Source organism: Amycolatopsis sp. NPDC051102 (assembly GCF_040682815.1).
GTDB lineage: Bacteria > Actinomycetota > Actinomycetes > Mycobacteriales > Pseudonocardiaceae > Amycolatopsis.
In genome coordinates, this window is record NZ_JBFBBT010000002.1 from 1 (window position 1) to 43,731 (window position 43,731).

Here is a 43,731-nt window from a genome sequence, read left to right on the forward strand (position 1 = left end):
GCCACCACGCGAAGTACTCGACGAATGGTTCACCCAACACCAAGCAGTGTGATACGGTCCACTTGAGCGACGTCCGAAATCTTCGGAGCACTTCACTTTCCCGCCTTGACAACATGCCGCCGGCCGTAGTCACAATCAGGCTTCGGGGTTGCAAAAAGCAGAAACGCCCCTCACTCAGGAGGCTCCTCAACCCCATCCCGCTCAGCCCACTCCAACAACGGCTCAAGCGAAAACACAGCATCGTCAATCCCGGCATGGAGATCACCCACCTCGGCAAACCGAGCCGGCACAGTGGCAATGGTGAAATCCCCCGGCTCGGCATCATCGATCTCCCCCCACCGGATCGGCGTGGACACCGTCCCCTCAGGATTCCCCCGAACCGAGTAAGCACTGGCAATGGTGTGATCACGAGCATTCTGGTTGTAATCGACGAAGAGCAACCGCGGATCCCGATCCTTCCGCCACCAGGTAGTCGTGACGTCATCCGGAGCACGCCGTTCGACCTCCCGGGCAAAGGCCAGCGCAGCCCGCCGGACATCAGCGAACCCCCACCGCGGTTCGATCCGGACGTAAATATGCAACCCCCGCCCCCCGGAAGTCTTCGGCCACCCGACCGCACCAAGCTCGTCGAGGATCTCGTGCGCAACATGCGCAACCCGCCGAACCCGGTCATAGCCGCAATCGGGCATCGGATCCAGGTCGATCCGCCACTCGTCCGGCTTCTCGGTGTCGGCACGGCGCGAGTTCCACGGGTGGAACTCCACAGTGGACATCTGCACGGCCCAGGCGACGTGCGCGAGCTCGGTGACGCACAGCTCGTCGGCGTGCCGGTTGTACCGCGGGAAGGTCACCCGGACGGTCTCCAGCCACGGCGGCGCCCCGTTCGGGACCCGCTTCTGGTGCACCTTCTCCCCCGCCACGCCGGACGGGAAGCGGTGCAGCATGCAGGGGCGTTCGCGCAGGGCGTTGACGATGCCGTCGCCCACCGAGAGGTAGTAGTTGACCAGGTCGAGCTTCGTCTCGCCGCGGGCCGGGAAGTAGACCCGGTCCGGGTTGGAGATCCGCACGGTGTGCGGGCCGACCTCGAGCTCCACAGCCTTGACCGCCATGGCAGAGACGGTACAGCGGCGCGCAGCGCGGAGTAGCCGAAGACTCCCGCTACGGTGGGTTGGTGAGCCTGCCGACGGACGGTCACGTCCACACGGAATGGTCCTGGGACACCGTCACCGGGTCGATGGCCGGTTCGTGCGAGCGGGCGATCGAGCTGGGCCTGCCGTCGGTGGCCTTCACCGAGCACGCGGACTTGACGCCGTGGCTGATGCCGGAACCGGTCCGGCCGCTGCTGCCGGACCACTTCCGGGTGCGGCTGCGCCCGGACGGCGTCCTCGAGCCACCCGACCTCGACGTCGCGGGGTATCTGGCGTGCGTCGAGGAGTGCCGCGCGCGGTTTCCCGGGCTGCGGATCCTGTCCGGAGTGGAGCTCAGCGAACCGCACTGGCACCGTCCGCGCACCGACGCGCTGCTGGCGGCCCACGACTTCGACCGGGTGCTCGGGTCGGTGCACTCCCTGCCGGGCGGCGGGCACCACCACGAGGTGTCGGTGGTGTCGGACCGGACACCGGGCGAGCTCCTGCGGGCCTACCTCGGGGAGGTGCTGGGCCTGGTGGAGTCGACGGTCGACTTCGCGGTCTTGGCTCACATCGACTACGCGCTGCGCTCGTGGCCGGCCGAGGGTCCGCCGTTCGTGGCGGCCGAGTTCGAGGAGGAGTTCCGGACGGTGCTGCGGGCTCTGAAGGCGAGCGGCCGGGCGCTGGAGGTGAACACGAAGGTGCCGCTGCCGGGCGAGGTGGTGCGGTGGTGGTTCCAGGTGGGCGGCGAGGCGGTGGCGTTCGGCAGCGACGCCCACGAGCCGGCCTTGGTCGGCCACGGCTTCCGGGAGGCGATGGCCCTGGTGGAGGCGTGCGGCTTCCGGCGCGGCCGGACTCCGCACGACTTCTGGCGCCGCTGACGGCTCACACCAGGGCGTGGCGCCCGTAGGACCGCGCCTCCGCGCTCTGGTCCATCAGCCGGGCCGCGACTCGCCCGATGGCCGCGTCCAGCTCCGCGCGGTTGCCCGGGCCCCAGTCGCCCAGGCGCTCGGCGAGCCAGTCGTGCCAGGAGCGGACCACTTTGCCGAACTCCTCGCGGCCCGCGTCCGTCAGCTCCCAGCCGTCCCGCGTGTACCTCAGGTGGCCCGTCAGCTCCAGGCGGTTGAACGCCGGCTCCAGGACCTGCGCCGGCACGCCGAAGTACTCGCCGATCGCCCGCAGCGTCGCCGGTGAACCGCGGCGTTGCCGCAGGTGGACCTGCAGCAGGCACCAGATGCCGCCCTCGTCGAGGTCGCCACCGGCCCGCTCGACGATGGCGGGCGCCACCTTGCGGCGCTCGCGGAAGAACAGCGTCGCGACCGCGCGCTCGAGCTCGCGGTCGTCGGTGCGGGCCTCCGGCATCGCGAAGCCGTCGCCGAGGTCCGGGGCCGCCGCGCGGGCCGTGTCGCGCAGCGGGACCTCCTTCAGGAAGAACGCCAGGACCAGCGCCACCAGGCCGACCGGGGCCGCGGCGAGGAACACCACGTGCAGCGAGTCGCTGTACGCCTTGATCACCGGGGCCGACACCGCCTCCGGCAGGGCGTGCAGCGCCGTGGGCACCTGCAGCGCCCGCGGGTCGACTCCTGGCGGCACCGGGAGCGCGGCCAGCTTGGGGGTCAGCTGGTTCGCGTACACCGTGCCGAAGATCGCCGCGCCGAACGAGCTGCCGATCGACCGCAGGAACGTCACGCCCGAGGTGGCGACGCCCAGGTCGGCGTAGTCGACGGTGTTCTGCACGGCGATGGTCAGCACCTGCATGCCGAGCCCGATGCCCAGGCCCAGCACCGCCATGTACGCCGACGCCTCCCAGAAGCCGGTGCCGGTGCCGAGCCGGGACAGCAGGTACAGGCCGATCGTCATGCCCGCCGCCCCGAGCAGCGGGAAGATCTTGTAGCGGCCGGTGCGGCTCACCGCGTTGCCCGCGGCGATCGACGCGACCAGCAGCGCCAGCACCATCGGCAGCAGCCGCACGCCGGACGTCGTCGCCGACGTGCCCTGGACGTACTGCATGTACGTCGGCAGGTACGACAACGCGCCGAGCATCGCGAAGCCGACGACGAAGCTCATGATCCCGCCGACCGTGAACACCGGGTTGCGGAACAGCCGCATCGGCAGCATCGGCTCCGGCGCCCGCAGCTCGACGAGGACGAACGCGGCGAGCAGCACCACCGAGCCGGCCGCCATCCCGATGATCACCGGCGAGTCCCACGCGTACTGCGTGCCGCCCCAGCTCGTGACCAGCGTCAGGCCGGTCGCGGCGAGCCCGATGAGCAGGATGCCGAGGTAGTCGATGACCGGCCTGACCGCCGCACGGGCGTTCGGCATCGCCGAGGACGCCACCACCAGCACCACGACGACCAGCGGGATGTTGACGTAGAAAGCCCAGCGCCACGACAGGTGGTCGACGAAGAAGCCGCCGAGCATCGGGCCGGCCACGGTCACCACGCCGAACACCGAGCCGAGGACGCCCTGGTACTTGCCGCGTTCGCGCAGCGGGACGACGTCGGCGATCAGCGCGGTCGAGGTGACCATCAGCCCGCCGCCGCCGAGGCCCTGCACCGCGCGCCAGACGATCAGCCAGATCATGCTGCCGGCGAACCCGGCGCAGAACGAGCCGATGCCGAACACGACCACCGACAGCTGGAACATCAGCTTGCGGCCGAACAGGTCGCCGAGCTTGCCGACGACCACGGTCATGATCGTCTCGGCGAGCAGGTAGGACGTGACGACCCAGGACAGGTGCCCGGCGCCGCCGAGGTCACCGACGATGGTGGGCAGCGCGGTGCCGACGATGGTCTGGTCCAGCGCGGCCAGCAGCATGCCGAGCAGCACGGCGCCGAACACGGCGTTGACCCGCCCGCGGCTCAGGGCGGGCGGCGCCGCCGCACCCGGGGTGGCCTCCGCGGTGGCCGTCATCCGCACCTCCTGGCTCGGCCTCCCAAGCTAGTGCGCGGAGTCCACTGTGGATAGCCACCCGTTCCGGTGACGCAGGGTCAGCTCGAACGGCTCGAAGCCCTGCGCGCGGTAGAAAGCGAGCGCCGGTTCGTTGGCGGCGTAGGCCTTGACGGTGACCTCGTTCGCGCCCTTTTCCCTCGCCCATCCCAGAAACGCGGTGACCAGCTCGCTGCCGAACCCCGACCGGCGGTGCGCCGGGTCCGCGCGCATGCTCTCCAGCACCGCGGTCACCGTGCCGGGCCGCAGCGGGTCCGGGGGCCGGAGCCGCCCCACGAGGTGGCCGCCGCCGGCCAGCAGGCACAGGCAGTCCGGATCGTCGACGAGCTTGCCGTAATAGGCCGTGCCTTCACGCGCCGGCCAGCCGAGGTCCATCCGGGGGTCGTGGCGCCCGGCGTCTTCGGCGAACAGCCCGGCCGCGGACCGCACGAGTTCGGGGACGTCTTCGGGAACACAGCGGGAAACAGTCATTCCCCCGACGGTAACCGCGTCATTTTTCGGAGTAAATCACGGCTTTCCGGGGCCGAGGTGGGCCAGGCTTTCCAGGGCGATCTGCTCCAGGTGCCCCGCGGCCGCCGCGCTGCCGCCCGCCGCGCGGAACGACGTGGCGATCGTCTCGGCCGCCCGCCGGTACGCCGGTTCCGTCAGCACCTCCTCGACCGCCGCCGCGATGCGCGGGGCGTCCGCGCGGCCGAACCGCAGCCGGACGCCGGCGCCCGCCGCCACCACCTGGGCCGCCACGATCGGCTGGTCGTCGCGGATCGGGGCGACCACCAGCGGGAGGCCGTGCCACAGCGTTTCGCAGACCGTGTTGTGGCCGGCGTGGCACAGCACCGCGTCGACCCGGGCCAGCAGCGGGAGCTGCGGCACCTGCCGCCGCACCAGCACGTTCGGCGGGACGTCGGCCAGCACGCCGCCCGGGTCGGCGATCACCGCCCGGACCGGCAGCCCGGCGAACGCCGCCGCCGTCGCCGCCAGGAACCCCGCCCCCGCGGCCGTGTTGGCCGTGCCGAGGGAAATCAGCACGGCCGGCCGCGGCGGGTCGAGCCACTCCCACGGGAAGTCCGTTGTGGACGGACGCGCGCCGAGCGCCGGCCCGACCAGCCGGACCCGCGGCGGCAGGGTGGCCGGGCCGAGCAGCTCGCGGGTGGTGAACGCGAGGACGCCGTGCGGGGAGAACCGGGGGTCGGCGCCGCCCCGGCCGCCGGCGATCCGCGCGCGCAGCCCATCCAGCAGCGAATCGACCCACTCCGCGACCTTCGGCATCCCGGCGAGCGGGTCGACCAGCTCGGCCGACGTCGTCGCCGACGTGACCCACGGCAGGCCGTGCGCCTCGGCGAGCAGCCCGCCGGCCAGCGCCTGCTGGTCGGCGACGACGACGTGCGGCTGGAACGCGTCGAGCGCCGCGGCCACGCCGGGTGCCATCGCATCGGCGAGCGGGACCAGGAAGTCCTGCCAGAGGAATCGCAGCGCCGCCGGGCCCTTGAGCCCGGCCGGCCGCTCCGGCAGGCCCGCCGGCAGGGCGCACGAGAACACGAGCGCCTCCGGGCCGGCCAGCTGCCACAGCAGCTCGTCGTGCCCGGCCCAGGCGACTTCGTGGCCGCGCGCGGCGAGCTCGGCCGCCACGCCGACGGCCGGGTTGACGTGCCCGGTCAGGGGCGGGACGACGAAGAGGAACCGGGCCACTACCGCACCCGCGCCTGCGTGCGCGCGGTGTCGCGGACCCACCCGAAGATCAGCTCGGTGACCTCGGCGGTCCGCTCGACCAGCACCGAGTGCCCCTGGCCGGGCAGCACGACGGTGCGGCACGGCGCCAGGTGCGTCTCGAAGTGCGGCACCTGGGCGGCGAGTCCCGAGTCGCCGCCGAAGATCGCGAACACCGGGCAGCGCACGGCCGAGAGGTCCGCGGCAATGGTCGCGCTGCGCGGGATGTCCTCGGCGATCGTGGTGGTCTGCAGGATCCGGTTCGCGGCCTTGGACAGCCGCGCGGTGTGCGCGCCGTGGTTGTCCGCGATCCAGCCGATGACCTCGTCGAGCGCCAGCCGGGCCTTGGCGTCGGCCAGGCCGTCGGCCATGTGCCCGGTCCACTCCTCGGTGGGCGGTTCGCCCTCGATCACGACGACGCTCGCCACCCGGTCGGGCCGGGCCGCGGCCAGTCCGAAGGCCACCGAGGCCCCGAACGAGTTGCCGACGACGTGCACCGGCCGGGTGACGCCGCACGCGTCGAGGACCGCGACGAGGTCGTCGACGAACCGCTCCAGGTGGTAGCCGGACGGCGGGCGGGTCGTGCGGCCGTGCCCGCGCAGGTCGTACATGAGCACGTCGAGCCCGCGCGCGGCGAAGTCCGGGCCGAGGGTGAAGTAGTAGCTGGCGAGGCTGTCGGTGAGCAGGCCGTGGACGCACACCACGATCGGCGCGTCGCCGTCGAGGGGCGCGTCCGGGGTGAGCCGCTGGACGTGCACGTCCAGCTCGCCCGCGCGGATCCGGCTCACGCGGTCGCCCGCAGCGAGGCGACGGTGTACCGGACGAGCTCGCCGACGGTCAGCGCGATGATCTCGTCCAGGTCGCGCTCGGCGATGAAGGTGGCGAAGTTGACGCGGTCGCCGTAGTGCTCGCGCAGCTGCCCGGACAGCGCCACCAGGTCGACGCTCTCCAGTTCGAGGTCGTCGTGGAACGTCGTGTCCATGGTGATCTCGACGGTGTCTTCGCCGTCGAGGCCGTACTCCTCGAGCAGCTCCCGCAGCATCCCGGCCAGCGCCGCGAGGACGGTCGCCTCGTCGGTGGCCGTGGTCTCGATGCTCATCCGGCGGTCTCCTTCGTCTCTTCGGTCCAGGCGACGACGTAGCGGCGCGGTGGCGCGCCGGGCGGGTTCTCGGCGTCGGCGCAGTGCACGCGGTGGTCGTGGCCGGCGACGCGGACGGTGAGAGTGTCCGGGGTGGCCGCGACGACCGCGAAGTCCCGCGGCTCGCCGCGCAGGCCGGTGCCGCGCAGCTTGGCGACGGCTTCCTTGGCCGTCCAGAACCGGGCGAACCAGCGTTCCGGATCACCGGGCAGGCTCGCGAACAGCGCCAGCTCACCCGGCCCCAGCGCGGCTTCCACCGTGGACTGCGAGCGCGGCGCGACCTCCTCGACGTCGATGCCGCACGGCCCGTGCCGGGCGATCGCCACCCCGGCTTCGGCCCGGTGGGCCACCGAGATCGTCAGGTCCGGCAGGTCCCGGCCGTAGGCGCCGGTCACGACCGGACGGCCGGCGGGGTCGTTGCCGATGCGCAGCTCGGCGGGGAACATCTCGCTTTCGCCGCGGGCCCAGAGGAACTGGCGGACGGCGTCCTTCGCCGCGATCCGGCCGAGCAGCCACTGGCGCCGCCCGCGCGGCGGACGGCGGTCGTAGGCGTCGCGCTCGGGACCGGCGAGGTAGTTGCGCATGATCAGCTCGCGCGTGGCCAGGTCCGGCCACTGCTCGTGCACCAGCGCCCAGCCGCCCGGCTGTTCGTGCGACAGCGTCGAACGCTCGGGGGTCCGGTCGGCCTGGCGGATGTGCGCGGTGCTGTCGAACCGGCGGTCGCGCCAGCCGGTGAACTCGGCCCAGACCCGGCCGTCGCGGACGAGCTGCATGTCGGCCTCGAGGAACTCGTCCGTCAGCCCGGTGATCCGGACCAGGCACTCCAGGCGCTCCCCCGGCGCCGGGTGCGGGCCGTGGAACCGGATTTCGCCCATCGCGACCGGGAAGACGGTGGTCCGCTCGGGCAGCCGGGACATGATCCAGTAGCCGAGCACCTGGCCGACGTTGTCGAGCAGCGCGCCGGGCGCGGCCGGCGTGGTCAGCACGGCCCGCACGTGCCGTTCGCCGACCGCGGTCAGCTCGGTGACGCCCTGGAAGCCCGGTCCGTGGAACATCCAGCGCTCGGCATAGAGCTGCGCCGCCGTGGTCTCGGGCACCTGCTCGGCCGACGCCGGGAACCGCCACGGCGCGGGCGCGGCCGCCGGGTACGCCGGGGCCAGTTCGACCACGGCCTGGGAGTACCCGGCCAGGGTCGCGAGCACCCGGTCCGGGCCCTGCGGGCGGACGCGCACCGGCACCGTGACCGGCGGAACCGCGGTGATCCACTGGGTGAGCCGGACGTCGTGCACCGCGACCGCGTGCCGGCCGGGCGCGGCCTGTTCGGCGAACCGCATCAGGTGGTCGATCACCGTCGTGGCCGGGACGACCGGCCAGCGGTCCCCCGGGTCGGCCTGCGGTGGCTGCTTGAAGAAGCAGTGGTCGAGCAGGTAGGGCATCGCCTCGACGGACACGCTGAGGGTGGTGTCCAACTCGCCCGGTGGGGGCACTTTCACGTGAAAGTGCCCGCCCGAGGGGTCATTTTCACGTGAAAGTGCCCCATCCGGGCGGCCGGCGAGGACGGTGGACGCCAGCTCGGCGGTGTCGGTCAGCAGGGCGGCGAACTCCGCGGCCAAGGGGCCCTTCGCGGCCAGGTCGTCCACAGTGGACTTCCGGGCGGCCGGGAGCGCGATTCGGGCGCGGACCTGGTCGTCGAGGGAGATCAGCCGGCCGCCGAGGTCGAGCTTGACCGCCTTGGGCGCGGCCGGGCGCTCCCCGGGCAGGCGGGAGAAGCCGACGTCGAGCCCGTCGGCCCACAGCGCGGTCGCGACCCGGCGCAGCTGCGCCAGCCCGGGCCGGTGCGCCGAGTGCGCCGCCACGACGAGGTGTTCCTCGCCGTGGAGGGTGTCGCCGACCAGTGAGCCCAGCTGCCCCGCCCCGACCTGGACGAACGCGCGGAACCCGGCCGCGTGCAGCGCGCGCACCAACGGACGGAACCGGACCGGTTCCAGCAGGTGCCGCACGAACAACTCGCGGACCTCGGCTTCGCCCGCGGGGTACTCCGACACCGTGGTCGCCGACCAGAGCGGCAGCCGCGGGGGGTGCAGGGTGAAGCGGCCGGCCGCTTCGCGGATCGGGTCCAGGTACGGCGCCAGCATCGGGGTGTGGAAGCCGGACCGGAACGGCAGCACCTGCGCCACGATCCCGGCGTCCCGGAACCGCTGCACGAGCGCACCGACCGCGGCTTCCGGACCGCAGATCATGGCCTGGTTCGGGGAGTTGTCGTGGGAGAGGACGACGTCTTCGCGCCCGGCCAGCTCCTCGAGGACCCGGGGCGCGGGCGCGCCGACGGCGGCGAACGCGAGGCCGGGGACGACGAGCGCGTCCGGGTCGAAACCGTCGAGGAAGGCGTCGATCTCGGCCTCGGCGTGCACCCCGGCCACGGCCATCGCCGTCCATTCGCCCAGGCTGTGCCCGGCGACCGCGTCCGGCGTGACGCCGATCCGCCCGAGGGCGGCGTGCAGCAGCCTGCCCAGCTCGAACACCGCGGCACCCTGCCGCCCGACGTCGCCGACTTCGACGTCCGCGTGCTTCCAGGGCAGCCCGAAGTGGCGGGCGAGGTCCCCGCAGTTCAGCGCGAGTTCCGACTCCAGGCCGGGGAAGACGAACGCGACCTCGCCCCCGCCCGGCCCGAGGAGCGGGCGGTCGGCGAACCACACGTCGTTGCGGCCGCGCCAGGCCCGGCCGCGCGCCAGCACCTTCCGGGCCAGGGCCAGCCGCTTCTCCGTCGGGTCGACGACGCCGAGCCGGACCGGGCCGTCCCCGGTTTCCCGGGCCCCGGGCCGGTCGAACTGCTCGCGCAGCGCCTCGACGGTCGGCGCGGCGAGCCGCAGCACGCGTTCGGGCTCGCGCACCACGACCGGCTTCGCGCGGCCCGGCGCCTGTTCGAGGACGACGTGGGCGTTGATCCCGCCGAACCCGAACGCGTTGACGCCGGCCCGGCGCACCGGCGCGTCCCAGGGCCTGGCACTGTCCAAAGTGGAGAAGCGGGTCCGCGCGAGCGCCGGGTGCGGGTCGTCGCAGTGCAGCGTCGGCAGCAGGACGCCGTGGTGCACGGCCAAGGCCGCCTTGACGAGCCCGGCAATGCCCGCCGCCGGCATCGTGTGCCCGATCATCGACTTGACTGAGCCCAGCACGGCGGAGCCCGCGCTGCCGAACACCGCCGCGAGGGTGGCCAGCTCCGCCGCGTCGCCGGCCGGGGTGGCGGTGCCGTGCGCCTCCAGCAGGCCGATGGAGTCCGGCTCGGCCGGGTCCAGGGCCGCCGCGGCCCACGCCTGGCGGACCGCCCGGACCTGGCCGCCGGAGTCGGGGCTGGCCAGGCTGGCCGTCCGGCCGTCGGAGGCGACGCCGGTGCCGGTGATCACGGCGTAGACGCGGTCGCCGTCGCGCTGGGCGTCGGCGAGGCGTTTGAGGACGACGACGCCGGTGCCTTCGCCGATCAGCACGCCGTCGGCGTCGCGGTGGAACGGCCGGATCCGCTCGGACGGCGACAGCGCGCCGAGCTGGGTGAACACGCTCCAGAAGGTGATGTCGTGGCAGTGGTGCACGCCGCCCGCGAGGACGACGTCGCAGCGGCCGGTGGCCAGTTCGCGCACGGCGTGGTCGACCGCGATCAGCGAGGACGCGCACGCGGCGTCCACGGTGTAGGCCGGGCCGCGCAGGTCGAGGCGGTTGGCCAGCCGCGAGGCGGCCAGGTTGGGCACCAGCCCGATCGCGGACTCGGGTGCCTCCGGGCCGAGCTGGTCGGTGAACGCCTGGCGGACGGCGTCGAGCCGGTCCGCGTCGAGGTCCGGCAGCAGTTCGCCGAGGGTGCGGACGAGCTGGCTCGCCGTCCGGACGCGCTGGTCGAGGCGGACCAGCCCCGGCGTCAGGTAGCCGCCGCGGCCGAGCACGACGCCGACCTTCGCGCGGTCGGCGGGCAGGCGGTCCGGGCCGCCGGCATCGGCGACGGCCTGCGCCGCCACCCGCAGCGCGATCAGCTGGTCGGGCTCGGTGGCGGGCACCGAGCTCGGCATGATCCCGAAGCCGGTGACGTCCACTTCGGCCAGTTCGTCGACGAACCCGCCGCGCCGGCAGTAGACCCGGTCGGCCCGGCGCTGTTCGCCGGGCGCGTAGTGGGTGCCGTCCCACTTCTCCGGTGGCACCTCGGTGATCGCGTCGACGCCGCCGGCCAGGTTGCGCCAGTACGCCGCCAGGTCCGGCGCGCCGGGCAGCAGCACCGACATCCCGACGATCGCCACGGGCTCCGGCATCCGCGTCACCAGCCGGACGCGGTGTGGACGACGGCGGCGGTGTCCGGACGGCCCCACGCCAGCTCGCGCAGCAGGCCGAGGGTGCCCTCCTCGGGGTCGATGAGCGCGATGCCGCGGCGGGCGTAGTCGCGCATCAGCTCGGGCGTCACCATGCCGTCGTGGTCGCCGGTCGGCGCCCACGGTCCCCAGTGGACGGTCACCGAGCGCCCGGCAGGCCACCGGCCGCCCAGTGCTTCGAGGGCGTCGTTCGCGGCGGCGTAGTCGGACTGGCCGCGGTTGCCGAGCGCGGCGACGATGCTGCCGAAGAGGACCACGAACTTCGGCTCGTCGGGCAGGTCGGCGGTCGCCTCGAGGAGGGTGCGGGCGCCGTCGACCTTGGTGCCGTAGACGCGCTCGAACGACTCCGGCGGCTTTTCGGCGACGAGCTTGTCCTCGATCACGCCGGCCGCGTAGACGATGCCGTCGAGGCGGCCGTGCTCGGCGTGGATCTCCTTCACCGCGCGGTGCACGGCTTCGGCGTCGAGCATGTCGACCGACTGGTAGCGGGCCGGACTGCCGAGCTCTCCGAGCTGCCGCAGGGTCTGGCGGACTTCGCGTTCGCCCTGGATCCGGCGGACCGTCCGTTCGATCTCGGCCGGGCTCTTGAGCCCGGACTCGATGAGCGCGGCACGGAGGTCCCGGGCGGTCTTGGCGTGCGGGTGTTCGTCGTCGGTGGCCGGCACCGGCGTCCGGCCGAGCAGTTCGATGCGGCAGCGGGCGGCGCCGGCGAGGGTGGCGGCGAACCGGGCGGTGATGCCCTTGGCGCCGCCGACGAGCAGGACGACCGAGTCGCGGTCCAGGCCGATCGCGGCCGCTTCGGCGGCGCCGTCGCCCGCGGGGCCCGCGCCGCCGGCGGCGAGCGGGCCGAGGTCGCGTTCGGTCAGCCGGAAGCCGAGCCGCCGGCCCTGCGCCCACCGGACCACCGGCTCTCTGTCCACGGTGGACAGTTCGGCGACGAACGCAGCCGCCTGGGCGTCGAGGCTGTCGTCCGGGGACAGCTCGACCACACGGGCGAGCGTCTCGGGGTACTCGCGGGCGACGCTGCGGTGGAAGCCGCGCAGGCCCTCGCCGGGGCCGGCGGTCAGCAGCCAGGTGGGCGCCGTGGCGAGGGCGGCCTGGTAGCGGGGGAAGGCGGCGGGCAGGACCGGCCCGGCGTCCGGGAAGTACAGGATCCCGTCGAACCCGGGACGGACGTCGTCGGCGAGCTCGGCGCTCGCGCCACAGGTCGTGAGGCGGCCTTGGACGGCTTCGGCGAGGGGGCCGCGGCCGAGGAGGAGGAACTTCCGGCCGCTGACGTCCGGGGTTTCCGCGGGAGCCAGCTCGTGTTCGGCCATGACCAGGCGTTTCGGCGCGACGATGACCGGTGCGGGCTCCGAGCGCTGCGACGGGACGTCGGGTGCTTCGGACGCCGCCTCGGGACGCTCGACCAGCTCGGCAATTGCCGCCGCGGTCCGGGCCTTGGCCAGCTCTTCGACGTCGGCGGTACCGAGGTCCAGCCGGGCCGCCAGTTCGCCGGCGATCTCGGCCCGCTTGATCGAGTCGATGCTCAGGTCGGCTTCCAGGTCGAGGTCGGGCTCGATCATCTCCGCCGGATAACCCGTCCGCTCCCCGATGACCTCCACCACGGTGTCCAGCACCGACACGGCAGGCGCCACGGCAGCCGGCCGGTCGTCCCCGATCAGCGCGACGATCGCCGCGGCCGTCCGGGCCTTCGCGAACTCCTCGACGTCGCCGCCGGCGAGCCCCAGCCGGGCCGCCAGCTCTCCCGCGATCTCGGCCCGCTTGATGGAATCCACGCTCAGGTCGGCTTCCAGATCGAGGTCCGGCTCGATCATCTCCACCGGATACCCGGTCCGCTCCCCGATCACCTCGACCACGGTCTCCAGCACCGAACGCTCCACCGTCGCCGTCGCCGTCGCCGTCGCCGTCGCCGTCGCCGTCGCCGTCGCCGTCGCCGTCGCCGTCGCCGGAACCACGACCGGCTCCAGCACCGGAGCCGGGATCGGCGCCCGCACCTGCGGCGGGGCGTCCGCGCCGAAGAAGCCGAGGAGCACGTCACGCTGGGCCGCGATCATCTCGCGGCTCGTGCGCAGGAAGTCCGCGACCATCGCCTCCGACGACACCGGCTCCGGTCCCGGCCCCGCCGCGACGGCGAGCGTGATCCGCTCGGCCGGGCGGAGGGCGCCGGCCGGGATCGTGCCGTCCGCGGCGCGCAGCAGGTGTCCGTCGACCGTCCACCCGGGACGCTTCGGCCGCTGCGCCGTCGACGCGTCGACCGCGTCCCGGCCGCGGAACAGCCAGCCGGTCCCGACGTCCACTCCGGACACCGCCAGCTGCGCCAGCGCGCCGAGGAAACCCGGCAGGCCGCGGCGGCCCGGCTGTTCGAAGCCGACCGTCCGGTGGGGACGGTCGCCGAGGATCGCGGCGACCTGCCTGGCCAGGACCGCGCCCGGCCCTGCCTCGACGAACACCCGTGCCCCGGCCGCGTACATCGCTTCGACCTGTTCGACGAACCGGACCGGCGAACCCAGCTGGGCAGCCAGCTCGCCGCGGATCGCGTCCGGGTCGGGCGGGTAGGGGGCGGCCGTCCGGTTGGCGTACACCGGGACGGCGGGGCGCACGACGCCGATCGCGTCGAGGGCGCGGCCGAACGCTTCTCCCGCCGGCGCCACCAGCGAGCTGTGGAACGCGCACGCGACCTGAAGGCGTTTCGCGCCGAGCCCGGCGGCACGCAGGTGCCCGACGGCGGTCTCGACGTCGGCGGTGGGCCCGGAAACGACCGTCTGCCGGGGTGAGTTGTGGTTGGCCAGGACGACGGTGGCGAGCCCGGCGTCGGCGAGCACCTTCCCGGTCTCGGCCGCCCCCGCCGAGACCGCCGCCATCGCGCCCGGGTCGTCGGACGGTACGGCGTCGGCCATCGCGCCGGCCCGGGCGTGGCTGGCGTGCAGCAGCGCTTCCGGTGTGAGGGCGCCCGCGGCGGCCAGCGCCGTCAGTTCGCCGTAGCTGTGGCCGCCGACCATCGCGGGCCGGACGCCGGCGCGGGTCAGCAGCCGGAACGCCGCCAGTCCGGTGAGGCCGAGCGCGGGCTGGGCGACGCGGGTGTCGGTGACGCGCCCGGCCTGCGCCTGCCGCGCCGGTTCCCCGAACACCGCCGGCCCGAACACGACCTCCGCTGTCGCCGGGTCCAGGCGCAGGTACCGCTGCAGCTCGGGGAAGGTGACGAACAGCTCGGCGAACATGCCCGGCCGCTGGCTGCCCTGGCCCGGGAACAGCACCGCGACCGTGCCCGGCTCCTCCGGCCCGGCCCGGTACACGCCCGGTGCGTCTTCCCCGGCCAGCGCCTTGCGCAGCAACTTCGTCAGTTCGTCCACAGTGGACGCCACGACGGCGAGCCGGATCCGGCCGCCTGCCGCTTCGGCCCGCCGCGACGCGCCGAGGGCGAGGTCCCGCAGCCGCCACGGCGCCCGGCCCGCCGGGACGTCGGTGGCCAGTTCCAGCAGGGACCGCGCCGCGGCTTCCGTGGTGAAGGTGAACAGCTCCGCGGGCCACTCGTCGGCCGCCTGCGCCGGCGGCACGCCGGGGTGCGCGCCGAGCACCACGTGGAAGTTCGTGCCGCCGAAGCCGAACGCGCTGACCCCGGCGAGCCGCTCGGCCGGCGGCGCGGCCCACGGCTGCGCGGCCGACTGGAACACGAACGGGCTGGTGTCGGGATCCCAGGCCGGGTTCGGCGACGCGAGGTGCAGCGTCGGCGGTTTGACGCCGGTGTGCAGCGCCAGCGCGGCCTTGATCAGCCCGGCCAGGCCCGCGGCGCACTTGGTGTGCCCGATCTGGGACTTCACCGAGCCGACCGTGCACCCGCCCGGTGCGGCCCCGGCCTCGGTGAACACCTTCGTCAGCGTCCCCAGTTCGGTCCGGTCGCCGACGACCGTGCCGGTGCCGTGCGCCTCGACGAGCCCGACGCGGGCGGGCGAGACACCGGCGTTGCGGTAGGCGCGGGTCAACGCGGTGTGCTGGCCTTCGGGCCGGGGTGCGGTGAGCCCGAGCGCGCGGCCGTCCGAAGCCGCGCCGACGCCCTTGATCACGGCGTAGACGCGGTCGCCGTCGCGTTCGGCGTCCGCGAGACGCTTCAGCGCGATGCACGCGACGCCTTCGCCGAGAGCGATGCCGTCGGCCGCGCTGTCGAACGTCGCCGAGCGCCCGGTCGGCGAGAGCGCGTGCGCCGAGGCGAAGAGGAGGTAGTCGTTGATGCCGTTGTGCAGGTCCGCACCGCCGCAGAGGACGAGGTCGCTGGTGCCGGCGGTCAGTTCCTTGCAGGCGACGTCGACCGCGGTCAGCGACGAGGCGCACGCGGCGTCGACGGTGTAGTTGGCGCCGCCCAGGTCGAGCCGGTTGGCGATCCGCCCGGCGATGACGTTGGCGAGCACACCGGGGAAGGAGTCCTCGGTGATCTTCGGCAGCCGTTCGTCCAGTTCGGACGGAAGTTCGCCCACATAGGACGGCAGGACGCTGCGCAGGGTCATCGCGTTCGACAGGTCGCTGCCCGCCTCGGCGCCGAACACCACCGACGTCCGGGCGCGGTCGAACGGGCGGGTGGCGTACCCGGCGTCGGCCAGCGCGCGGTGCGCGGCCTCCAGGGCCAGCAGCTGCACCGGCTCGATGCTGGCCAGCGACGACGGCGGGATGCCGTACTTCAGCGGGTCGAAGCCGATCTCCGGCAGGAAGCCGCCCCAGCGCGACGGCGTCCGCTCCCCCTGCCCGTCCGGGGCGTAGTACAGGGAGGTGTCCCAGCGCTGCGGCGGCACTTCGGTGACCGCGTCGGCGCCGGCCAGGACGTTCGCCCAGAACGCGGCCAGGTCCGGGGCCTGCGGGAACATGCAGGCCATGCCGACGATCGCGATGTCCAATGGCACAGGGGCGGGCGGTTCCGCCTCGGCGACGCCGAACGCGGCGGCCCGCGCGCGCAGGAACGCGTTCGCGCCCTCCCCGACCGCGTGGTGCAGCGCGGCGATCGTGGTGACGGCCGAGCGCAGCACGGCGACCTCGCCGGCCATGAACATGCCTTCGGCCAGCTGCCGGTCTTCGCCGACGTCCCGCAGCTCGGCGCCGACGCGCTCGATGCCCTTGCTCGCCAGGCGCAGCCGCCCGACGTTGAGCGTTTCCAGCTGCTCCCACGCGTCCCGGCTCGGCACGCCGCGGCCGGCGAGGTCCGCTTTGATCGCCGCGTACTCCTCGGTGAACGGGCTGCGGACGCAGCGGGTGGCGTGGCCCGGCGCGGTTTCCAGGAGGTCGGTGTGCTCGGCCGCCAGGAGCCGGCGCTGGAACAGCGGCAGCACGGCGTCGGCGTCGACGGCTTCGCGGGTGAAGAGGTAGGCGGTGCCCATCAGCACGCCGATCGCGGCGCCGCGCGCGGCCACCGGCGCGGCGAGGGCGGCCACCATCGCGGCCGAACGTTCGTCGTGGACACCGCCGGCGAACAGCAGCTGCAGGTCCGCGGCCGCGTCCGGGGTGGCCGCGAGGAAGTCGCCGAGCACGCCGAGCTGCGCCTCCCACAACGGGAAGCTGGTGCGCGGGCCGACGTGCCCGCCGCATTCCGAGCCTTCGAAGACGAACTTGCGCGCGCCCGCCTCGAGGAACTGCTTCAGCAGGCCCGGTGACGGCACGTGGAGGAAGGTCGCGATGCCCGCGTCCTCCAGCGCCGCGGCCTGGGCCGGGCGGCCGCCGGCGATGATCGCGTGGGTCGGCCGCAGCTCGCGGATCACCGCCAGCTGCGCGGCTTTGACGTCGTCGGCGGCGAACCCGAGGACACCGACGCCCCATGGCGCGTCGCCGACGGCTTCGCGGGTCCGTTCCAGCACGTCGCGGGTCTGCTCCGGGCCGGACAGCGCCAGCGCGATGAACGGCAGCGCCCCGCCCGCGGCGACCTCGGCGGCGAACCGGGGCTGGTCGCTGACCCGGGTCATCGGTCCCTGCGCGACCGGCAGCGCGGTGCCGAGCGCGCGGCTGCCCGCGCTGCCCGGGCCGAGGACCACGTCCGGGACGCGCAGTGCTTCGCCGACGGCGTCGGCCAGGCCGCGCACCGCTGCGGTCACCGTGCCCCAGCGGTCGCGGAACCGGGTGGCGAGGAAGACGTCCTGACCCGCTTCGACCGGCTCGGTGCCGCGGCGCGCCAGCACGCGGACGCCGTCGACGACGGTCGTTTCCGAACCGTCGAGGCCGGTGAGGGCGGCGGTGAGCGCCGACGGCAGTTCGGCTTCCGGCAGCAGGGCGAGCTGCGTGTCGACGACGACGCCGGCCGCGCCGCCCGCGACGGCGGCCGCGGCGGTGTGCGGCCCGATGCCGCCGGCCGCCCACACCGGGACGCCGAGGGTGTCGTCGGCGAGCAGGGCCTGCAGCAGCACGAAGGTGCTCAGTTCGCCGACGCGGCCGCCGCATTCGTACCCGCGGGCGATCAGCCCGTGCGCGCCGTCGCCGGCCGCGCGGGCGGCCGCCGCGCGGGAGCCGACCTCGGCCAGCACCCGCCGGCCCGGGAAGTCCCGCGCCGAGCAGGAGGCGTCCTCGGTCAGCAGCACGGTGGTCACGGCTTCGGGCAGGTCCGCCGGGTGCGCGAGCCGCACCCCGAACGCCGGGACGTCCCATTCCCCCAGGAGCGCGAGCTCTTCCGCGGCGGCGTCGCCGGTCAGGTCGAGCACGCCGAGCCCGCCCCCGCGCGCCGCGGCCGCGACCCCGCGCGCCGACGGCCACCGCAGCGGCGACACGGCGACGACCAGCTCGGTCGGCACGGAGTCGTCTTTCGAGAGACGCATGGGAACTCCCGCTACGCACGAAAGGGTGAAGGGTAACGGGGAGTACTTAAGCGGGTTCCTTCCGCGCCGTCAACAACCCACCTCGAATTCATCGCCGCGGTTCAGAAAATTCGGGATGGACCAGGCCGGCGGCGCAAGAATTTAACGTCGCCGTCACGTCCCGGCGGCCGGCGGATGGGACGCGATTGCCCGGACCGGCCGCCCGGACCGGTTCCGTGCCGTGGTCCACCCGGCTCACACCGCCGGACGGCGCAAGCCATCCCTGCCGGTGGCCGCAGCGGCGCTGCCCGGTCCGGACCACATCGACCGGCGGGTGCCGCGTTTCCGGAGAGCCACCGCGGTGTATCCGGACGGTAAACCCGCACTCCGGAACGGCCTTCTTCGCCACCCCCTTCACTGGTTATCGGCGGTGATTCGGCCACGCTTTTCCGGACGGCCGGAAGAATCGCCCGAAGAATACGCTGCCGGGTGCCGCATTCGCCCGGCAGTCCACAGTGGATTGGGCACACAGCGGGGTTGTCCGTGCTCACGGACCACGAACGAGCTCGCCGGCCGGGGCACCGGGGACGACCACCGGTATTCAGGCGACCACCTTGGGTGCGCCACCCCGGCGGCAGTGATCGAAATTTTCCGCCTCCGCGTTACAAGCTTTTCCTGAGAAGAAGCTGAAGACATTTCGCGTACCAGCGAGTAGTACTAGACAGTAGGTCTAGACTTGGACTGTTCGTCCAGACCCGGAGGTGGCGGTGGAGTACTGGTACACCGATGAGCGTTCGGGGACGCGGTACCCCGGTGATCCGCTGCGCTGGCGCGGCGACGACGGCGCCCCGCTGACCGTCACGCCGCTGCAGGGTCTGCGCCCGGACGACGTCGACACCGGGGTGCGCTCGCTGTGGCGGTACCGGGCCGCGCTGCCGGGCGATCTGCGTCCGGTGTCGCTCGGCGAAGGCTGCACCCCGCTGCTGCCGCGGGCCTGGGGCGAAGCCGACGTCCGGTTCAAGCTCGAATGGTTCGGCCCGACCGGCAGCTTCAAGGACCGTGGCTCCAGCGTGATGATCTCCGCGCTGGCCGGCGCCGGGGTGCGCGAACTGCTGGAGGACAGCTCGGGCAACGGCGGCTCCTCGGTGGCGGCCTACAGCGCCGCGGCCGGGATCGCGGCGACCGTCCTGGCGCCCGAAGGGACGTCACCGGCGAAGGTCCTGCAGGCCCGCGCGTACGGCGCGGCCGTCGAACTGGTGCCGGGCACCCGCGACGACACCGCCGCCGAAGCCGTCCGCCGCTCGGCCCGCACGACCTACGCCAGCCACAACTGGCACCCGTTCTTCCTGCAGGGCACCAAGACGCTGGCCTACGAGCTGTGGGAGGACCTCGGGTTCCGCGCGCCGGACGCCGTCGTCACCGTCGCCGGCGCGGGCAGCATCGTGCTGGGGTGCGACCTCGGGTTCGGGGAGCTGCTGGCCGCCGGGTCGATCACGCGGCGCCCGCGGCTGCTCGTCGCCCAGCCGCGCAACTGCTCCCCGATCGACGCGGCCTTCCACGACCGGCAGCCACCGCCGTTCGCCCCGACCGTCGCCGAGGGAACGGCGATCCGCCGTCCCGTCCGGCTGCCGGAGGTGCTGGCGGCGATCCGGCGCTCGGGCGGCGGCACCGCGGCGATCGAGGAGGACGCCATCGCCGCGGCCGCCCGCCGGCTGGCGTCCCTCGGCCTCTACGCGGAGCCGACCAGCGCGACGGCCGCCGCGGCCGTCGACGTGTTCCGCGCGCGGGGCGCGATCCGCCCGGGCGAGACCACGGTCGTCGTCCTCACCGGCTCGGGCCTGAAGGCGGCGGACCGGCTGCGGGAGCTGATCGGATGACCGAGGACGAGCTGTTGCTGCGCGAAGCCGAGAAGATCGCCCACGCGGTCGGCCGGATGTTCCCCGGCCTGTGCGAGGTGGTGCTGCACGACCTGCGCGACCCGGCCCACGCGGTCCGCGCGATCGAAGGCGGCCTGTCCGGCCGCGCGGTCGGCGACCCGGCCACCGAGCTGGGCCTGGCCCGCATCGCCGACCCGGACTTCCCGGACGTCCTGCAGAACTATCCGAACCGCTTCCCGGACGGCCGCCCGGCGAAGAGCACCTCGATCGGGATCCGCAATTCGGACGGCGAGTACGTCGCGGCGCTGTGCCTCAACCTCGACGTCTCCCTGCTGGGCCCGGCCGCCCGGGCCCTGACCCGCCTGGCCCGGACGGACGCCCCGGCGCCGCTGGCCGAATCCCTGCGCGCCCGCACGGCCGACGAGCTGCGCGCCCTGGTGGAGGACTACGCCACCGAGCGCGGCCACACCCCGCGCAGCCTGCCACCGTCGGGCAAGAAGGACCTCGTGCGGTCGTTGAAGGCGCGGGGGTTCCTCGAGCTGAAGAACGCGGTGCCCGCGCTGACCGACCTGCTGGGCATCTCCCGGGCGAGCGTCTACAACTACCTGCGCTGACCGCATCGCCCGGCAGAGGCCACCCAGTTGGTGACCCGCTGTGACGGCCGTGGCGTACAGTGACTCCCGCCACAGACGTGAGGGGGAGCTCATGCGGGGGAACGAGCGTGCGCGCACGGTCGGGTTCTGGCGGGCCGTGGAAATGCTCAGCCCCTCGACCGTGCCCAAGGTCGACCGCGGCGGCCCCGACGCGGACCGGCTGGTGTTCGACCTCCGTCCGGACGAGCTCGCCCCGTGGGAAGCCGGCCATCCGCTGACCGCGAAGCCGCTACCGCCGTCCCTTGCCTGGCAGTTCACCGTCTACGGCGGGCTGTACGAGCTCTCGTCGATCCGGACGGCCTTGGTGCGGGCGTTCGGGGACGACGGCAAACCTCCCGAGGCCCGCAAGGGCGGCCTGGCGGCCGTGTTCGCCTTGACCGTCGATGCCGACGGCTTCGTCGTCGAAAACTCCGGGACGCTGTCGGCCTGTGCCTGGGCGCTCGGCCGCCTCGGTGACGCCGGTCCCGATTCGGCCGGCTGGCTCGACGGCTTCGAAGACGAGGCGGCGGCCTTCGCCGCCGGCCTCGACCAGCTGGCCCCTCCGCAGCCCGAACACGACCGTCCGACGGCATTTCGCAAGGCGGCGAAGGCCGCCGGCGAGCAGGCGAAGGCGGCGGCGATCGACGCGGCCGGCGCCGGGGCCAAGGCGACCGGAGCCGCGGTCACGACCGCCGCGGCGACCGCCATCGGCTCGCTCGCGGGTCCGGTCGCGGGCGGCATCGCCGGTGCCGTCGCCGGCACCTTCGCCGAAAAGCTGCTGACGCCGCGCCCGAAAGGGGCCACGGCGTCCCCCGGCAAGGGCGGCGGGCCGCGAGCTCCCCGGTTCCTCATCACGGCCGAGGCACTCCACGAGTTCACCGCCGAACTGGCCACGGCGCTGGGTGCCGCGGACGTGCTGGAGCCGCGCGGGATCCGGATCCAGTGCACGAAGGTCCGGGTCAAGAACGCGGCCGACGAGCCCGAACAAACCTTCCTGAACAGCTTCATCGCCGACGACCTCGCCAAGATCGAACGCGCCGTCCGGCGCGGCGACATCGGTACCGGCCTCGGGCGCTACCTCGACAGCGCCCCGGCCGACCGGATCGACGTGCGCGACCACCCGCAAACCCTGGTCGACGGCGTCGATCCCGCCGCGCAGCCGCGGGGGCGCTGGCCGGGTGCGGTCACCAAGCCGCTCGTGCTCAGCCAGCAGTTCGCGGTCGACCGGATCATGGCCGACCTCGGCGCGGACGGCGGCGTGTTCGCTGTCAACGGACCCCCCGGAACCGGCAAGACGACCCTGCTCCGGGACGTCGTCGCCGCCATCCTGGTGCACCGCGCCCGGGCCTTGGCCGGCCTGGCCACGCCCGCCGACGCGTTCACCGGTCCCCTCGCGAGGGTGAAGATCACGGAGACGTATTCGGTCTCCGTGCGCGGTCTCGACCCGGCGGTGACAGGCTCGGAAATCCTCGTCGCCACCTCCGGGAACACCGCGGCCGCCAACGTCACCGCCGAGATCCCCGGCCTCGGTGCGGTGGCCGGCGTGGAGGCCGAAGCGGCCGCAGCCGACTACTTCACCGAGCTGGCCTCCCATGTGCTCGGCGGTCCGGCGTGGGGGCTGCTGGCCGCCACATTGGGCAACCGGAACAACTGCGGGGTCTTCGCCAAGCGGTTCTGGTGGGGTGACGAAACCGGCCGGCCGCGGACGAAGGTCGACGACGACTCCCCCGCACCCGCCGTTTCCGGCATGCAGCAGCTCCTGCGCCAGGCCCACAAAGAACCGGACACGGCCGGGAGCTGGCCGGAGGCGGTGAAGCGATTCCACGACGCGGAGGCGCTCGTCGCCCGGCTGGCGGCCGAACGCGGGCAAGTGGCGCAAGCTTTCCGGGATCGTCCCGCGCTCGAAACGAGGCTTCGAGCGGCGGACGAGTCACTCGCCCAGCTCGGCGCCCGGGAATCCCGGCTCCAGCACCGGCTCGCGGAGACCCGGCGCGGCCGGGCCGCCGCCTCGGCTGCCCTCGACCACGCCGCGGCGGCGCACCGCGACCACCGCGGCGACAAGCCCGGCTTCTGGGTTTCCCTGTCGACGTGGTTCCGCGCCGGCCGGGAATGGGAGGCGGAGCACCGCCGGCTCAAGGCGAATCGCGACCAGGCCGAGGACGTCCTCCGACAGCGGGAAGCGGCGCTCGCCCACCTCAGCGAAGAAAGCTCGGCCTTGACTCAGCAGCTGCAGCAACGGACCGCCGAGCGCGCCCGGACCGCCGCGGCTCTCGAAGCCGCCGTGGCGACCGTCGACGCCGCCCGGAACCGGTGGCCGGGGTGCCTGCCCGAACCCCCGGGACCCGGCGGGGACCAGGACGTCTTCCAGCTGTGCACGCCTTGGGCCGACCACGAGTTCACGGCCGCCCGGAACCAGCTCACCCTGGAAGCACTCCGGCTGCACAAGGCATTCGTGCTCGGGGCCGGCCCGCCCGTCCGGGACAATCTGACCGTCGCGGCCACCCTGCTCGGCGCGAGCCCCGCCATCCCCGATGACGCGCTGCCGGCCGTTTGGCAGACCCTTTTCCTCGTCGTACCGGTGATCTCCACGACCTTCGCGTCCCTGCCGAGGCTCTTCGGGCGGCTGGGCCGCGAAGCACTGGGCTGGCTGTTCGTCGACGAGGCCGGTCAGGCCACCCCGCAGCAGGCGGCCGGAGGCATCTGGCGGGCCCGGCGGGCGGTGCTCGTGGGCGATCCGCAGCAGCTGGAACCGATCGTCACCCTGCCCACGACAGCGCAGCACGCCTTGCTGAAGCGGTACCGGGTCGCCGAACACTGGCTCCCCGACGTCACGTCGGCCCAGCGCGCCGCCGACCGGCTCAACCGATACGGGACGTCCCTGGCCGACGCGGTCGGAGACGGCTCCACCTGGGTCGGGGCCCCGCTCCGCGTCCACCGCCGCTGCGACCGCCCGATGTTCGAGATCTCGAACCGGATCGCCTACGGTGGCACGCTGATGGTCTACGGCACCGGGTCGCGGGCGCCGTACCCAGGCCGCAACCGGTGGATCGACATCCCTTCGGGTCAGTCGAGCAACAACTGGATCCCGGCCGAAGGCGAGGCGCTGGCCCGGTTGCTCACGGAGCTCCTCGCCGACGAAGTCGCCCCTCGCGATGTCCGGATCATCAGCCCGTTCCGCGACGTCGTCACCGGCGCGAAGCGGATCGCCGGCGAAACGTTCGGCTTCGGCTTCGCCGCGGCCAACGTGGGAACCGTGCACACGGTCCAGGGCCAGGAGTCGGACGTCGTGGTGCTGGTGCTCGGCAGCGCTGCCCGCAACGACCGGGCCCGCGGCTGGGCCGCGGCCACGCCCAACCTGCTCAACGTGGCGGTCTCGCGGGCGAAACGCCGCCTGTACGTCATCGGCGACCGGGAGCGGTGGCGGAATCAGCGTTATTTCGACGTCCTCGCCGCGGCTCTGCCCGCCGATCCGGGTTCGACGCGCTGAGGTCAGAAGATCGACCAGCCGGTCAGCGTCGTGAACCGGTCCAGCGCGGCCACCCCGGCCACGGAATTGCCGCGCGCATCCAGGCCCGGGCTCCACACGCACACCGCGCACCGGCCCGGGACGATCGCCAGGATGCCGCCGCCCACGCCGCTCTTGCCCGGTAATCCCACGCGGTAGGCGAACTCGCCCGCCGCGTCGTAGGTTCCGCAGGTCAGCATCACCGCGTTGATGCGCTTCGCCGCGCTCAGGTCGAGCAGGCGGGAACCGTCGTTGCGGATGCCGTGGCGGGCCAGGAACACCGCCGACCGGGCCACGTCGGCGCAGCTCATCGCGATCGAACACTGGCGGACGTACTGGTCCAGCACCGACGGCACCGGGTGGCGCATGTTGCCGTAGGAGGCCATGAAGTACGCCAGGGCGCGGTTGCGGTCCGCGTGCGCCGCCTCGGACGCCGCCACCTCCGGGTCCACCGCGATCTCCGGACGGCCGCTCTCCTGGCGGACGAACGCCAGCAGCGCCTCGGCCGCGTCGCCGCCGCGGGCCAGTTCGTCGGTCACCACCAGTGCGCCCGCGTTGATGAACGGGTTGCGCGGAATGCCGTCCTCGTGTTCCAGCTGCACCAGCGAATTGAACGGGTCGCCCGACGGTTCGCGGCCGACTCGCGCCCACACGCCGTCGCCCCGCGAGAGGGTCAGCGCCAGCGTGAACACTTTGGACATGCTCTGCACCGAGAACGGCCGCTGCCAGTCGCCGACGCCGTGGACCGCACCGTCCACTTCGGCCACCGCCATGCCGAAGCGGCCCGGTTCCACCCGGGCCAGGGCGGGAATGTAGTCCGCGACGGCGCCGCGGCCGATCTCCGGCGCGACGTCGTCGGCTATCCGGTCCAGCAGCGCCGCGAGATCCACGGCCGTAGCGTAGAAGGCGGGCCGAGCCGGACGACGCGCACCCCCGGGTGATCTTCCGCCGTGACGTCCGGCACACCTTAAGTCTTCCTTAGCCCGCTTGGTGACTTGCCGCACATCGCTCTAGCGTCTGGCAACCATGGATTCCTCGCTGCTCACCGAAAAAGGTGAAAGCTATTCGAAAGCACTGGGCAACCGCCAGGTGCAGATGATCGCCATCGGCGGCGCGATCGGTGTCGGGCTGTTCCTCGGCGCCGGCGGCAAGCTCCACCAGGTCGGCCCGTCGCTGATCTTCTCCTACGCGATCTGCGGAATCGCCGCCTACTTCGTGATGCGCGCGCTCGGCGAGCTCGTCCTGCACGAGCCCAGCTCCGGCAGCTTCGTCACCTACGCGCGGAAGTTCATCGGCCCGTGGGCCGGGTTCGCCTCCGGCTGGATGTACTGGGTGAACTGGGCGATGACCGGGATCGCGGAGATCACCGCGGTCGCCATCTACGTCCACAAGTGGCTGCCGGACGTGCCGCAGTGGATCACCGCGCTGATCGCCCTCGGGGTCCTGCTGATGGTGAACCTGCTGTCGGTCAAGGTGTTCGGCGAGCTGGAGTTCTGGTTCTCGGTGGTCAAGGTGCTGGCCATCCTCGTCTTCCTGGTCACCGGCGCCGGCCTGGTGCTGACGAGCGCGGACATCGGCGGCACGCCCGCCGGCGCGCACAACCTGACCGGACACAGTGGACTGTTCCCGGCGGGCATCGGCGTCGCGCTGATGACGCTGCAGGCGGTCATCTTCGCCTACTCGGCCATCGAGGTCGTCGGCATCGCGGCCGGCGAAACGAAGAACCCGCGCCAGGTGCTGCCGAAGGCGATCAACGGCGTGGTCTGGCGGATCGGCGTGTTCTACGTCGGCTCGGTGCTGTTGCTGGCGATGCTGCTGCCGTGGCCGTTCTACAGCGGCGACGAAAGCCCGTTCGTCACCGTGTTCAGCCGGCTCGGCATCCCGGGCATCGGCGACGTGATGAACGCGGTGGTCCTGACCGCGGCGCTGTCCAGCGTCAACTCCGGCCTCTACTCGACCGGCCGGATCCTGCGCTCGCTGGCCGAAAAGGGCGAGGCGCCGTCGTTCGTCAGCCGGATGAGCCGCCGGCAGGTGCCCTACGGCGGCATCCTGTTCACGTCGGTGGCCTACGTCCTGGGCGTGGTGCTGAACTACCTGGTGCCGAAGGAGGCGTTCGACATCGCCATCGCGATCGCCTCGCTCGGCGTGATCAGCACGTGGGCGACGCTGATCTTCTGCCAGCTGCGGCTGCGCCAGGCTGCGTTGCGCGGCGAGCTCGAGCGCCCGTCGTACCGGATGCCGTGGGCGCCCTACAGCGGGTGGGCCACGCTCGGTTTCCTGGCACTGGTGGTGGTGCTGATGGGCTTTTCCGACGGCGCGGAGAAGGTCGCGTTCTCCTCGATCCCAGTGCTTGCGGTGGTCCTGGCCGTGGGCTGGCGGTTCGTGCTGAAGCGCCGCGAACGCGCCCCGCTCGGGTAGCGCCCGGGTCCGCCCCGGGTAGCGGACCGGGGCGGGCCGGGCATACTCGACGCGTGTCTTCGAGCAGCACCGAACCCCGGCGGGTGACGATCCACGACGTCGCCCGCTCGGCCGGGGTTTCCCGGCAGACGGTGTCGCGGGCGCTGAACGACAAGGGCGAGATCGACGGCTCGACCAAGCAGCGCGTCCTCGACGCCGCCCGCGAGCTCGGGTACCGCCCGAGCCGCTTCGCCCGCGGCCTGGTCCGGCCGGACACCACCACGATCGGGCTCGTCGTGCCCGACCTGCTCAACCCGTTCTTCACCGAAGTCGCCTCCGGGGCCCTCGCGGCGGCCCGGAGCCGCGGCTGGCACGTCGTCGTCTACGACACCACCGACGACCCCGAGCAGGAGCTGGCCACGCTGCGGGTGATCGGTGCCCAGGTCGACGCGGTCGCCGGGTACTTCGGCCGGTCCGAAGCGGACCTCGACCGGCTCACCGCCGGCATCCCGGTCGTCCTGATCGGCCGGGAGCCGCGCACCCCGCGGTTCAGCGGCATCGGGATCGACGGCGAGGACGGCGTCCGCGAGGCCGTCGCCCACCTGGTCTCGCGCGGGCACCGGCGGATCGGCATGCTCGACGGGCGGCCTGCCCCGAGCGTCCGACGGCAGTGGTTCCTGCGGGCCGCCGCCGAGTGCGGGGTCTCCGTGCACCCCGGCTGGATCGCCGGCGGCGCCCAGAGCGTCGACGGCGGCGGCGCGGCGCTGGCTGCCCTGCTCACCGCGCACCCGGACGTCACCGCCCTGTTCGCGTTCAACGACGTGATGGCGATCGGCGCCCTGCGCGAGGCTCGCCGGTTCGGCCTGCGGGTGCCCGCCGACCTCGCCGTGATCGGGTTCGACGGGCTGGCGCTCGGCACCCTGGTCGAGCCGGAGCTCTCGAGCGTCGCGGTCGACACCCGCGCGGTCGGCGCGCTGGCCGTCGAGCAGGCGGCCCGGCTCGTGACCGGTGCCGAGCCGCTCGAACCCGGTGAGCTGATCGTCCGCGCCCGCCTCCACCTGCGCGAATCCGCCTGATCCCTTGACACCCCGTCCCAGCGCGAAGCACACTGCGGAGCGCTCCGTGAACGTTCACGGGAACGTTCACGGACACCGGCCGAGCGCGGAAAGGACCCCATGTCGTACCTCGAAGACCCCGGCCCGGGCCGGGGCTCGCTTCCGCCGCGCGCGGCTTTCACGTCCGACGCGCCGTCGCTGTCGTTGAACGGCTCCTGGCGGTTCCGGCTGTCGTCGAGCCTCGCGGCCGCGCCGGCGGGGATCGAAGCCGAGGGGTTCGACGATTCGGCGTGGGACGAGCTGCCGGTGCCGTCGCTGTGGCAACTGCACGGCCACGGCCGGCCGGCCTACACGAACGTGCGCTATCCGTTCCCGGTCGACCCGCCGCACGTGCCGTCGGACAACCCGACCGGCGACCACCGGCTGCGGTTCGACCTGCCCGGGGACTGGCCCGCCGGCTCCGCGGTGCTGCGCTTCGACGGGATCGACTCCTGCGGCCGGATCTGGCTCAACGGCACCGAGCTCGGCGTGACGCAGGGCAGCAGGCTGCCGTCGGAGTTCGAAGTCGGGCCGCTGCTGCGGCCGGCGGGGAACGTCCTCGTGGTGCGCGTGCACCAGTGGTCGGCCGCCAGCTACCTCGAGGACCAGGACATGTGGTGGCTGTCCGGGATCTTCCGCGCGGTCACCCTGCTCGCCCGCCCGGACGGCGGCATCGGCGACTACTGGGTCCGCGCCGATTACGACCACACGACCGGCCTGGGCACCGTCCGCGTCGAGACCGGCCCGGACGTCGTGCTGGACCTCCCCGAGCTCGGCGTCGCCGGGCACCCGGCGGGGGAACCGCTGGAGCTGCCGGTCGAACCGTGGAGCGCCGAAACGCCCCGGCTCTACGACGGGATACTGTCGACCGTCGCCGAGCGAGTGCCCGTGCGGATCGGGTTCCGGACGGTGTCCATCGAGGACGGGCAGCTCAAGGTCAACGGCCGCCGGCTGCTCCTGCGCGGGGTGAACCGCCACGAGCACGACCCGCGCACCGGGCGCGCGGTGTCGCCGGAGACCGCGCTGGCCGACGTGCTGCTGATGAAACGCCACCACGTCAACGCCGTCCGGACCAGCCACTACCCGCCGGATCCGGCGTTCCTCGAGCTGTGCGACACCCACGGCCTGTGGGTGATCGACGAGTGCGATCTGGAAACGCATGGCTTCGAGCCGCTGGGCTGGGCCGGCAATCCCAGCGGCGAGCCGGTCTGGGCCGAGGCGTACCTCGACCGGATCCGGCGCACGGTGGAGCGGGAGAAGAACCGGCCCAGCGTCATCCTCTGGTCCCTGGGCAACGAAAGCCACACCGGCGAGAACCTGGCGCGGATGGCGGAGTGGGTGCACCACCGCGACCCGACGCGGCCGGTCCACTACGAAGGCGACCACGAATGCGCCTATGTGGACGTCCACAGCCGGATGTACGCCACGCACGAGGAGGTCGAGCGGATCGGCCGGCGCGAGGACACCAACCTGCGCCGCCGGGACCTGCCGTTCGTGCTGTGCGAGTACGGGCATGCGATGGGCAACGGCCCGGGCGGCCTGCTGGAGTACCGCGCGCTGTTCGAGCGGTACCCGAACTGCCAGGGCGGGTTCATCTGGGAGTGGATCGACCACGGCCTCGCCGCCGACGGGCACTTCGCCTACGGCGGGGACTTCGGCGAGCCGCTCCACGACGGCAACTTCGTCATCGACGGCCTGCTCTTCCCCGACCGGACGCCGTCGCCGGCGCTGACCGAGTTCGCGAAGATCATCGAGCCGGTCCGGATCGAGCCGGACACGGCCGGGATCCGGGTGAGCAACCACTACGACTTCGTGGACACCGGGCACCTGTCGTTCTCCTGGACGCTGGAGGACGAAGGAATCACTGTCGCGCAAGGCGTGCTCGACGTTCCGTCCGTCCACTCCGGACAGAGCGTTTCGGTGCCGCTACCCGAACTGCCCGCGACCAGCGGCGAATCGTGGTTGACGGTGTCCGCGGTGCTGGCTTCGGCGACCGCGTGGGCGCCGGCCGGCCACGTCGTCGGCTGGGGGCAGCTGGCGGTGTCGGCGGCCCCCGCCCCGGCGCCGCTGCCGCCGCGCGGTCCGGTGTTCCGCACCGGCGGGCGGCTGGTGCTGGGTGCCGGCGAGTTCGACGCCGCGACGGGCATCCTGTCGGCCCTCGGCGGGCACGTCGTGCACGGGCCACGGCTCGACGTCTGGCGTGCGACGACCGACAACGACCGCGGCACGTTCGCCGGCCCTCCCGACGCCGGCCAGTGGCGTGAGGCGGGGCTGCACCGGATGCAGCACCGGGTGATCGCGGTCGACGCCGACGGCGAAGAGCTGGTGGTACGAACCAGGGTCGCGCCGCCGGCGCAGCCGTTCGGGCTGTTCGCCGACTACACCTGGACGGCGTTCGGCGACCGCCTGCGGCTGCGGGTCGGGGTGACCCCGGACGGCGAGTTCCCCGGCACGCTCCCCCGGCTCGGGCTGACGATGGCGGTCCCGGGGGCGTTCGGCTCGGCCGAGTGGTTCGGCGGCGGCCCGGGCGAGGCGTACCCGGACAGCCGCCAGGCGGCGCGGATCGGCCGGTTTTCCCGCAGCATCGACGGGCTGCAGACGCCGTACGTGTTCCCGCAGGAGAACGGCAACCGCACAGCGGTCCGCTGGGCGCGGCTGACGACCCCGGACGGCGAAGGCGTCCAGGTGGACGGCGACCCGGTCTTCGACTTCACGGCCCGCCGCTGGACGGCGGCGGACCTGGAGGCGGCGCGGCACACCGACGACCTGGCGCCGGGCGAGCTGGTGCACCTGACGCTGGACGTCGCACAGCACGGGCTCGGGTCGGCGTCGTGCGGGCCCGGCGTGCTGCCGCGGTACCGGCTGGTGCCGCAGAAGACGGAGTTCACGTTGTGGTTCCGGGCGGTGCCGTCCCGGTGAGGCGGCGGCCGGGCCGAGCGCGGCAGGCCGGGCGCGGTGGGCCGGGCAAGGCGCGCTCGTGAGGGGTAAGGCGTGTTCTAACCCGCCTTACCCCTCACGACACCCGGCTCAGCCGCGCAGCATCGGCGGGTACAGCAGTTCGGCCCGGCCCCGCCGGTAGAGCCGGGCCGGGCGGCCGCCGTCGCGGGTGGTGGTGCGGCCGGTCGGTTCGAGGAGCCCGTCCGCTCCCGTCACCTTGCGGTGGAAGTTGCGCGGGTCCAGCCGCGTGTCCCAGACCAGTTCGTACACCCGGCGCAGCTCCGCGACGGTGAACTCCGGCGGGCAGAACGCCGTCGCCAGCGGGGAGTACTCCAGTTTGGCGCGGGCGCGCTCGAGGCCGTCGGCGAGGATGCGGTCGTGGTCGAACGCCAGCCGCTCGGCCGACAGCGCCCGCACCGGCGCCCAGCGGGCCTCCGCCGCGTCCGTGCCCGCGCGCGGGACCGGGAGGTCCGGGGCCAGCGCCAGGTACGCCACCGTCACCACCCGCATGCGCGGGTCGCGGTCCGGAGCGCCGTAGCCGGCGAGCTGTTCGATGTGGACGGATCCCGGGGCCAGCCCGGTCTCCTCGGCCAGTTCCCGGCGCGCCGCGTCCGCCAAGTCCTCGTCCGGCCGGACGAACCCGCCGGGCAGCGCCCACTCCCCCAGGTACGGCTCGACGCCGCGGCGCACCACCAGTGCGCACAGCTCGTCCCCGGTCAGGGTGAGCACGACGAGGTCGACGGTGACGGCGAACGGCGGGTGACCCATGCCACCACCCTAATCGTCAGCTTGACGATTAGCCACTCCGCCCATATCGTCACCACGACGATAAGAGGAGGACTCCATGGCTGACATCGACCGCCGGTTCGGGTTCCGGCACCTGCGCGGCGCCCCGACCGTGCACATCCGCCACTACCGCCGCGGCAAGCTCGCGCACGACGGCGTCGGACTGTCCTTCTGGTACCGGCCGCTGACGGCGGTCGTGTCGGAGGTGCCGGTGGACGACCGCGAGCTGCCGCTGCTGTTCCACGCCCGCACGGCCGACTTCCAGGACGTGACCGTCCAGCTCGCACTGACGTTCCGGATCGAGGACCCGGCGCTGGCCGCGCAGCGCATCGACTTCTCCATCGACCCGGACACCGGACGCTGGAGAAGCGACCCGCTGGCGCAGATCAGCGGGCTGCTGACGGAAAACGCCCAGCAGTACGCGGTCGAGGTGCTGACCCGCACGCCGCTGGCGACCGCGCTCGTCGACGGCGTCCGCGCGGTCCGCGACCGGATCCGCGCGGGACTGGCCGAAGAGGACACCCGGCTCGCGCAGACCGGCTCGACGGTGATCGACGTCCGCGTGGTCGCGATCCGGGCCGAGCCGGAGGTCGAGAAGGCGCTGCAGACGACGGCGCGGGAGAAGGTGCAGCAGGAAGCCGACCGAGCGACCTTCGAGCGGCGCGCGCTCGCCGTCGAACGCGAACGCGCGATCGGCGAAAACGAGCTGCAGAACCAGATCGAGCTGGCCCGCCGCGAGGAGCAGCTGCTCGCCCAGCGCGGCGCGAACGCCCGCCGCCAGGCCGAAGAAGCGGCCGCGGCGAACCGGATCGAGACGGAGGCGCAGGCGCTGCGGAAGGAGCGGCTGACCCAGGTGGAGGCGGACGGCAAGCGAGCACTCGGCGAGGCGGAGGCAGCGGGCGAGGCCGCCCGGCTGGCGGCGTATCGCGACTTGCCGGAGGGCGTGCTGACGGGGCTGGCGTTGAAGGAACTGGCGGGAAATCTGCCGCAGATCGACAACCTGGTGCTGACCCCGGACCTGCTCACGCCGCTGCTGACCCGGCTGGGGGTGGGATCGTGAGCGCCGTCGCGGGGTGGCGGCCAGCTGCCGCGGCGAGGGGGAAGCTCCTCGCCGTCCGCCACCCGGGTGGCCGGTCGTGAGCCTCGCCCCGCGGGTCGTCCTCGTGCACCGCCGTACCGAGCTCGACGAGCTCGTCGCCCGCCACGGCACCCGCGGGCAGGCCGAGTTCTTCCTCCGCACCCGCGGCCGTGACCTCGCCGAGGTGACCGCCGCCGACACCGCCCTGCGCGCCGCGCTCGCCGCCGCCAGTGCCGCTATTCCGCTCGACTGGCGCCGGGGCGAGGTCGAACGGGCCGACCTCGACCGGTTCCTCTTCACGCCGGAGGACGTCGTCGTGGTGGTCGGGCAGGACGGGCTCGTCGCCAACGTCGCCAAGTACCTCGACGGCCAGCCCGTCATCGGGGTCGCGCCCGGTGCGCCCGGCGTGCTCGTCCGGCACCCGGCGCACGCCGTCGCCGATCTCGTGCGGTCCACCGGCACCGTCGAGCACCGGACCATGGCCGAGCTCACCGCCGACGACGGCCAGCGGCTGCTCGCCCTCAACGAGATCTACCTCGGGCACGCCGGGCACCAGACCGCCCGCTACCGGCTGGGCGCCGGCGGCGGGACCGCCGAACGCCAGGCGTCTTCGGGCATCCTCGTCGGCACCGGCACCGGGGCCACCGGCTGGTGCGGCTCGGTCTGGCGGGAACGCCGCAGCGAGCTGCGCCTGCCCGCGCCCGGCGAGGCCCGGCTGGTCTGGTTCGTCCGGGAGGCGTGGCCGTCGCCGGCCACCGGGACCACCTGCACCGAAGGAGAACTGACGCGGGCGCCGCTGACCGTCGAAGTCGAATCCGACCGCCTGGTGGCGTTCGGCGACGGCCTCGAGTCCGACAGCGTCGCCCTCACCCGCGGCCAGACGGCGGTCTTCGCCCCGGCGGCGAAGACCGTCCGCCTGGTCCGGTGAATCAGGTGCCGTACCGCGCCTGGACGATCGACGGCGTGTCGAGGTTGTGGCCCGCGTCCACGCTCTGCGCCAGCCGCAGGTACTGGCCCTCGGCCCACATCAGCGGGCCCGCGCTGCCGGTCGGCCGGCCCAGCCCGAAGCAACCGACGTCGGCGCGGTCCCAGACCTGCTCGGGCACGAAGTACCCGTCGTTGACCGAGTCCGCCATGGACTTGAGGTACACCGCCGCCGAGCGGCCGTTGGCCAGCTCGTACTCGCCGCGCTCCCCCGACAGCACCGGCCACAGCCGCCCGAACCGCTGCGCGCCACCGGCGGGCCAGCCGCTGCAGCTCGCCGTGCTCTCGCCGTAGTTGTCGTGCGGGTAGCGGTGGAAGTAGACGTCGCCGTTCGGCAGCGTCACCTGCACCGCCGAGTTGCCGTCCGACGCGGCGGCCGTCGGCGCCACCGAGTTCGCGATCGTCGCGTCGCCGGCCGGGCGGATGCCGAGCCGCACCAGGTCGAGGAAGCCGAAGTCGGTGACGTCGTGTTCGTAGAAGCAGCCTTCGTCGAAGCAGATCGTCGCGCCGTCGTTCGGGTTGCCGGCGCGGTCGAGGCGTTCGTAGTAGGTGTGTCCGCCCCAGTAGCCGGACGTCGTGACGGTCCAGCCGGCCAGGGAGTTGCGCCAGGAGTCCGCTGTGGACTCCCACCCCGACGCGCTGGACGTGTCGCCGTTCGCCCGCGCGATGGCGCCCGCGGCGACGAGCCCGGCGATCTCGGCGGCCACCGACGACGGCGACTTGCCGTACTGCTCCTCCCACCGCTCGGTGGTGTCCGGGCCGGTCGAGACGATGTGGTTCGCGGTCGTCTTGACCTTGGCGTACGTCGAGGCGTCGGTGAGGCCGGTCAGCCAGGCCAGCAGGATCGCGTCGGCGTCCTGGTCGAGCTGTTCGCAGCAGCCGAGCTGCTGGGCGCTGGCGCCGGCCACGCCGGAAACCGGGCTGTAGCGCGGGAACGAGCCCGCCGGGTAGGTCGTGCCGTCGCCGGCCGTGGGGCTGCCGATCCACTGTGCGTTCCACAGGAACTGGGCCATCCGCTTGGCCTGCGCGCTGTCGCCGTCGGCCAGGAGACCGGTCGCCTGCTGGTAGAGGTCACGGCCCCAGACGCGGTGGTAGCCGTCGTTGAGGTGGTCGCCGTTGGTGAAGTCACCCCACGGCGTCGCCAGGCCGGCCACGCTCGCGCCGGGGTGCTGCTTGTCTTCGGCGGTCTTCAGGGCCATGGCCGCGACGTAGTAGGCGCGACGTCGTTGCGTGTCCCCGGAGACGCTCGCCGGGGCGGGCTTCAGACCGGTCACGTACGAGTTCCAGCCGCTGCGGTAGGACGCCGCGACGGCCGAGAACCCGCTGGTCAGCGACGCGCTCGCGGCCGAGGAAGCGGCGGTCGCGGTGCCGCCGTAGCCGAGCGCGACGGTGAACGTCGTGTCGCCGCCGACCGGAATCTGTCCACATTGGACGACATTGCCGGTACCGGAGACGTTGTCGAACTGGTTGTTCAGGGCCTTGTCGGCGCGCAGGTCGACCAGGCAGTCGCTGGCCGCACCGGTGTAGCCGTTGTCGTGCGCGGCGAAGCCGGTCGACACGCGCAGCGCGGAGACGACGGTGGTGGCCGTGCCGCCGAACAACGTCTCGGTCCCGCTGGCCATCAGGGCGCCCGAAGCGTCCCACCAGGCGTTGTCGTTCGCGCCACCGCCGGCCATGGACGGGTTGGCCAGCAGGTAGAGCCGGTAGCTGCCGCCGTCGAGCGACTGGAACCGGGTGTTGGTGAGCAGGGTCGCGCGAGCCGGGTCGGTGACGTAGTCGGTGGTGATCCGGTACTTCCCGCTCTTGGCGGTGTTGGTGACGGTGTACTGCAGCGCCTTCTCGTCGGGCATGGAAACGACGTGGTTCGTGGCGTCGCGTTCGAGGTCGACGAAGCTCGAGCCGTCGGTGACGACGAACTGCATGTCCTGCATGTTCGGGACATCGGCGCGCGGGTAGAAGACCTCGGACGTGACGCCGTTGGCGACGGTGAACCACACCGGGCTGGCGGTGGTCGCCGACGTGCCGAGCGCGGACTTGTTGCCGGTCGCCCAGGAGGCCCCACCGCCGCAGCAGTCGGTCGCGGTGCCGCTGGCCAAGGCTGTGCCGGGCACCGCCCCGGCGAGCAGAATCCCCGCTCCGGCGCAGGCCAGGACTGCTTTCCACCTGATCATCGGGACCCTCCGACGGCGTTGTCGTCAATATGTTGCGAGCCGCAACATATTGAGCCACTCGTCGGTGACAAGCAATGTCCGATCGGACTGAACCGATCCAGCCCGGCCTCAGGCGTCGGCGATCCGGTCCAGCCATTCCGCCAGCAGGACACGCTCGGCAACAGTGAGAACGGTGGCGCCGTCGAGCCCGGCGCGCAGGGCGATCGCGCGCTCCGGCAGGTCCGAACCCGCCGGCTCACTGCCTCCGGTCAGGATGCGGCTCAGCACCGTCTCCCGCGCCGTTGCCGAGAACTCCGGGTCGCGCTCTGCCGCCGGGGTTGCGATGAGGGCCAGCACCACCCCCATGCCGGTCGCGTGCACCAGCCGCGCCGCGCGGTCGACGCTCACCCGGAGCCGGCCCGCCGCCGCGACGCGCTCGACGATGCCGCGCAGCATCGCCTCCGCTTCCCGGCCCGCGGGCGACGTGCGGCCCGGGCGCGCGTCGCCGTACATGAGCACGTAGAACTCCGGGCGGGACAGGCCGAACTCGATGTGCAGATCCCAGCCGCGGCGGAGGTCCTCCACCGCGTCGCCGGTCGAGCCCAGCGCGCGCTTGCTCGACAGGTACTCGTCGAAGCCATACGCGGCGACCGCGTCGAGCAGGCCGTCCTTGTCACCGAACAGCCGGTACAGCGCCGGCGGCTGGACCCCGGCGGCGGCGCTCACCGCGCGCGTCGACAGGCCGTCGCGGCCCTCCGCCACCAGCAGCGTGGCCGCCGCCTGGAGGATCCGCTCACGGGTGTCCGCCGCCGTCTTCGTCGCCATGGTTCCGATGATAACAAAACTATGGTAGCACCCGTTCAGCCGAGGTGATCCGCGGCGACGCGGCGGGCCAGCCGGCGCAGCAGGGGGGCAGCCTCGGCCATGCAGCGGGCCGGGTCCGGCTCCAGGTCCGTCAGCGCGTACCCGGCGGCGATGCCCGCCTGGGCGAGTTCGACGGCCGAGAGCAGGCACCGTCCGGAAACCGCGACGCATGGCACGCCCGCGGCCGCTGCGGCCCGGGCCACCCCCGCCGGGGCCTTGCCCGACAGCGTCTGCCGATCGAGCGAACCTTCGCCGGTGACGACCAGGTCGGCGCCGGCGAGTGCCGCGCCGAACCCGAGCAGGTCCAGCAGCAGCTCGATGCCCGGCCGCATCCGGGCGCCCAGCACCGCCATCGCGGCGAAGCCCACTCCCCCGGCCGCGCCGGCACCCGGCCGGTCCGCGAACTCCGGGCCGGCGATCGACGCCCAGTGCCGCAACGCCGAGTCGAGCACCTCGACGTCCACGGAGGACGCTCCCTTCTGCGGACCGTAGACGGCCGCGGCGCCGTCCGGGCCGTACAGTGGATTGTCCACATCGGACGCCAGTTCGATGTCCACCCAGGACAGACCGGACAGGTCCAGTGAGGCGAGTTCGGAAAGCGCCGCACCGCCCGGCGGGAGTTCGCGCCCGGCGTCGTCGAGCAGCCGGGCACCGAGCGCGGTCAGCAGGCCCGCGCCGCCGTCGGTGCAGGCGCTGCCGCCGACGCCGAGCACGATCCGGCGGCACCCCGCCCGGACTGCGGCCGCGATGACGTCCCCAATGCCTGCGCTCGACGCGGTGCGAGGTTCCGGCCCGGCGGGGAGCCGGTGCAGCCCGGACGCCTCGGCCAGTTCCACCACCGCGGTCCGGCCCCGCACCGCGTAGGACGCCGTGAGCGGCTGCCCGGTCGGCCCGCGGGCCGGGACGGACACGCGGCGGAAACCGGCGGAGACGGCGGCGTCGACCGTGCCCTCGCCGCCGTCGGCCACCGGCAGGGCCGTCACCGTGGCCGCCGGGTGGACGTCGGCGAGGCCGGCCGCCACCGCCGACGCCACCTCGGCCGCGGTCAGCGACCCCTTGAACTTGTCCGGCGCGACGAGGACCTTCACGCGCTCGCCTTGAACGCCCGCCAGTCCCCGAGCTCGGTGATGTCCCGCAGGGCGACGTGCGAGGTGTAGGGCCGGCGCAGCAGCATCGCGAACGCCGAACTGCCGTCGGCCAGCTCCACCACGCCCAGCTCCAGCTCGTGCGGCTCAGCCGGCAGCACCCTGTCCCGCAGGGCGTCCAGGGAGACGTCGTAGACCTCGCCGGTCACCTCGGCACCACCGTGCGAGACCGGGTACAGCGCCGGGCATTGCGAACCGACCGCGTAGAAGCGGTACTTCGCCGCGGTCCGGGCGGTGCCCACGAACGGCGAGCCGTCCAGGAGGTGGTGCAGGGGCTCGCCGCGCATGGCGCCGCCGTTGAAGAACATCAGAGCCACGGGAATCTCCTTATCGGAAGAGGGCTTCGACACCGTCGATGGCGAAGTACACGGCGAAGACGAGTGCCAGCAGCGAAAGCAGCCAGCCGGCCTCGCGCCACTTGCCGCGGCCGATCTTGATCAGCACGAACGCGATCAGGCCGGCGCCGACGCCGTTGGTGATCGAGTAGGTGAACGGGATCAGCGCGGCGGTGAGGAACACCGGGATCGTGTAGTCGGGATCGTTCCACGGGATGGTGCGGCACTGGGCCACCATCATGCCGCCGATGACGACCAGCGCAGGTGCCGCCGCCTGCGCCGGGACGACCCCGGCCAGCGGCGTGAACAGCAGCGTCCCGGCGAACAGCAGTCCGGTGACGACGCTGGCGAGCCCGGTCCGGGCCCCCTCGCCGACGCCGGCCGCCGATTCGAGGAACACCGTGTTCGGCGACGAGCCGGTGACCCCGCCGGCGATCGCGCCCGCGCCGTCGACCAGCAGGATCCGGCCCATCCGCGGCACCTTGCCGTTCTTCGACAGCCCGGCTTCGTCGGAGACGCTGGTGATGGTGCCCATGGCGTCGAAGAAGCCGGACAGCACCAGCGTGAACAGGAAGACCGTCGCCGCCAGCGCGCCCGCCGAGGCGAAGCCGCCGAAGAGGTCGATGTGGCCGAACAACCCGAAATCCGGAGCGGCGACGACGTGGTCGGGCAAGGCCGGGGTCGTGAGGCCCCAGCCGCCGACACCGAACCCTTCGTGCAGCACGACGGCGATCACGGTGGCCACCCCGATGCTGATCAGCACCGCACCGGGGACCTTCTGGGCCATCAGCACGATCATCAGCAGCAGGCCGAAGCAGAACACGACGATCGGCCAGCCGTGCAGGTGCCCGCTCGCCCCCAGCCGCACCGGGACCGTGGTCTGCGCCGAGTCCGGCATCCGGGTCACGAACCCGGCGCTGACCAGGCCGACCAGGGCGATGTAGAGCCCGATCCCGACGGTGATCGCCATCTTGAGCGGCCGCGGGATGGCGTTCATGATCCGTTCGCGGACGCCGCTGACCGCCATCAGCACGATGCACACGCCTTCGAGCACGACCAGCCCGAACGCCTGGGGCCAGGTCATCGACGGCGCCATCTGGAAGGCGACGATGCCGTTGATGCCGAGCCCGGCGGCCAGCGCGAGGGGCGCGTTGCCGACGAGTCCCATGAGGACGGTCATCACGGCGGCGGCGAGCGCGGTCGCCGTGGTCACCTGCGCGGCCGAGAGGCGGGCGCCGGTGATGTCGGCGGAGGCGCCGAGGATGAGCGGGTTGAGCAGCACGATGTAGGCCATCGCGACGAACGTCGTGACACCGCCGCGGACTTCGCGGCCGATCGTGGTCTTCCGGGTCCGGAGCTCGAACAGCTTTTCGAGCATCGAGCGGCGTTGTCGGGGTACTGCGTCGACTACTGGGGTGGGGACTTCGGTCTGGGTCATGCGTCCTGCCCTTGCCGGTGGGGGGTGCTCGGCCAGGCCTAGGCACAGCGCCGTGCCTGGGCGAGCGGGACGTTCGATTCGGTTGTGCTCCGGTCAGCTGGCCTTGTGGGTCAGTAGTCGGTGCGGTCGGCCTTGTCGAGCCAGGCCGCGAAGGGGGCGAAGCCATCCTTTGTGGACAGTTGCGTCACGGGAACCGTCCACGTCTCACGAGGACGGTCGAAGAGTTCGTAGAAGGCGCGGTCGTCGAAGCCGGCCTTGGCGGCGTCGTCGCGGTCGGCGGTATACAAAATTCGGTCGACGCGAGCCCACAGCGCCGAGGACAGGCACATCGGGCACGGCTCGCAGCTGGAGACGAGCACGCAGCCGTCCAGCTTGAACGTGCCGAGCGCCTGGCAGGCCGCGCGGATCGCGACCACCTCGGCGTGCGCGGTCGGGTCGAGGTTCGCGGTGACGCGGTTGACGCCGGTCGCCACGATGTCGCCGGCCCGCACGATCAGCGCACCGAAGGGGCCGCCGCCGTTGGCGACGTTGGTCTCCGCGATGCGGACGGCCTCGTCGAGCCATTCCTGCTCGACGGAAATCGACGTGGTCATCTTCAGGCTCCGGTGATGTGCTCGGGACGGATCGGGACGCGCGGCAGCTCGAGGCCGGTGGCCGCGCGGATGGCGTTGGCGATCGCCGGCGTGGCCGAGATCGTGGGCGGTTCGCCGACGCCGCGGACGCCGTAGGGCGCGTGCGGGTCGGGCCGTTCGAGGACGTCGACGCGCATCGGCGGCATGTCGAGGATGGTCGGGATGAGGTAGTCGGTGAACGACGGGTTCCGCACCTTCCCGTCCTGGACCAGGATCTCCTCCATCACGGCGAGGCCGAGGCCCTGGGCCGAGCCGCCCTGGATCTGCGCGACGACGGCGTCGGGGTTCATCGCCTTGCCGACGTCCTGGGCGCAATCGAGCTGGACCACCTTGACCAGGCCGAGCTCGACATCGACGTCGACCACCGCGCGGTGGGCGGAGAAGCCGTACTGGACGTGGGCGTCGCCCTGGCCGGTCTCCGGGTCCAGGGGGTGGGTCGGGCGGTGGTGGAACTCGCGGGTTTCCTCGATCGCGGTGTCGCCGAGCAGCTCGGCCAGGTCCGCGACGACTTCGCCGTCGGCCGCGACGACCTTGCCACCGGTGAGGCTCATGCCTTCGGCCGAGACGCCGAGCCGGCTGTATACCGTATCCGCGACCGCGCGGCAGGCGTTGCGCACCGCCCCGCCGGTGACGTAGGTCTGGCGTGACGCCGAACTGGAGCCGGCGTCGCCGACGCTCGTGTCGGCCGGGTGCACGCTCACCCGCGTCACGCCCAGCTCGGTGCGGGCGATCTGCTGCTGCAGCGTCACCAGCCCCTGCCCGACCTCGGCGGCGGCGGTGTGGACCATCGCCACCGGTTCGCCGCCGAGCACCTCCAGGCGGACGCGGGCGGTCGAGTAGTCGTCGAGACCTTCGGCGTAGGAGATGTTCTTGATCGTCACGCCGTAGCCGACGCCCCGGACCACACCCTCGCCGTGAGTCGTGTTGGACGCGCCGCCGGGCAGCTCACGGATGTCCCGTGAGCCGGTGGGCTCGGGCGGCAGCGGCAGGTCGCGGACCCGCTGGACCAGCTCGGCCACCGGCGCCGGGAAGTCGACCACCTGCCCGGTGACCACAGTGGACCCTTCGCTGAGCGCGTTGCGGATGCGCAGCTCCGCCGGGTCCATGCCGAGTGCGGCGGCCAGTTTGTCCATTTGGGACTCGTAAGCGTAAGTCGGCTGAACCGCGCCGAGCCCGCGCATCGCGCCGCAGGTCGGGTTGTTCGTGTACACACCCCAGCCCTCGATGTGGGCGTTCGGGACGTCGTAGGGTCCGACGCTGAGCGTGGTGCCGTTGCCGACCACGACCGGGGTCTTGGACGCGTAGGCACCGCCGTCGAAGTACAGCTTGGCGCGGACGTAGACGAGCTTGCCGTCGCGGGTGGCGCCGTGCTCGTAGTACATCTTCGCCGGGTGGCGGTGGACGTGCCCGAAGAACGACTCCAGGCGGTTGTAGCTCATCTTCACCGGGCGGCCGGTGCGCAGCGCGAGCATACAAGAGTGGATCTGCATGGACAGGTCTTCGCGGCCGCCGAAGGCCCCGCCGACGCCGGACAGCGTCAGCCGGACCTTCTCCAGCGGCAGCCCCAGCGCCTTCGCCGTCTGCCGCTGGTCGACGTGCAGCCACTGGGTGGCCAGGTAGAGGTCGACACCGCCGTCCTCGGCCGGCACCGCCAGCCCGGACTCCGGGCCGAGGAACGCCTGGTCCTGCATGCCGATCTCGTAGACGCCGGACACGACGACGTCCGCGGTGGCGGCCGGGTCGCCCTTGACGATCCGCTGGTGCCGCACCAGGTTCCCGCCCGGGTGCAGCTTCGGCAGGCTCTCGTCGTGGGCCGCCCGCTCGGGGTCGGTGATCGGCTCGAGGACGTCGTACTCGACGACGATCTCCTTGAGCGCCTGCCGCGCGATCTCCGGGTGGTCGGCGGCCAGGATGGCGATCGGCTCACCCTGGTAGCGGACCAGGCCGTCGGCCAGCGCCGGGGTGTCCTGGAACTTGAGGCCGTAGACGTTCTCGCCGGGTACGTCCTCGTGGGTCAGCACGGCGTGCACACCCGGCTGGGCCAGCGCCCGGGAGACGTCGAGGCGGACGATCCGGGCGTGCGGGTGCGGGCTGCGCAGCGTGGCGCCCCACAGCATGTCCTCGTGCCACAGGTCCGAGGAGTAGGCGAACTCGCCGCGCACCTTGAGCGTGCCGTCCGGGCGCAGCGGGCTTTCGCCGATACCGCCGGCGATCGTGTCGTGCAGCTGCTGCGGCGACCGGGCCGGGGCGCTCATCGGACGGCCTTCTTCGCGGCGGCGTCGCGCACGGCGTCCAGGATCTTCTCGTAGCCGGTGCACCGGCAGAGGTTCCCGGCGAGCGCCTCGCGGATCTCGACGTCGCTCGGGTCCGGGACGCGCTCGATCAGGTCGTGCGCGGCCACGAGCAGGCCCGGCGTGCAGAAGCCGCACTGGACGGCACCGCGCTCGACGAACGCCTCCTGCACCGGGTCGAGCGCGTCGCCCGACGCGAGCCCTTCGACGGTGACGACCTCGCGGCCCTCGGCCTGCCCGGCCGCGACCAGACACGCACACGCCGGGACGCCGTCGAGGTAGACCGTGCACGAGCCGCATTCCCCCTGCTCACAGGCGTTCTTCGAGCCCGGCAGGCCGAGCCGCTCACGCAGCACGTAGAGGAGGCTCTCGCCTTCCCAGACGTTGTCCGCCCGGCGGTGTTCGCCGTTGACGGTGACGTTCACGCGCACTTCGCGCTCCCTCCGCAGTATTCGGTCCAGGCCCACGTCAGCGTCCGCCGCGCCATGACAGCGAGAGCGTGCCGCCGGTAGGCCGCGCTCCCCCGCACGTCGTCGATCGGCGCGGCAGCCGCCGCGACCAGGTCACCGAAGCGGCGTTTCACCGAGTCGTTCAGCGCCTTCGGGGCGTCCCAGTCCAGCTCGCCGGCCAGGAACTCCTCGGCGGCCGGCGCCCGGCGGGGCGTCGGGGCGGCCGAGCCGACGCCGGTGCCGACCCGTCGCTCCTCCGGGTGCAGGGCCAGTCCGAAGGCGGCGACCGCGATGACCATGGCGTTGCGGGTGCCGATCTTGCTGAACTGCTGCGGGCCGGTGGCCGGGGCGATCAGCACCGCGGTGATCAGCTCGTCCGGTTCGAGGACGTTCTTCTTGACCCCGGTGTAGAAGTCCTTCGCCGCGACGACCCGGGTGCCGCGGACCGACGCGATCTCGACCTCGGCGTCCGCGGCCAGCAGCGCCGGGTGCGAGTCACCCGCGGGCGACGCCGCGCCGAGGTTGCCGCCCACCGTGCCGCGGTTGCGGATCTGCGGGGACCCGACGGTCCGCGCGGCCATCGCCAGGCCGGGCAGCCGCGTGCCGAGCTCGCCGATGATCCGGGTGTAGGGCACGGCGGCGCCGATCCGGATCCGGCCGCCGTCGGTGCCGTGCTCGTGCAGCTCGGCGACGCGGCCGAGGTCGAGCAGGGCGTCCGGACGGCGGTGGTCGAAGTTGAGCTCGACCATCACGTCCGTGCCGCCGGCGATCGGGACCGCACCGGGGTTCGCGGCCTTCGCGGCGAGCGCGCCGGCCAGCGAGTCGGGTCGGAGGAATTCCACTGTGGACGTCCTTTCGGGGCTGCTTCGGCAAGAAGTACACACGCTCGGGTGTGGCCGCGACCACGGCAAAACCCCTGAAAGACGGGTGAATTTCGAGCCCGCGTTTGTACTTTCCGACAACCGCCTTCACCCGCCCACGCAACGGCCGCCGCACGAGAGGGGGTCTCGTGCGGCGGCCGTGGTCACCCGGGTGGGGGTGGGTGGTGTTGCCCGGGGTAAAAAGGCGATCCACACCAGGGAAACGGGGGCCGCTTGGTGACGCGG

The 43,731-nt window shown here is 73.1% G+C and carries 28 protein-coding genes; 9 read left to right on the forward strand and 19 right to left on the reverse strand.

What is annotated here, in order from left to right; all coding sequences use genetic code 11:
* Positions 1–170 precede the first annotated feature (170 nt).
* Positions 171–1,109: a non-homologous end-joining DNA ligase gene (gene ligD, locus AB0M93_RS06085; RefSeq protein ID WP_364268946.1), complete on the reverse strand. Its 939-nt coding sequence runs from the start codon at positions 1,107–1,109 to the stop codon at positions 171–173.
* A 62-nt stretch (positions 1,110–1,171) separates the two neighbouring features.
* Here ligD and AB0M93_RS06090 point away from each other — a divergent pair, with 62 nt between their 5' ends.
* Positions 1,172–2,008: a PHP domain-containing protein gene (locus tag AB0M93_RS06090; RefSeq protein ID WP_364268948.1), complete on the forward strand. Its 837-nt coding sequence runs from the start codon at positions 1,172–1,174 to the stop codon at positions 2,006–2,008.
* Positions 2,009–2,012: 4 nt separating this feature from the next.
* Here AB0M93_RS06090 and AB0M93_RS06095 read toward each other — a convergent pair whose 3' ends face one another.
* From AB0M93_RS06095 to AB0M93_RS06125, 7 genes are read right to left on the reverse strand one after another with little or no spacing between them, the layout of a single operon-like run.
* Positions 2,013–4,043 carry an MDR family MFS transporter gene (locus tag AB0M93_RS06095; protein ID WP_364268950.1) on the reverse strand — a complete coding sequence of 677 codons (2,031 nt, stop codon included), beginning with the start codon at positions 4,041–4,043 and terminating at the stop codon, positions 2,013–2,015.
* Positions 4,044–4,070: 27 nt separating this feature from the next.
* Positions 4,071–4,550, reverse strand: coding sequence for a GNAT family N-acetyltransferase (locus tag AB0M93_RS06100; protein WP_364268952.1), 480 nt, complete (start codon positions 4,548–4,550; stop codon positions 4,071–4,073).
* A 36-nt stretch (positions 4,551–4,586) separates the two neighbouring features.
* Entirely contained in the window at positions 4,587–5,765 is a 1,179-nt protein-coding gene (locus tag AB0M93_RS06105; RefSeq protein WP_364268954.1) for a glycosyltransferase, read from the reverse strand.
* On the reverse strand, positions 5,765–6,571 hold the full coding sequence (locus AB0M93_RS06110; RefSeq protein WP_364268956.1) for an alpha/beta hydrolase: 807 nt from the start codon (positions 6,569–6,571) through the stop codon (positions 5,765–5,767). Before AB0M93_RS06110 ends, AB0M93_RS06105 begins: the two co-directional genes overlap by 1 nt.
* Positions 6,568–6,882 (reverse strand): phosphopantetheine-binding protein, encoded by a 315-nt coding sequence (locus AB0M93_RS06115; protein WP_364268958.1) that lies wholly within the window; start codon positions 6,880–6,882, stop codon positions 6,568–6,570. The genes AB0M93_RS06110 and AB0M93_RS06115 overlap by 4 nt, the downstream gene beginning before the upstream one ends.
* Positions 6,879–11,210 carry a beta-ketoacyl synthase N-terminal-like domain-containing protein gene (locus AB0M93_RS06120; protein ID WP_364268960.1) on the reverse strand — a complete coding sequence of 1,444 codons (4,332 nt, stop codon included), beginning with the start codon at positions 11,208–11,210 and terminating at the stop codon, positions 6,879–6,881. The genes AB0M93_RS06115 and AB0M93_RS06120 overlap by 4 nt, the downstream gene beginning before the upstream one ends.
* 5 nt (positions 11,211–11,215) lie before the next feature.
* Entirely contained in the window at positions 11,216–18,052 is a 6,837-nt protein-coding gene (locus AB0M93_RS06125; protein WP_364268962.1) for an SDR family NAD(P)-dependent oxidoreductase, read from the reverse strand.
* A gap of 746 nt (positions 18,053–18,798) precedes the next feature.
* Between AB0M93_RS06125 and AB0M93_RS06130 the strand changes: the two genes are divergently transcribed.
* The 3 genes from AB0M93_RS06130 (at position 18,799) to AB0M93_RS06140 (ending at position 24,027) form a co-directional block, all read left to right on the forward strand.
* Positions 18,799–19,908: a pyridoxal-phosphate dependent enzyme gene (locus tag AB0M93_RS06130; RefSeq protein ID WP_364268964.1), complete on the forward strand. Its 1,110-nt coding sequence runs from the start codon at positions 18,799–18,801 to the stop codon at positions 19,906–19,908.
* Positions 19,905–20,522 carry a PAS domain-containing protein gene (locus AB0M93_RS06135; RefSeq protein WP_364268966.1) on the forward strand — a complete coding sequence of 206 codons (618 nt, stop codon included), beginning with the start codon at positions 19,905–19,907 and terminating at the stop codon, positions 20,520–20,522. Before AB0M93_RS06130 ends, AB0M93_RS06135 begins: the two co-directional genes overlap by 4 nt.
* Before the next feature lie 91 nt (positions 20,523–20,613).
* Positions 20,614–24,027: an ATP-binding protein gene (locus AB0M93_RS06140; protein ID WP_364268968.1), complete on the forward strand. Its 3,414-nt coding sequence runs from the start codon at positions 20,614–20,616 to the stop codon at positions 24,025–24,027.
* A 2-nt stretch (positions 24,028–24,029) separates the two neighbouring features.
* Here the strand turns inward: AB0M93_RS06140 and AB0M93_RS06145 are convergent, their stop codons facing one another.
* Positions 24,030–24,935 (reverse strand): glutaminase, encoded by a 906-nt coding sequence (locus AB0M93_RS06145; RefSeq protein WP_364268969.1) that lies wholly within the window; start codon positions 24,933–24,935, stop codon positions 24,030–24,032.
* A gap of 136 nt (positions 24,936–25,071) precedes the next feature.
* Here AB0M93_RS06145 and AB0M93_RS06150 point away from each other — a divergent pair, with 136 nt between their 5' ends.
* The 3 genes from AB0M93_RS06150 to AB0M93_RS06160 all read left to right on the forward strand — a co-directional run bounded on the left by AB0M93_RS06150 (position 25,072) and on the right by AB0M93_RS06160 (position 30,455).
* Positions 25,072–26,463: an amino acid permease gene (locus tag AB0M93_RS06150; protein WP_364268971.1), complete on the forward strand. Its 1,392-nt coding sequence runs from the start codon at positions 25,072–25,074 to the stop codon at positions 26,461–26,463.
* A 53-nt stretch (positions 26,464–26,516) separates the two neighbouring features.
* Positions 26,517–27,518 (forward strand): LacI family DNA-binding transcriptional regulator, encoded by a 1,002-nt coding sequence (locus AB0M93_RS06155; RefSeq protein ID WP_364268973.1) that lies wholly within the window; start codon positions 26,517–26,519, stop codon positions 27,516–27,518.
* A 99-nt stretch (positions 27,519–27,617) separates the two neighbouring features.
* Entirely contained in the window at positions 27,618–30,455 is a 2,838-nt protein-coding gene (locus tag AB0M93_RS06160) for a glycoside hydrolase family 2 TIM barrel-domain containing protein (protein ID WP_364268975.1), read from the forward strand.
* A 108-nt stretch (positions 30,456–30,563) separates the two neighbouring features.
* Here AB0M93_RS06160 and AB0M93_RS06165 read toward each other — a convergent pair whose 3' ends face one another.
* On the reverse strand, positions 30,564–31,241 hold the full coding sequence (locus AB0M93_RS06165; protein ID WP_364268977.1) for an NUDIX domain-containing protein: 678 nt from the start codon (positions 31,239–31,241) through the stop codon (positions 30,564–30,566).
* A gap of 76 nt (positions 31,242–31,317) precedes the next feature.
* Between AB0M93_RS06165 and AB0M93_RS06170 the strand changes: the two genes are divergently transcribed.
* Both AB0M93_RS06170 and AB0M93_RS06175 read left to right on the forward strand, forming a co-directional pair.
* The gene (locus tag AB0M93_RS06170) at positions 31,318–32,319 is read left to right on the forward strand and encodes an SPFH domain-containing protein (RefSeq protein WP_364268978.1); all 1,002 of its coding nucleotides are present in this window, start codon (positions 31,318–31,320) and stop codon (positions 32,317–32,319) included.
* A 76-nt stretch (positions 32,320–32,395) separates the two neighbouring features.
* Positions 32,396–33,265 carry a hypothetical protein gene (locus AB0M93_RS06175; protein ID WP_364268980.1) on the forward strand — a complete coding sequence of 290 codons (870 nt, stop codon included), beginning with the start codon at positions 32,396–32,398 and terminating at the stop codon, positions 33,263–33,265.
* Position 33,266: 1 nt separating this feature from the next.
* Here AB0M93_RS06175 and AB0M93_RS06180 read toward each other — a convergent pair whose 3' ends face one another.
* From AB0M93_RS06180 to AB0M93_RS06220, 9 genes are all read right to left on the reverse strand, one after another.
* A complete protein-coding gene (locus AB0M93_RS06180; RefSeq protein ID WP_364268982.1) occupies positions 33,267–35,492 on the reverse strand; it encodes a glycoside hydrolase family 15 protein in 2,226 nt (741 codons plus the stop codon).
* 108 nt (positions 35,493–35,600) lie between these two features.
* On the reverse strand, positions 35,601–36,296 hold the full coding sequence (locus tag AB0M93_RS06185) for a TetR/AcrR family transcriptional regulator (RefSeq protein WP_364268984.1): 696 nt from the start codon (positions 36,294–36,296) through the stop codon (positions 35,601–35,603).
* 35 nt (positions 36,297–36,331) lie between these two features.
* Positions 36,332–37,423 (reverse strand): glycerate kinase, encoded by a 1,092-nt coding sequence (locus tag AB0M93_RS06190; RefSeq protein WP_364268986.1) that lies wholly within the window; start codon positions 37,421–37,423, stop codon positions 36,332–36,334.
* A complete protein-coding gene (locus tag AB0M93_RS06195; RefSeq protein ID WP_364268988.1) occupies positions 37,420–37,797 on the reverse strand; it encodes a gamma-glutamylcyclotransferase in 378 nt (125 codons plus the stop codon). The genes AB0M93_RS06190 and AB0M93_RS06195 overlap by 4 nt, the downstream gene beginning before the upstream one ends.
* 10 nt (positions 37,798–37,807) lie before the next feature.
* A complete protein-coding gene (locus AB0M93_RS06200; protein ID WP_364268990.1) occupies positions 37,808–39,253 on the reverse strand; it encodes an NCS2 family permease in 1,446 nt (481 codons plus the stop codon).
* 110 nt (positions 39,254–39,363) lie between these two features.
* The gene (locus tag AB0M93_RS06205) at positions 39,364–39,846 is read right to left on the reverse strand and encodes a nucleoside deaminase (protein ID WP_364268992.1); all 483 of its coding nucleotides are present in this window, start codon (positions 39,844–39,846) and stop codon (positions 39,364–39,366) included.
* Positions 39,847–39,848: 2 nt separating this feature from the next.
* Positions 39,849–42,140, reverse strand: coding sequence for a xanthine dehydrogenase subunit D (gene pucD, locus AB0M93_RS06210; protein WP_364268994.1), 2,292 nt, complete (start codon positions 42,138–42,140; stop codon positions 39,849–39,851).
* Positions 42,137–42,607, reverse strand: coding sequence for a (2Fe-2S)-binding protein (locus tag AB0M93_RS06215; RefSeq protein ID WP_364268996.1), 471 nt, complete (start codon positions 42,605–42,607; stop codon positions 42,137–42,139). The genes pucD and AB0M93_RS06215 overlap by 4 nt, the downstream gene beginning before the upstream one ends.
* On the reverse strand, positions 42,598–43,467 hold the full coding sequence (locus AB0M93_RS06220; RefSeq protein ID WP_364268998.1) for an FAD binding domain-containing protein: 870 nt from the start codon (positions 43,465–43,467) through the stop codon (positions 42,598–42,600). Before AB0M93_RS06220 ends, AB0M93_RS06215 begins: the two co-directional genes overlap by 10 nt.
* Positions 43,468–43,731: the final 264 nt, after the last annotated feature.

Coding starts and splice junctions, on each gene's coding strand:
- ligD (WP_364268946.1), bottom strand. CDS start 1,109: ATGGCGGTCAAGGCTGTGGAGCTCGAGGTCGGCCCGCACACCGTGCGG.
- AB0M93_RS06095 (WP_364268950.1), bottom strand. CDS start 4,043: ATGACGGCCACCGCGGAGGCCACCCCGGGTGCGGCGGCGCCGCCCGCC.
- AB0M93_RS06100 (WP_364268952.1), bottom strand. CDS start 4,550: ATGACTGTTTCCCGCTGTGTTCCCGAAGACGTCCCCGAACTCGTGCGG.
- AB0M93_RS06115 (WP_364268958.1), bottom strand. CDS start 6,882: ATGAGCATCGAGACCACGGCCACCGACGAGGCGACCGTCCTCGCGGCG.
- AB0M93_RS06120 (WP_364268960.1), bottom strand. CDS start 11,210: ATGCCGGAGCCCGTGGCGATCGTCGGGATGTCGGTGCTGCTGCCCGGC.
- AB0M93_RS06125 (WP_364268962.1), bottom strand. CDS start 18,052: ATGCGTCTCTCGAAAGACGACTCCGTGCCGACCGAGCTGGTCGTCGCC.
- AB0M93_RS06135 (WP_364268966.1), top strand. CDS start 19,905: ATGACCGAGGACGAGCTGTTGCTGCGCGAAGCCGAGAAGATCGCCCAC.
- AB0M93_RS06140 (WP_364268968.1), top strand. CDS start 20,614: ATGCGGGGGAACGAGCGTGCGCGCACGGTCGGGTTCTGGCGGGCCGTG.
- AB0M93_RS06150 (WP_364268971.1), top strand. CDS start 25,072: ATGGATTCCTCGCTGCTCACCGAAAAAGGTGAAAGCTATTCGAAAGCA.
- AB0M93_RS06160 (WP_364268975.1), top strand. CDS start 27,618: ATGTCGTACCTCGAAGACCCCGGCCCGGGCCGGGGCTCGCTTCCGCCG.
- AB0M93_RS06165 (WP_364268977.1), bottom strand. CDS start 31,241: ATGGGTCACCCGCCGTTCGCCGTCACCGTCGACCTCGTCGTGCTCACC.
- AB0M93_RS06170 (WP_364268978.1), top strand. CDS start 31,318: ATGGCTGACATCGACCGCCGGTTCGGGTTCCGGCACCTGCGCGGCGCC.
- AB0M93_RS06180 (WP_364268982.1), bottom strand. CDS start 35,492: ATGATCAGGTGGAAAGCAGTCCTGGCCTGCGCCGGAGCGGGGATTCTG.
- AB0M93_RS06185 (WP_364268984.1), bottom strand. CDS start 36,296: ATGGCGACGAAGACGGCGGCGGACACCCGTGAGCGGATCCTCCAGGCG.
- AB0M93_RS06200 (WP_364268990.1), bottom strand. CDS start 39,253: ATGACCCAGACCGAAGTCCCCACCCCAGTAGTCGACGCAGTACCCCGA.
- AB0M93_RS06205 (WP_364268992.1), bottom strand. CDS start 39,846: ATGACCACGTCGATTTCCGTCGAGCAGGAATGGCTCGACGAGGCCGTC.
- pucD (WP_364268994.1), bottom strand. CDS start 42,140: ATGAGCGCCCCGGCCCGGTCGCCGCAGCAGCTGCACGACACGATCGCC.